This is a genomic window from Croceibacterium xixiisoli (assembly GCF_009827305.1).
GTDB classification, from domain to species: domain Bacteria; phylum Pseudomonadota; class Alphaproteobacteria; order Sphingomonadales; family Sphingomonadaceae; genus Croceibacterium_C; species Croceibacterium_C xixiisoli.
The window spans coordinates 851,885-909,555 of record NZ_WTYJ01000001.1; the positions used below are offsets into that span (position 1 = coordinate 851,885).

General features: G+C 65.4%; 52 protein-coding genes (1 of these 52 cut by a window edge). 41 read left to right on the forward strand and 11 right to left on the reverse strand.

The window, feature by feature from the left end; all coding sequences use genetic code 11:
* From argS to tatC, 7 genes are all read left to right on the forward strand, one after another.
* Positions 1-1,348 carry the 3' portion of an arginine--tRNA ligase gene (gene argS, locus GRI97_RS04040; protein ID WP_161389820.1) on the forward strand. The gene continues 392 nt to the left of window position 1, outside the view, so 1,348 of the gene's 1,740 nt are visible here — the last part of the coding sequence; its start codon lies beyond the left edge, outside the window; its stop codon occupies positions 1,346-1,348.
* Positions 1,349-1,352: 4 nt separating this feature from the next.
* Positions 1,353-2,084 (forward strand): SPOR domain-containing protein, encoded by a 732-nt coding sequence (locus tag GRI97_RS04045; RefSeq protein WP_161389821.1) that lies wholly within the window; start codon positions 1,353-1,355, stop codon positions 2,082-2,084.
* Positions 2,085-2,205: 121 nt separating this feature from the next.
* Positions 2,206-3,225: a beta-N-acetylhexosaminidase gene (gene nagZ / locus GRI97_RS04050; RefSeq protein ID WP_161389822.1), complete on the forward strand. Its 1,020-nt coding sequence runs from the start codon at positions 2,206-2,208 to the stop codon at positions 3,223-3,225.
* A 44-nt stretch (positions 3,226-3,269) separates the two neighbouring features.
* Complete coding sequence (locus GRI97_RS04055; protein ID WP_328598524.1) at positions 3,270-4,022, forward strand: segregation and condensation protein A; 753 nt, start codon at positions 3,270-3,272, stop codon at positions 4,020-4,022.
* Positions 4,022-4,693 (forward strand): SMC-Scp complex subunit ScpB, encoded by a 672-nt coding sequence (gene scpB / locus GRI97_RS04060; protein ID WP_161390806.1) that lies wholly within the window; start codon positions 4,022-4,024, stop codon positions 4,691-4,693. Before GRI97_RS04055 ends, scpB begins: the two co-directional genes overlap by 1 nt.
* 179 nt (positions 4,694-4,872) lie before the next feature.
* A complete protein-coding gene (gene tatB, locus GRI97_RS04065; RefSeq protein ID WP_161389824.1) occupies positions 4,873-5,319 on the forward strand; it encodes a Sec-independent protein translocase protein TatB in 447 nt (148 codons plus the stop codon).
* Positions 5,320-5,350: 31 nt separating this feature from the next.
* On the forward strand, positions 5,351-6,187 hold the full coding sequence (gene tatC / locus GRI97_RS04070; protein WP_161389825.1) for a twin-arginine translocase subunit TatC: 837 nt from the start codon (positions 5,351-5,353) through the stop codon (positions 6,185-6,187).
* A gap of 42 nt (positions 6,188-6,229) precedes the next feature.
* Here tatC and GRI97_RS04075 read toward each other — a convergent pair whose 3' ends face one another.
* Both GRI97_RS04075 and GRI97_RS04080 read right to left on the reverse strand, forming a co-directional pair.
* Complete coding sequence (locus GRI97_RS04075) at positions 6,230-8,020, reverse strand: amidohydrolase (protein WP_161389826.1); 1,791 nt, start codon at positions 8,018-8,020, stop codon at positions 6,230-6,232.
* Positions 8,017-8,919, reverse strand: coding sequence for an NAD(P)-dependent oxidoreductase (locus GRI97_RS04080; RefSeq protein ID WP_161389827.1), 903 nt, complete (start codon positions 8,917-8,919; stop codon positions 8,017-8,019). The genes GRI97_RS04075 and GRI97_RS04080 overlap by 4 nt, the downstream gene beginning before the upstream one ends.
* 93 nt (positions 8,920-9,012) lie before the next feature.
* Between GRI97_RS04080 and GRI97_RS04085 the strand changes: the two genes are divergently transcribed.
* The 4 genes from GRI97_RS04085 to GRI97_RS04100 all read left to right on the forward strand — a co-directional run bounded on the left by GRI97_RS04085 (position 9,013) and on the right by GRI97_RS04100 (position 17,726).
* The gene (locus GRI97_RS04085) at positions 9,013-10,248 is read left to right on the forward strand and encodes a threonine ammonia-lyase (RefSeq protein WP_161389828.1); all 1,236 of its coding nucleotides are present in this window, start codon (positions 9,013-9,015) and stop codon (positions 10,246-10,248) included.
* Between the two features lie 164 nt (positions 10,249-10,412).
* Positions 10,413-11,264, forward strand: a complete 852-nt coding sequence (locus GRI97_RS04090) for an arginyltransferase (RefSeq protein ID WP_161389829.1) — start codon at positions 10,413-10,415, stop codon at positions 11,262-11,264.
* A gap of 52 nt (positions 11,265-11,316) precedes the next feature.
* A complete protein-coding gene (locus tag GRI97_RS04095) occupies positions 11,317-13,413 on the forward strand; it encodes an autotransporter assembly complex protein TamA (protein WP_161389830.1) in 2,097 nt (698 codons plus the stop codon).
* Positions 13,413-17,726, forward strand: a complete 4,314-nt coding sequence (locus GRI97_RS04100; RefSeq protein WP_161389831.1) for a translocation/assembly module TamB domain-containing protein — start codon at positions 13,413-13,415, stop codon at positions 17,724-17,726. Before GRI97_RS04095 ends, GRI97_RS04100 begins: the two co-directional genes overlap by 1 nt.
* 358 nt (positions 17,727-18,084) lie before the next feature.
* Here GRI97_RS04100 and glnA read toward each other — a convergent pair whose 3' ends face one another.
* The 5 genes from glnA to GRI97_RS04125 form a co-directional block, all read right to left on the reverse strand.
* Entirely contained in the window at positions 18,085-19,494 is a 1,410-nt protein-coding gene (glnA, locus tag GRI97_RS04105; RefSeq protein WP_161389832.1) for a type I glutamate--ammonia ligase, read from the reverse strand.
* A gap of 78 nt (positions 19,495-19,572) precedes the next feature.
* Positions 19,573-19,911 (reverse strand): P-II family nitrogen regulator, encoded by a 339-nt coding sequence (locus tag GRI97_RS04110; RefSeq protein ID WP_161389833.1) that lies wholly within the window; start codon positions 19,909-19,911, stop codon positions 19,573-19,575.
* A 239-nt stretch (positions 19,912-20,150) separates the two neighbouring features.
* Complete coding sequence (gene argC, locus GRI97_RS04115) at positions 20,151-21,077, reverse strand: N-acetyl-gamma-glutamyl-phosphate reductase (protein WP_161389834.1); 927 nt, start codon at positions 21,075-21,077, stop codon at positions 20,151-20,153.
* Positions 21,077-21,424 (reverse strand): hypothetical protein, encoded by a 348-nt coding sequence (locus GRI97_RS04120; RefSeq protein WP_161389835.1) that lies wholly within the window; start codon positions 21,422-21,424, stop codon positions 21,077-21,079. The genes argC and GRI97_RS04120 overlap by 1 nt, the downstream gene beginning before the upstream one ends.
* 76 nt (positions 21,425-21,500) lie before the next feature.
* Entirely contained in the window at positions 21,501-22,919 is a 1,419-nt protein-coding gene (locus tag GRI97_RS04125; RefSeq protein ID WP_161389836.1) for a leucyl aminopeptidase family protein, read from the reverse strand.
* Positions 22,920-22,967: 48 nt separating this feature from the next.
* Between GRI97_RS04125 and GRI97_RS04130 the strand changes: the two genes are divergently transcribed.
* The 4 genes from GRI97_RS04130 to GRI97_RS04145 all read left to right on the forward strand — a co-directional run bounded on the left by GRI97_RS04130 (position 22,968) and on the right by GRI97_RS04145 (position 25,756).
* Positions 22,968-23,789 (forward strand): DUF4163 domain-containing protein, encoded by an 822-nt coding sequence (locus tag GRI97_RS04130; RefSeq protein ID WP_161389837.1) that lies wholly within the window; start codon positions 22,968-22,970, stop codon positions 23,787-23,789.
* A gap of 25 nt (positions 23,790-23,814) precedes the next feature.
* A complete protein-coding gene (map, locus tag GRI97_RS04135) occupies positions 23,815-24,639 on the forward strand; it encodes a type I methionyl aminopeptidase (protein WP_161390807.1) in 825 nt (274 codons plus the stop codon).
* Between the two features lie 114 nt (positions 24,640-24,753).
* Entirely contained in the window at positions 24,754-24,987 is a 234-nt protein-coding gene (locus tag GRI97_RS04140) for a hypothetical protein (RefSeq protein WP_161389838.1), read from the forward strand.
* 76 nt (positions 24,988-25,063) lie between these two features.
* A complete protein-coding gene (locus tag GRI97_RS04145; protein WP_161389839.1) occupies positions 25,064-25,756 on the forward strand; it encodes a hypothetical protein in 693 nt (230 codons plus the stop codon).
* 42 nt (positions 25,757-25,798) lie between these two features.
* Here GRI97_RS04145 and ccmB read toward each other — a convergent pair whose 3' ends face one another.
* Together ccmB and ccmA are read right to left on the reverse strand one after the other, a co-directional pair.
* On the reverse strand, positions 25,799-26,458 hold the full coding sequence (ccmB, locus tag GRI97_RS04150) for a heme exporter protein CcmB (protein WP_161389840.1): 660 nt from the start codon (positions 26,456-26,458) through the stop codon (positions 25,799-25,801).
* Positions 26,455-27,063, reverse strand: coding sequence for a heme ABC exporter ATP-binding protein CcmA (gene ccmA, locus GRI97_RS04155; RefSeq protein ID WP_235917599.1), 609 nt, complete (start codon positions 27,061-27,063; stop codon positions 26,455-26,457). Before ccmA ends, ccmB begins: the two co-directional genes overlap by 4 nt.
* Before the next feature lie 25 nt (positions 27,064-27,088).
* Between ccmA and GRI97_RS04160 the strand changes: the two genes are divergently transcribed.
* A complete protein-coding gene (locus GRI97_RS04160; RefSeq protein ID WP_161389841.1) occupies positions 27,089-27,382 on the forward strand; it encodes a 4a-hydroxytetrahydrobiopterin dehydratase in 294 nt (97 codons plus the stop codon).
* Positions 27,379-28,590 carry a hypothetical protein gene (locus tag GRI97_RS04165; RefSeq protein ID WP_161389842.1) on the forward strand — a complete coding sequence of 404 codons (1,212 nt, stop codon included), beginning with the start codon at positions 27,379-27,381 and terminating at the stop codon, positions 28,588-28,590. The genes GRI97_RS04160 and GRI97_RS04165 overlap by 4 nt, the downstream gene beginning before the upstream one ends.
* A 42-nt stretch (positions 28,591-28,632) precedes the next feature.
* Here the strand turns inward: GRI97_RS04165 and GRI97_RS04170 are convergent, their stop codons facing one another.
* Together GRI97_RS04170 and GRI97_RS04175 are read right to left on the reverse strand one after the other, a co-directional pair.
* Complete coding sequence (locus GRI97_RS04170; RefSeq protein ID WP_161389843.1) at positions 28,633-30,705, reverse strand: S9 family peptidase; 2,073 nt, start codon at positions 30,703-30,705, stop codon at positions 28,633-28,635.
* Positions 30,706-30,853: 148 nt separating this feature from the next.
* Complete coding sequence (locus GRI97_RS04175) at positions 30,854-31,471, reverse strand: DNA-3-methyladenine glycosylase family protein (RefSeq protein WP_161389844.1); 618 nt, start codon at positions 31,469-31,471, stop codon at positions 30,854-30,856.
* Positions 31,472-31,543: 72 nt separating this feature from the next.
* Here GRI97_RS04175 and GRI97_RS04180 point away from each other — a divergent pair, with 72 nt between their 5' ends.
* From GRI97_RS04180 to GRI97_RS04295, 24 genes are all read left to right on the forward strand, one after another.
* Positions 31,544-31,861, forward strand: coding sequence for a 2Fe-2S iron-sulfur cluster-binding protein (locus GRI97_RS04180; RefSeq protein WP_161389845.1), 318 nt, complete (start codon positions 31,544-31,546; stop codon positions 31,859-31,861).
* An 83-nt stretch (positions 31,862-31,944) separates the two neighbouring features.
* Complete coding sequence (locus GRI97_RS04185; RefSeq protein WP_161389846.1) at positions 31,945-32,940, forward strand: cysteine synthase A; 996 nt, start codon at positions 31,945-31,947, stop codon at positions 32,938-32,940.
* A gap of 23 nt (positions 32,941-32,963) precedes the next feature.
* On the forward strand, positions 32,964-33,317 hold the full coding sequence (locus GRI97_RS04190) for a hypothetical protein (protein ID WP_161389847.1): 354 nt from the start codon (positions 32,964-32,966) through the stop codon (positions 33,315-33,317).
* Between the two features lie 43 nt (positions 33,318-33,360).
* On the forward strand, positions 33,361-34,254 hold the full coding sequence (locus GRI97_RS04195; protein ID WP_161389848.1) for a Gldg family protein: 894 nt from the start codon (positions 33,361-33,363) through the stop codon (positions 34,252-34,254).
* A gap of 214 nt (positions 34,255-34,468) precedes the next feature.
* A complete protein-coding gene (locus GRI97_RS04200) occupies positions 34,469-34,960 on the forward strand; it encodes a division/cell wall cluster transcriptional repressor MraZ (protein WP_161389849.1) in 492 nt (163 codons plus the stop codon).
* Entirely contained in the window at positions 34,957-35,898 is a 942-nt protein-coding gene (gene rsmH / locus GRI97_RS04205) for a 16S rRNA (cytosine(1402)-N(4))-methyltransferase RsmH (protein ID WP_161389850.1), read from the forward strand. The genes GRI97_RS04200 and rsmH overlap by 4 nt, the downstream gene beginning before the upstream one ends.
* Entirely contained in the window at positions 35,895-36,398 is a 504-nt protein-coding gene (locus tag GRI97_RS04210; protein WP_161389851.1) for a hypothetical protein, read from the forward strand. The genes rsmH and GRI97_RS04210 overlap by 4 nt, the downstream gene beginning before the upstream one ends.
* On the forward strand, positions 36,395-38,116 hold the full coding sequence (locus GRI97_RS04215) for a peptidoglycan D,D-transpeptidase FtsI family protein (RefSeq protein WP_161389852.1): 1,722 nt from the start codon (positions 36,395-36,397) through the stop codon (positions 38,114-38,116). The genes GRI97_RS04210 and GRI97_RS04215 overlap by 4 nt, the downstream gene beginning before the upstream one ends.
* On the forward strand, positions 38,116-39,585 hold the full coding sequence (locus GRI97_RS04220) for a UDP-N-acetylmuramoyl-L-alanyl-D-glutamate--2,6-diaminopimelate ligase (RefSeq protein ID WP_161389853.1): 1,470 nt from the start codon (positions 38,116-38,118) through the stop codon (positions 39,583-39,585). The genes GRI97_RS04215 and GRI97_RS04220 overlap by 1 nt, the downstream gene beginning before the upstream one ends.
* Complete coding sequence (locus GRI97_RS04225) at positions 39,582-41,039, forward strand: UDP-N-acetylmuramoyl-tripeptide--D-alanyl-D-alanine ligase (protein WP_161389854.1); 1,458 nt, start codon at positions 39,582-39,584, stop codon at positions 41,037-41,039. Before GRI97_RS04220 ends, GRI97_RS04225 begins: the two co-directional genes overlap by 4 nt.
* A 9-nt stretch (positions 41,040-41,048) precedes the next feature.
* Positions 41,049-42,119, forward strand: a complete 1,071-nt coding sequence (gene mraY / locus GRI97_RS04230) for a phospho-N-acetylmuramoyl-pentapeptide-transferase (RefSeq protein ID WP_161389855.1) — start codon at positions 41,049-41,051, stop codon at positions 42,117-42,119.
* Positions 42,116-43,474, forward strand: a complete 1,359-nt coding sequence (gene murD, locus GRI97_RS04235; protein WP_161389856.1) for a UDP-N-acetylmuramoyl-L-alanine--D-glutamate ligase — start codon at positions 42,116-42,118, stop codon at positions 43,472-43,474. Before mraY ends, murD begins: the two co-directional genes overlap by 4 nt.
* Positions 43,471-44,691: an FtsW/RodA/SpoVE family cell cycle protein gene (locus GRI97_RS04240; RefSeq protein WP_161389857.1), complete on the forward strand. Its 1,221-nt coding sequence runs from the start codon at positions 43,471-43,473 to the stop codon at positions 44,689-44,691. The genes murD and GRI97_RS04240 overlap by 4 nt, the downstream gene beginning before the upstream one ends.
* Positions 44,688-45,872, forward strand: coding sequence for an undecaprenyldiphospho-muramoylpentapeptide beta-N-acetylglucosaminyltransferase (gene murG, locus GRI97_RS04245; protein WP_161389858.1), 1,185 nt, complete (start codon positions 44,688-44,690; stop codon positions 45,870-45,872). The genes GRI97_RS04240 and murG overlap by 4 nt, the downstream gene beginning before the upstream one ends.
* Positions 45,869-47,305 (forward strand): UDP-N-acetylmuramate--L-alanine ligase, encoded by a 1,437-nt coding sequence (gene murC, locus GRI97_RS04250; protein WP_161389859.1) that lies wholly within the window; start codon positions 45,869-45,871, stop codon positions 47,303-47,305. Before murG ends, murC begins: the two co-directional genes overlap by 4 nt.
* Positions 47,302-48,261: a UDP-N-acetylmuramate dehydrogenase gene (murB, locus tag GRI97_RS04255; RefSeq protein ID WP_161389860.1), complete on the forward strand. Its 960-nt coding sequence runs from the start codon at positions 47,302-47,304 to the stop codon at positions 48,259-48,261. Before murC ends, murB begins: the two co-directional genes overlap by 4 nt.
* A gap of 10 nt (positions 48,262-48,271) precedes the next feature.
* On the forward strand, positions 48,272-49,228 hold the full coding sequence (locus GRI97_RS04260) for a D-alanine--D-alanine ligase (RefSeq protein WP_161389861.1): 957 nt from the start codon (positions 48,272-48,274) through the stop codon (positions 49,226-49,228).
* Positions 49,228-50,145: a cell division protein FtsQ/DivIB gene (locus tag GRI97_RS04265; RefSeq protein WP_161389862.1), complete on the forward strand. Its 918-nt coding sequence runs from the start codon at positions 49,228-49,230 to the stop codon at positions 50,143-50,145. The genes GRI97_RS04260 and GRI97_RS04265 overlap by 1 nt, the downstream gene beginning before the upstream one ends.
* The gene (ftsA, locus tag GRI97_RS04270) at positions 50,145-51,437 is read left to right on the forward strand and encodes a cell division protein FtsA (protein WP_161389863.1); all 1,293 of its coding nucleotides are present in this window, start codon (positions 50,145-50,147) and stop codon (positions 51,435-51,437) included. The genes GRI97_RS04265 and ftsA overlap by 1 nt, the downstream gene beginning before the upstream one ends.
* Positions 51,438-51,553: 116 nt before the next feature.
* Positions 51,554-53,146: a cell division protein FtsZ gene (ftsZ, locus tag GRI97_RS04275; protein WP_161389864.1), complete on the forward strand. Its 1,593-nt coding sequence runs from the start codon at positions 51,554-51,556 to the stop codon at positions 53,144-53,146.
* Positions 53,147-53,190: 44 nt separating this feature from the next.
* A complete protein-coding gene (locus GRI97_RS04280) occupies positions 53,191-55,134 on the forward strand; it encodes a tetratricopeptide repeat protein (RefSeq protein WP_161389865.1) in 1,944 nt (647 codons plus the stop codon).
* A 170-nt stretch (positions 55,135-55,304) separates the two neighbouring features.
* Positions 55,305-55,811 (forward strand): type III secretion system chaperone family protein, encoded by a 507-nt coding sequence (locus tag GRI97_RS04285; protein ID WP_235917600.1) that lies wholly within the window; start codon positions 55,305-55,307, stop codon positions 55,809-55,811.
* A gap of 27 nt (positions 55,812-55,838) precedes the next feature.
* Positions 55,839-56,645 carry a pyrroline-5-carboxylate reductase family protein gene (locus GRI97_RS04290; RefSeq protein ID WP_161389867.1) on the forward strand — a complete coding sequence of 269 codons (807 nt, stop codon included), beginning with the start codon at positions 55,839-55,841 and terminating at the stop codon, positions 56,643-56,645.
* A gap of 201 nt (positions 56,646-56,846) precedes the next feature.
* A complete protein-coding gene (locus tag GRI97_RS04295) occupies positions 56,847-57,590 on the forward strand; it encodes a Bax inhibitor-1/YccA family protein (protein ID WP_161389868.1) in 744 nt (247 codons plus the stop codon).
* Positions 57,591-57,671 lie beyond the last annotated feature (81 nt).

Genomic DNA, 57,671 nt, shown 5'->3' on the forward strand with positions numbered 1-57,671 from the left:
CTCCGCCAATCCGACCGGGCCGATGCATATGGGCCATTGCCGTGGCGCGGTGGTGGGCGATGCGCTGGCCGCGCTGCTCGAATATGCCGGCAATCAGGTGGTGCGCGAATATTACGTCAATGATGCCGGCGCCCAGGTGCAGGTGCTCGCCCGTTCGGCGCATCTGCGGTATCGGGAGGCACTGGGCCAGGACATCGGCGAAATACCCGCCGGTCTTTATCCGGGCGATTACCTGGTGCCCGTGGGGCAGGCGCTGGCCGCCGAATATGGCGATGCCTACGCTGACGCGCCGGAAGCGGACTGGATCGATCTGTTCCGCACCCGCACCGTGACGGCGATGATGGACATGATTCGCGCCGATCTGGCGCTGCTGGGCATCAATCACGCGGTGTTTTCGTCAGAGGCTGTGCTGCAGGAACAGGGCAAGCCGGCCGCGGCAGAGGCATGGCTGCGCAGCCATGATCTGGTCTATGACGGCATTCTGGAAGCGCCCAAGGGCAAGGCGCTGGAAGATTGGGAAGCGGTGGAACTGCCGCTGTTCCGGTCCACGAAGTTTGGCGATGATCAGGATCGCCCGATCCGCAAGAGCGATGGCAACTGGACCTATTTCGGGGCCGATCTCGCCTATCACATGCAGAAGGCGGAAGGCGCGGACGAGTTGATCGATATCTGGGGCGCGGACCATGCCGGCACGGTCAAGCGCATCAAGGCGGCCGTTGCCGCGCTGTCCGAAGGGCAGGGCAAACCGATCCCCTTCGACGTGAAGCTGGTGCAGATGGTGCAGCTGCTGCGCGGCGGCGAACCGGTCAAGATGTCCAAGCGCGCCGGCACCTTCGTCACCCTGGCGGATGTGGTGCGCGAAGTGGGCAAGGATGTGGTGCGCTTCACCATGCTGACCCGCAAACCCGAAGCGCAGATGGATTTCGATTTCGCCAAGGTGGTGGAAGCGAGCAAGGACAATCCGGTGTTCTATGTGCAATATGCGCATGCCCGGATCCGTTCGACCCTGCGCAAGGCCGAAGCCGAAGGGATCCTGCCGGCCGGTGATCTGGTCGATCTGCTCGGCACGGACGAGCTGAACCTGGTCAAGTTCGCAGCCCAGTTCCCGCGCGAAGTGGAAGCGGCTGCCAAGGCCCGCGAACCGCATCGGATCGCCTTCTACCTCTATGATCTGGCGGCGGCGTTTCACGCGTTCTGGAACATGGGCAATGACGATCCGCAAAAGCGGATCATCCTGATACAGAACCCGGAACTGACGGCGGCCAGGCTTTTCCTGGCCGTGCAAATCGGGCAGGTCATCCGAAATGGCCTGGCTCTGTTGGGCGTGGAGGCCGTCGAGGAGCTTTAAGCATATGCATTGGCAGGATCAGGGGCACGATCGGCCGGACAATCAGCACGGCGAGGATCGCCAGGATCATGACGGCGCGGATCACGCCCATGCCGAACCTGCCTTCGGCATTGGTGACGAACGCCTGCCCTGGCTGGAGGCGGATGACGAACGCCAGCATGAGACGGCTGACACGGGCCGCATCATCGCCTTCGCCCTGGTCGGGCTGCTGGCGGTTGTCGCGATCGTTGGCGCGCTCTGGTGGTTTTCCCGTTCGCAACCCGATCCGGCGCTGATTGCCGACGGCAGCCTGATCGAAGCCCCAGATGCCCCTTACAAGGAACGCCCGGAAAGCCCGGGTGGCCGCGATGTGGAAGGCACCGGCAACACCAGCTTCGACGTGGCCGAAGGGCGCCGCACCGATGGCCGCGTGGCTGACGTCCCGCCGCCGCCGCCGCCGCCACCTGCTGCCACGGCATCGGCGACCCCTGCCGCCACCGCGACCGCTGCGGCGGCAACGGGCGGCGTCGGGGTTCAGGTCGGCGCCTATTCTTCCCGGGCGGCGGCGGAATTCGGCTGGAACCAGATGACCAACCGGTTCGAGGCGCTCAAGGGTGTCAGCCATCGCATTCTGGAAGCGAATGCCGATGGTGGAACGATCTATCGGCTGCAGGCGGTGACGGGCGACCGGTCGTCTGCCGATGCGCTGTGCCGCAGCCTGAAATCGGCCGGCGGCGACTGCCAGGTCAAGCGCTGATCCATGCGCAGGCAGCGCGCCGCAACGCGCCCTGCCTGCGCATGAACGCGCCCAGCCGCCGCATCAGCCTTTCCACACGCGCGGCCTTGCCCGTGGGCAGCATTCCTGCGAATTTGCCGCGATGACACCCGCAATATTCGGACTTTCCGGCACCCGGCTGACCGCCGACGAACGCGCCTTCTTCAAGGACGCCGATCCCGCCGGCTATATTCTGTTCGGCCGCAATGTGGTCGACCGTGCCCAGGTTCTGGCCCTGACCGACAGCCTGCGCGATCTGCATGGGCGCGATCGGCTGTTGATCTCGATCGATCAGGAAGGCGGCCGGGTCGCCCGGATGAAGGCGCCCGAATGGGAGAGCTATCCCGCCGGCGAAGCCTTTGCCCGGTTGTGGGATGTCGCGCCGGCCAGCGCGATCGAGGCGGTGCGGGCCAATGCCGAGGCGCTGGCATTCGATCTGCGCGAAGTTGGCATCACGGTCGATTACACCCCGCTGCTCGATGTGCGGCAGCCCGGGGCGCATGATGTGATCGGGGATCGGGCGCTGGGCACCGATCCGCTGCAGGTGGCAGCGCTCGGCCGGGCCGTCCTGGACGGGCTGGCGCGGGGCGGGGTGGTCGGTTGCATCAAGCATATGCCGGGCCATGGTCGTGCGGGGGCGGACAGCCACAAGGAACTGCCCACGGTTACCGCCAGCGAGGATGATCTGGAACTGGACATCGCGCCGTTCCGCGCGCTGGCCCACGCCCCGATGGCGATGACCGCGCATATCCGCTTTACCGCCTGGGATGGCGCGGCGCCGGCCACCCAGTCACCCTTTGTGGTGCAGACCATCATTCGGGAAAGGATCGGCTTTGCCGGCCTGCTGCTGACCGACGATCTGGATATGGAGGCGCTGTCCGGCACGGTGCCGGAACGCGCCGCCGCCGCCCTGGCTGCGGGATGCGATATCGCGCTCAATTGCTGGGCCAAGATGGATGACATGCAGGGCATCGCCGCGGCGGTGCCGGCGATCAGCGATGCGGCGCGCCAGCGGCTGGATGCAGCCATGACCCTGCCCGAAACCGCCGGCGGTGCCGCCGATCGCGGGGAATTGATCGCGCGACGCGACCGGCTGCTCGATCTGGCCGCCGGGCTGGCGTGACCCCTGATCAGCCTCTGCTCACGCTCGGCAATGCGGAGGGCGACATCTGGGCTGCCGTCGAATCCGCCACCCCGGCGGAGGAGGCGCTGTATCTCGAACTCGACGGGTGGGAGGGGCCGCTCGATCTGCTGCTCGATCTGGCCCGGCGGCAGAAGGTCGATCTGCGGTCGATCTCGATCCTGTCGCTGGTGGATCAATATCTCGCCTATATTGAGGGGGCCGAGGCGCTCAAGTTGGAGATCGCGGCCGATTACCTGGTGATGGCCGCCTGGCTTGCCTATCTCAAATCCGCGCTGCTGCTGCCCAAGGATGAGCAGGAAGATCCCAGCCCCGAAGAGCTGGCGCTGCGGCTGCAATTGCGGCTGGCGCGGCTCGGCGCCATGCGCGAAGCGGCTGCGCGGCTGCTGGCGAGGGACCGGATCGGGCGCGATGTGTTCCTGCGCGGGGCGCCCGAAGGGCTGCGGATCGACCGGCGCAATGCCTGGCAATGCGAATGGTTCGATCTGGTGCAGGCCTATGCACAGGTGAAACAGCGCAATGAACCGGTGGTCCATATGGTGCGCGAACGGCCGGTGATGACGCTCGATTCCGCTCTGCAGCGGCTGTCTTCGCTGCTGGGGGTTGTGGTCAGCTGGATGGAATTGCGCGATTTCCTGCCCGCCCATGCCGACCCGCGCCTGCGCCGGTCGGCGCTGGCTTCCAGCTTCGTCGCCGCGCTGGAACTGGCGCGGCGCGGCAAGGCCGAACTGCAGCAGGATGAATGCTTCGGCCCGTTGCAACTGCGGCGGGCGAAATGATGGAGCAGGCGGCCGAAAACCCGGTACCGGAGCGACCGGACGATCTGCTCCGCGCGGTGGAGGCGACGCTGTTCGCTGCCGAGGAACCGATGACGGTGGAGCAATTGGCCGCCCATCTCGGCGGGGCGGAGGTGCGTTCGGCGTTGGAGGAACTGGCCGCGCATTATGCCGGGCGCGGGGTGGAGCTGGTCGAGCGGGGCAAGCGCTGGCATTTCCAGACCGCGCCCGATCTGTCGCATCTGCTGCGGCGGGAACGTGAACAGCAGCGCCGGCTCAGCCGCGCGGCGACCGAGGTGCTGGCGATCATCGCCTATCACGAACCGGTCAGCCGGGCGGAGGTGGAGGCGATCCGGGGTGTGCAGACGGCCAAGGGCACGCTCGACGTGCTGATGGAGGCGGGCTGGGTGCGGATAGCCGGGCGGCGCGAGGTGCCGGGGCGGCCGGTGATCTATGCCACAACGCCCGCCTTTCTGGCGCATTTCGGCCTGTCCAGCCGGCGCGATCTGCCCGGCATTGAAGAGCTGAAGGCAGCCGGGCTGCTCGATCCGGTCGATGATGCCTATGATCATCTGATGGGCGGTTCGGCCGACGAAAACGGGGATCAGGGTGACGCTGGCAGAGCCGGGGAGGTCGATCCGGCAGAGGATGACAATCCGGAGGAAAACGCCTAGAACGCCGCAGGCCCGGACATGGCAGCATCTGCAGAAAGCTGCCTCAGGGTCTCGAATATGAAACGCCGCATCGCCAAGGGCCGGTTACCGATCCGGGCCAGGCCGATTCGGTAATGGCATATGCGTTGCAGCCGGGCATGCCGGTGGCCGCATCAGGAAGGAAAGTTCGGGCTTCGCCCATGTTCGATATCGGACCCAGCGAATTGCTGCTGATCGTCATCGTGGCCGTCCTCGTGATCGGCCCGAAGGATCTCCCGCTTGCCTTGCGCACCGCCGGTCGCTGGATCGGCAAGGTGCGTCGTGTCTCCGGCCATTTCCGGGCGGGCGTGGATGCGATGATCCGCGAGGCCGAAATGGACGAGATGGAGAAGAAGTGGCGCGAGCAGAACGAGCGGATCATGCGGGAACATCCCGCCGATGCGCCGGCTGAAATGGAACCGACCGGGGCGCTGCCGACACGCGCACCCCCGGCCCCGATTCCGCCGCCCGCGCCGGCAGAGGCGCCCGCTGCCCCATCGAACCCCGCCGCCTCTGCAGAGGCACGCGCAGAACCGTCATTGGCACCGGAAACCAAGCCGCAGCAGAACCCTCCGTCGCTGAGCAAGCCGGACCAGCCGCTGCCGTGACGATGACACTGTTGGATCGGACCCGTTCCGCATGAAATTCAGTATCAAGGATCTCGACGACAGCAAGGCGCCGCTGCTCGAACATCTGATCGAGTTGCGCACCCGGTTGCTGCGGGCGTTCTTCGCCCTGGCCATCGCCTTCGGCATCTGCCTCTATTTCGCCGATGACATCTTCGCCATTCTGGTGCGCCCCCTGGCCTCCGCCTTCCCGGCGGGGGAAGGGCGGCTGATCTACACCAAGCTGTACGAAGCCTTCTTCGTGAACATGAAGGTGGCGCTGTTCGCGGCCTTCTTCGTCAGCTTCCCGGTGATCGCCAACCAGCTGTGGGCCTTCATCGCCCCGGGTCTGTATGCGAAGGAAAAGAAGGCGTTCCTGCCGTTCCTGATCGCCACGCCGGTGCTGTTCATGGCCGGGGCGAGCCTGGCCTATTTCATCGTCATGCCTACCGCCTTCAAATGGTTCCTGGGCTTTGAGGGCACGGTTTCCGGCATCCCGCAGGAAGCCCTGCCGGCGATGGGCGATTACCTCGATCTGGTGATGCGCTTTATCTTCGCCTTCGGGATCAGCTTCCTGCTGCCCGTGCTGCTGCTGCTGCTGAACCGCGCGGGCATCGTCACCCATGATCAGCTGTCGGCCGCGCGCCGCTACATCATCGTGCTGGTGTTCATCGTTGCCGCAATCATCACCCCGCCGGATGTGATTTCCCAGCTGATGCTGGCCATTCCGCTGCTGATCCTGTTTGAGGGATCGATGCTGATCATGAAGTTCGGCGACCGCAAGAAAGCGGCCGAGGCGGAGGCGGAAGCCGCGCAGGATGGCGAGGGAACGGCCATCGTGCCCGCCGACGGCATCGACACGCCCCAGTAAAAGCCTGGGCGGGCTGTCCCGGAGGACGTCCCGCTTGCGCTGTCAGCGACCGCTTTCCAACCCGGTCGTCGCGCTGCCGATGGCCGGTCCCTGGACCGGTCCCGCCGCTTCATCATCCGCCAACGCATTGTCCGACGCGCGGGTGGAGCGGCTGGAGCGATCCGGTGTGCGCGTCGATGCGCGCCCATCCGCCTGATAGAGCTTCTGCCCGCCGACCCAGGTTTCCAGCACGCGGATGTTGCGCAGTTCCGCCGGATCGGTTTCGAGTGGATCGCGATCGATCATCACGAAGTCTGCCCGCTCGCCTTCTTCCAGTCGGCCGAAGCGCCCCTCGGCAAAACCGGCATAGGCGGCGCCGGCAGTATAGGCGGCCAGCGCCTGTTCGGTCGTGATCCGTTCTTCACCCTGCCAGCCGCCGAAGGGTTCGCCCGCCGCGTCTTCGCGGCTGATCGCTGCGGCAATGCCGGCGAAGGGATTGGGCGCTTCCACCGGCGTGTCCGACCCGAAGGCGAGCGACGCGCCGGTCTGGCGCACCGAGTTCCAGGCATAGGCGCCGGTCAGCCGATCGGGTCCAAGCCGTGCCTCGGCCATTTTCCAGTCGCTGGTCTGGTGGGTCGGCTGCATGGAGGCGATGATGCCGTGCTGGCCGAAGCGGGACATGTCGGCCGGATCGATGATCTGGGCATGTTCGATGCGCCAGCGCCGGTCTCCGGTGAAATCGTCGGACAGATCCTCGATCGCGAACAGCGCCTCGTCATTGGCAGCATCGCCAATGGCGTGGATCGCAACCTGAAAATTGCTCATCGATGCGCGGCTCATCAGATTGCGCAATTGCGTTCCGTTCAGCCGGGCGAGCCCATTGTTAGCCGGATCATCGGCATAGGGTGCCTTGAGCAGCGCCCCGCGCGATCCCAGCGCACCATCCAGCAACAGCTTGATTCCGTTCAGCCGCAGCCGATCGTCATAGAGCCAGGGCGTCGGCCCCGTGCCACCGACCAGCAGCATGGTGGGCACGCTGTCGGCATAGGCCATGATCCGCAGGCGCAGCCGGCCCAGATCGCCGGCGCGGCGGTAGGTCATCCAGTCTTCGATCGTGGTGCCCATATCGGCCACGGCGGTGACGCCATTGCTCAGCAGCACTTCCTGCGCTTCGTGCAGCGCCTGATCGCGGTCTTGCGGGCGGGGCGGGGGCACCTTGGTTTCCACCAGTTGCATTGCTGCATCCACCAGCACCCCAGCCGGGGCCTTCGATCCGGCGATGCGTTCGATCCGGCCGCCGGTGGGGTCGGCTGTCTTCGCGGTGATCTCCGCTGCGGCAAGGGCCACCGAATTGGCCCAGCCGGCATGGCCGTCCACCCGTGTCAGCCACACCCCGCGATCGGAAACCACGGCGTCGATTTCGGCGGCGGTGGGGAAGCGGCCCAGGCCCCAGCGCTCCTGGTTCCAGCCATGGCCCACGATCCAGGGATTTTCCGGGTGTGCAGCGGCATAGGCCGCCAGGCGCGAGAGCGCTTCATCCAGCGATGTCGTTTCCGACAGGTCCAGGCTGAGCTCCCCCAATCCCAGCGCCATGATATGGGTGTGGGAATCGATGATGCCGGGAATGACCACCCGGCCCTTGCCATCTTCGCGGAAATCCACCCTTGGTGCATCGTCGCGCCGGTTCAGGATCCGCTTGATCCGCCCGTCATTGCCGATGACCATTGCAGCGAAGCGGGTGATCTTGCCCTCCCGATCGACCGAAATGCCGTCGATATTGTCGACCAGAGTATCGGCCAGCGCTGGCGCCGGCAGCAGCAGCGCGGCACCGGCCAGCAGCAGGGCACGGATCATGTGGACGATCCATCGGGCAGATGGCGGATCAGCGCGCTGGTATCCTGTCGTCCGCCGCCCTTGGCCTGCACGCTGGCATAAAACTGATCCACCAGCGCCGTCACCGGCAGGGAAATGCCATGGGCGCGTGCTTCGGTCAGGGCGATGTCCAGATCCTTGCGCATCCAGTCGATGGCGAAGCCGAAATCGAATTCGTTGCGGGTCATCGTGTCCCAGCGGTTGACCATCTGCCAGCTTTGCGCTGCGCCGCCCGATACCGCTTCGAACACCTTGTCCGTATCCAGCCCGGCCTGCTGGGCGAAGCGCAGCCCTTCGGCCAATCCGCCCAGAATGCCTGCAATGCAGATCTGGTTGACTGCCTTGGCGCCCTGGCCGGCACCGGGCCCGCCGACATGAACGATGCGCGCGGCATAGGCATCCATGATCGGCCGCGCGGCGGCGAGCGCATCGTCCTTGCCGCCGCACATGATCGACAGGGCACCGGCCTCTGCGCCCGACTGCCCGCCGGAGACCGGCGCATCCACCGCCAGCACGCCGCGCGCGCTGGTCGCCTTGGCCACTTGCCGCGCGGTTTCCGGCGAAACGGTGGTGTGATCAATGAACAGCGCGCCGGGGCACAGTTCCGCCACTGCGCCCTGCGCGCCGAACAGCACTTCGGCCAGATCGGCATCATTGCCGACGCAGGACAGCACCACATCCTTGCCGCGTGCGGCATCGGCCGGGGTTTCCGCCATGGCCACGGCCAGGCCGTCGCGTTGGTGGCGGTCGAGCCAGGCGGATGCCTTCGCCGCAGTGCGGTTGTAAACGGTGACGCTGTGTCCGGCGCGGGCCAGATGGCCGGCGATCGGTCCGCCCATCACGCCAAGGCCGAGAAAGGCAATATTGATCGGTTCGCTCATGCCGCTTCACCTGCCGCGCCAGGCAGGGGAAAGCAATGATTGCCCGTCAGATCATTTCCATAGCGCGACAAATTCCGGTACGGCGCGCGCGCTATGACAACGATCGAACAGCCAGAACAGAACCTGACCCTCGCCGAAATCCGCGCTGCTGCAGAACGGATTGCGGGCGCAGTGGTCCGCACGCCGACCATGCACAGCCGCACCCTGTCGGCCATTACCGGCGCCGAGATCTATCTGAAGTTCGAAAACCTGCAGTTTACCGCCGCCTACAAGGAACGCGGCGCGCTCAATGCCCTGTTGCTGATGGACAAGGACAAGCGTGAACGCGGCGTGATCGCCGCCTCTGCCGGCAATCATGCGCAGGGGCTTTCCTATCACGGCACACGGCTGGGCGTGCCGGTTACCATCGTCATGCCGCGCACCACCCCGATGGTGAAGGTGCAGCAGACCGAACGCGTCGGCGGCAATGTGGTGCTGGAGGGGGAAACCTTCGACGAAGCCTTCGCCTATGCCCAGAGCATGGAAAAGCAGCTCGGCCTGACCTTCGTCCATCCCTTCGATGATCCGGCGGTTGCCGCCGGGCAGGGCACCGTCGCGCTCGAAATGCTGGAAGACGCGCCGCAGATCGATACGCTGGTCGTGCCGATCGGCGGTGGTGGACTGATATCCGGCATGGCCACCGTCGCCAAGCAGCACAATCCGCCGATCGAAGTGATCGGGGTCCAGGCGCGGCTTTATCCGTCGATGTATGGCGCCACCAAGGGTGAGGAACTGCCCTGCGGCGGGGATACGCTGGCCGAAGGCATCGCCGTGAAGGAACCGGGCTTCATGACCCGCAGGATCGTCCGCAATGTGGTGGATGATATTGTGCTGGTGGAAGAAAGCGGGCTGGAAGAGGCCGTCGCCCTGCTGCTGCAGATCGAAAAGACCGTGGTGGAAGGCGCTGGCGCGGCCGGCCTCGCCGCCGTGCTGGCCAATCGTGACCGGTTTGCCGGGCGCAAGGTCGGGCTGGTGCTGACCGGGGGCAATGTCGACACCCGCCTGCTGGCCAATGTGCTGCTGCGTGATCTGGCGCGATCGGGCCGGCTGGCGCGGTTGCGCATCACGCTGCAGGATCGGCCGGGCGCCCTGTTCAAGGTGATGCATGTGTTCGACGCGCATCAGGTCAACATCCTGGAGATCTATCACCAGCGCATCTTCACCGATCTGCCGGCCAAGGGGCTGGTGACCGATATCGAATGCGAAGCGCGTGATCGCGCACAACTCGAAGCGCTGGTCGCGGCGCTGCGGGCCAAGGGCTATTCCGTTAGCCAGGTGGAATTGAACTGACCCGGATCGGGGCGGTCTGCCCGGCCGCCCCGCCCGGAAACGCAATTTTACGCTCCCATGTCACGGAAATATGGTTAACATTGTTTCAGAAGACGGCGCAAAGTACCAACAAGGTCGGCGTCGCCCTTTGGATCAACGCCTGATTGAGTAGGACCGCCAGCGCCGTGACGGCTCCAGTTCGTTTTCCCCGCTTTTTCGTGACCAGCCCGGCCCCTTGCCCCTATCTGCCGGGCAAGACCGAAAGGAAGGTTTTTACAGAGCTGAAAGGCGAACATGCCGAAGCGCTGAACGATGCGCTGGGTCGCATCGGTTTCCGCCGCAGCCAGACCGTGGCCTATCGCCCCAGCTGCCTGGATTGCCGCGCCTGTGTCTCCGTCCGCGTGGTCGCGGATGAGTTCGCCCCCTCTTCGGCGCAGAAGCGCACGATCAAATCCAACCGCGATCTGGTGGTCAGCGAATGCCGCCCCTGGGCGACCTCGGAACAGTTTGAGCTGTTGCAGCGTTACCTGCAACATCGACATCCTGGTGGCGGTATGGCCGCCATGGATGAGATTGATTATGCCGACATGGTGGAACATACCGCCGTCTCAAGCTTTATGGTCGAATACAGGGAACCTTCTGTGGATGGGATGCCCGGCCGGCTGGTCGGTGCGTGCCTGACGGATCGGCAGGGGGACGGGTTGTCGATGATATACAGCTTCTACGACCCGGAGCATGAGGCGCGCAGCGGGCTTGGCAATTACATCATTCTCGATCACATCGGGCGCACTGCACAGGCTGGTCTCCCCTATGTCTATCTGGGTTACTGGGTCGACGGGTCCCAGCGGATGCAGTACAAAATTCGCTATCGGCCGCTTGAGCGGCTTGGTCCGGACGGCTGGCGCCGTTTCACGGAAGGGGAACAGGCCAATCTCGTCGCTGCCGTCAGCACCGCTGCTCGTGAAAATGTCCCCGCTGTCGATGGGGCGCGCAAGGATGGGATTGCCGGGCGGCGAAAGCAGCTCGATCTCGCCTGATCCGCAGCGCCGCAGGCGGCGCCTGGCCGCCTGCCTGGCAGGATCGGTGGCGATGATCGCGGCGCCGGTGGCGGCGCAGAATGCGGCAACGCAGGAATTGCGCGATCTGATCCCGGATTCGGCGGTTGCCGATCCGGAAAGCTGGGCAAATCAGGGCGTGCCCGCCGATGTGGCGAATCAGGAAGATGCGCCGCCTGAAGTCGATGCCGATTCCCCGCTGGCAGAGCTGCCGGAAATGGACATTGCCTGGCCGGACAATCTGGAACTCCCTGAAATCACCCCGCTGGAACCGGAAACCGATATCCAGTTCGTCGATTTCGACAGCGCCCAGCCGCAGGTCGAAATCGGTTCGGAAGAGCGCATTTCGGAAGAACTGGTGCTGGTGTTCCCGACCGACACCACCCTGTTCCCCCAGCGCGACGAATTCCTGTCCCGCTTCCGCGCCCTGTCCACCATCGAACAGCTCAATGCCGAAGGCAGCGTGGGGCGCCTTGCGGCCCAGTCGCGTGAGGATGAGGCGCTGCTCGAACGCATGCTGCGCGTCTATGGCTATTACGATGCGCAGGTGTTCCGGTCGGTCGGCCGTGCCGGACCCGATGCGCAGGAAGGGGATCCGCAGACCCGTGGCGAACGGGAAGTCCGCTTCGAAATCCTGCCCGGCAAACAATATCGTTTCGGCGCCATCGATCTGGGCCAGTTGCCGACGACCGGGGCCGATTACGGCCCGCTGCGCGATGGTTTCGGGATCGAGACCGGCGATCCGCTGCTGGCCGACAAAATCGAGGACGAACAGATCGAGCTGGGCACCGCGCTCAGCGAAAGCGGATATCCCTTTGCCGAAATCGGCGAGCCGGACCTGCTGATCGATCACCAGCGTGAAGAGGGCGATCTGACCCTGCCGGTCACGCCAGGCGGCAAATACCGTTTTGGCCGGGTGATCAGCAATCGGGAAGATTTCCTTTCCAGCAACCATATTTCCAACATGGCCCGGTTCGAACCGGGCGATACTTACAAGCTGAGCCTGGAAGAGGATCTGCGTCAGGCGATCCTGGCCACCGGCATCGTCGGCAGCGTCGAAATGTCGACGGTGGAGGCAACGCCGCCGGCCAATGGCGAACCGGGCACGGTCGATGTCAATGTGAACATGACAGAGGCCAAGCTGCGAACCATCACCGGCGGTCTGGGCTATGGCACGGGCGAAGGTTTCAAGGCGCAGGCCAGCTGGGAACACCGCAATCTGTTCCCGCCCGAAGGCGCGCTGCGCGTGCGCGGCATTGTCGGTACGCGCGAACAGCTGCTCGGCGCGGTGTTCCGGCGCGGCAATCTGGGCGGGCGCGATCGCAATCTGACGGCGGAAGCCTTCGTCAGCACCATCGATTACGATGCCTATGACGCGCAGACCGTGTCTTTCGTGGCCAATTACGAGCGACGCAGCACATTGCTTTTCCAGAAACCGCTCAGCTGGTCGGCGGGCGTCGAACTGGTGGCGACGGGCGAAGCGCCGCGTCTGGCCGATGGCACGCTTGGCGAAAGAAACACCTATTTCATCGGTGCCCTGCCGGCTTCCGTGCTGGTCGACACCTCCAACGATTTGCTCGATCCGACCAGCGGCTTCCGCCTGGGCGGGCGGATCTCTCCGGAAATCTCCACCACCGGCGGGGTGCAGCGGTTCTATATTCGCGGCCAGATCGACGGCAGCTATTACCTGCCGGCCGGCGAGAAGGTCGTGATCGCGGCCCGGGCCCGCTTTGCCACCATCTCTGGTGCTCCGGTCGAAGGCGTGGCGCCGTCCCGCCGCCTTTATGCCGGTGGCGGTGGATCGGTGCGCGGCTATGGCTATCGCGCGATCGGCCCGCAAAACAGCGAAGGCGATCCCACCGGTGGCCGTTCGCTGACCGAATTGTCGCTGGAAGCGCGCATCCGCACCGGATTGTTCGATGGGGCACTGGGCGTGGTGCCCTTCGTAGATGCCGGCACCGTGGGCAATGGATCGACGCCCGGCTTCGATGAGATCAAGATCGGCGCGGGGATCGGCGTGCGTTACTACACCAGCTTTGGCCCGATGCGTGTCGATTTCGCGGTGCCGCTCAATCGCGGGCCGAATGACGATCGCTTTGCTGTCTATGTTGCACTGGGGCAGACCTTCTGATGGATACGCCCGAGAACACCAACGACAAGGGTATTCAGCCCGGCCAGGACGCCGCGCCGGACCAGCCTATCGCGACCGGCCAGAATACGGCCGATCAGGGGATCGTGGCGCAGGAAGATCCGGCCGCCGACACCGATGAGCCGCCGGCGCGGCGCAAGTCCCATCCGCTGGTGCGGGTGGTCAAATGGGTGTTCGGCGCCGTTGCCGCGCTGCTGCTGCTGTTTGTGGCGGTCATCGCCTGGCTGCACACCAGCTATGGCCGGCAGTTCATCGTCGATCAGATTTCCCAGGTTGCCCCGGCTTCCGGCCTGTCGGTCCAGGTGGGCCGCATCGAAGGTTCGGTGCTGTGGAGCTCGACCCTGTATGATGTGCAGCTGCGCGACGCGCAGAAGAAACTGTTTCTGGAAATTCCAGAGGTTGAGCTGAACTGGCGGCCCTGGAAATTCCTCTTCACCGGGCTCGATGTCCGGCATCTGGTGCTGCATGGCGGCACGCTCTATGCGGCGCCCGAACTGATCGCCGGCGATCCCGACGCCCCGACGCTGCCCGATTTCGATATCCGCGTGGATCGCTTCGTCATCGACGGGCTGCGCATCGACAAGGCGTTGCTGGGCGAAGACCGCATTGTCAGCATGCGCGCCAAGGCGGATATCCGCGATGGCCGGGTGGCGCTGACCGCGAATGGCGATCTGGGCGGCGGCGATGTGCTGACCGCGCTGGTGGACGCGGAACCCGACGGCAACCGCTTCGACATCGATCTCGATTACCGCGCCCCGGCCGGTGGCTTGCTGGCCAGCCTGACCGGCGCGACCGAGGATATGCGCGCCCGCATTCTGGGCGATGGCACCTGGACCGCCTGGAACGGCGCCATGGTGGTGACCCAGGGCGATGCCAATCTTGCCGCCTTTACCCTGACCAACAAGGCCGGCGTCTATCGCGTGGTCGGCCAGGCGCGGCCGGGGTCCTATCTTTCCGGCATTCCGGCCACGGCGGTGGGCGAAGCGGTGTCGATCGCGGCTGTCGGCACGCTGGAAAAAAGCGTGCTGGTGGGTGGCATTTCGATGCGCGCCGCCGGTATCGACGCCGATGGGCGTGGCACGATCGATCTGGGCAACAATCTGTTCCGCAACTTCGTGGTCGAAACCCGGCTACTGAACCCGGAACTGCTGGGCGATGCGGTGACGCTGCGCGATGCGCGGGCGAAGCTGGTGCTCGACGGCCCGTTCCGCGAACTTGTGGTGCCGCATGAAATCTTCGTCGGCGAAGCCAATGCCAGCGGCACGGTGTTGACCAATATTACCCAGAAGGGCACGCTGTCCTTCTCCGAAGATGGCATGGTCCTGCCCGTGGATATCACGGCGGAACGGATCGTCAGCGGCGTGGCCATGGTCGATCCGCGTCTGCGCAAGGGCACGGTGCGCGGCACCATCACCCTGCGCGGGGATCAGCTGAATTCGGACGATCTGGCGGTCAATTTCCCGGGCCTGTGGGGCAAGCTCTATGTCCGGGGCGATATCGCCCGGGGCGGCTATGCCGTGGGCGGACCGGTGGAACTGCGCAGTTTCGACATAGCCAACGTCGGTTCGGTCGATGCCGGGGCCAAGTTCCTGTTCAAGATGGGCACCAATGTCCCCTGGACGCTGCAGGCCAATTTCAACGGCCGCATGCCGCGCGTGACCAATCCCACAATCACCAATATCGCGGGCACCAACATCCGCTTCAATGGCGGGGTGCAGCTGGGCGCCAATCAGCCGATCCTGTTCCGCCGCACCACGCTGAACGCCAGCAAGCTGTCGCTGACGCTCGACGGGCAGATGCAGGGCAGCCGCACGACGGTGGTCGGCAGCGGTCGCCATGTCGATTACGGTCCCTTCACGGTCGAGGCCGAACTGGCCGATGATGGCCCGCGTGCCACGCTGGTGCTCGCCAGTCCCTATCCGGCTGCCGGATTGAAGGATGTGCGCGTGTCGATTTCCCCGACGGCGCAGGGCTTCGCCATCGAGACCGAGGGGCAATCGACGCTTGGGCCGTTCGATGGCCTGCTCGAACTGATTTCTCCGCCCGATGGGCCGACGCTGATTGCGATCGAGCGGATGAACATCTGGAAGACCCAGGTCACCGGCGGCGTCACGCTCGGCGATGCCGGTATCGATGGTCAGCTGAAGCTGACCGGCGGCGGCATGAACGGCACGATCGGGCTGGATGCCCGCGCCGAAGGGCAGGGCTTCGCCGTCGATCTGGATGTGCTGGACGCCAATTTTGCCGGTGCAACCCCGATCTCGATCCGCCAGGCCAATATCGATGCCACCGGGCTGATCGGACCGAACACCACCACGGTGAACGGCACCATGAGCGCGGCTGGCCTGAGCTATGGCACCTTCTTCCTGGGCCGGCTGCAGGCCAAGGCGGCGCTGAACGACGGGGTCGGCAGCTTCGATGTATCGCTGGCCGGTCGCCGGGGCAGTCGTTTCGCGCTCGATATCACCGGCACCGCCTCTGCCGACCGTATCGCGGTGGCGGCACGCGGCGATTATGCCGGGCGGCGCATCTATATGCCGCGCCGCGCCGTGCTCGATCGCGGGGATGACGGCAGCTGGACCCTGCAGAAGACGCAGCTCAGCTTCGGTCGCGGGATTGCGCTGCTCGAAGGGCGTTATGGCGGCGATCAGCCGACCCAGGGCACGGTCAGCCTGTCGCGCATGCCGCTCTCGCTGCTCGATATCATGTCGGAAGATCTGGCCGTCGGTGGCACCGTATCCGGCATCATTGATGTGCAGATGGCAGAAAGCGGCAATCCGGTCGGCGATGCGCGGATCATGGTCAACCGGCTCAGCCGGTCGGGCCTGGTTACATCATCCCGGCCGATCGATGTCGCGCTGGTCGGGCGCCTGTCCGATACGCAGCTGCAACTGCGCGCGATGATGAAGGATGAAGGCACCACCAAGGGCCGGCTGCAGGCTCGCATTGCCAATATGCCGGTGAGTGGCGCCATGTTCGACCGTCTCAACGCCGGCGATTTGTTCGCCCAGCTGCGCTATGACGGTCCGGCAGAGGCGCTGTGGCGGCTCGCGGCCATCGAACTGATCGACATCACCGGCCCGATCCGGGTGGCGGCCGATGTCACCGGTTCGATCAGCCAGCCGACGGTGCGCGGTTCGCTGGCCGGTGACGCGCTGCGGGTGCAGAGCGCGCTGACCGGATCGGACATCCGCAATGCGCGTGCCCGGGGTACCTTCTCCGGATCCCGCCTGCAGCTGACCAGCTTTGCCGGCACGGCGCCCAATGGCGGCGCCGTCAGCGGCAGCGGCTTTGTCGATCTGTCGTCGATGTCGGCCGAACGCGGCCCGCAGATCGATCTGCGGCTCGCCACGCGCAATGCCCAGGTCATGGATCTGCCCACCATGGGCGGCACCGTCACCGGGCCGCTGCGGATCGTTTCCAACGGCGTGGGCGGCACGATTGCCGGCCGGCTGAATGTGAACGAGGCGCGCTGGACCATGGGCATGGCGGCTGAAACGCAGGAACTGCCCAGCATTCGGACGCGGGAAATCAACCTGCCGCTCGATTCCGCGCCGCAGGTCACCAGCACGACCCAGCCGTGGCGCTTCCTCATCGATGCGACCGCCCCGGGCGGGATCATGGTGACGGGCATGGGGCTGGACAGCGAATGGAGCGCCAATGTGCGGCTGCGCGGCACAACGGCCGCACCGCGCATCGGCGGGGAAGCACGGGTCGTGCCGCGGCAGGGCTTCTATTCCTTCGCCGGGCGCCGGTTCGACCTGACGCGCGGGGTCATCGATTTCGACGAGGGCGCAGCGATCGATCCGCGGATCGACATTCTGGCCGAAACCGAACTCAATGCACTGACCGTGGCGGTGGCGATCACCGGACGGGCGACGAAGCCGGAAATCAGCTTCTCCTCCGTTCCGGCCCTGCCGGAAGAGGAACTGCTGGCCCAGTTGCTGTTCGGCGGATCGATCACCGATCTGTCGGCCACCGACGCCGTCCAGCTCGGCGCCGCACTGGCCAGCCTGCGCGGTGGCGGTGGCATGGGGCCGGTCAACAAGCTGCGCAGCGCCATCGGCCTCGATCGCCTGCGCATCCTGCCGCCCGACGCCGCCCTGCAGCGCGGCACAGCCGTTGCCCTGGGCAAGCGGTTCGGACGCCTGGCCTATGTCGAACTGATCACTGACGGGCAGGGCTACACGGCCACGGAAGCGGAATTCCGCGTGACGAGCTGGCTCTCGCTGCTCGGGGCGATCAACTCGCTCGGCCGCAACAGCGTGGCCGCCGAAGTGCGCCACGATTACTGATCTGCCAAGGCTCCGGTCGCGCTGACAGGCGCGGCCGGGGGCGTGCAAGGGGCGCGCGGGTGCCCCGTCTTCCTGGCACTCCGTCAGCCGGGCTTGGAGCCCGTCAAGGGCCTGCCGCAGTGATATGCGCGCGTGCCGGAAGTGGTGCTTTGCCCTTCGACGGGCTCAGGCGTGTGGGATGGGGGAGTGTGTCCCATCAGGCCGGTGCCCCGAACCCGCAATCACATGCAGCGGGCTCCACCCCCGCTCAGCCTGAGCCCGTCGAAAGCCAGGGACTGCCGTTGAACCTTCGCCAGGCAAAGAAAAACCCCGGCAGGATTGCTCCTGCCGGGGTTTCCCGCACGTGCACCTGAAAGGATCAGGCGCTGTAATACATGTCGTATTCGACCGGGCTGGGGGCCATTTCCCAGCGGTAGACTTCTTCCCACTTCAGTTCGATGTAGGCTTCGATCTGGTCCTTGGTGAACACGTCGCCCTTCAGCAGGAACTCGTGGTCGGCCTGGAGCGATTCCAGCGCTTCACGCAGCGAACCGCAAACGGTCGGCACTTCGGCCAGCTCTGCCGGCGGCAGATCGTACAGGTTCTTGTCCATGGCGTCGCCCGGGTGGATCTTGTTCTGGATCCCGTCGAGGCCGGCCATCAGCAGGGCTGCGTTGGACAGATAGGGGTTGGCGAGCGGATCCGGGAAACGGAATTCCACGCGCTTGGCCTTTTCGCCTGCGCCGTAAGGAATACGGCACGAAGCCGAACGGTTGCGGGCCGAATAGGCCAGCAGCACGGGGGCTTCGAAGCCCGGCACCAGACGCTTGTAGCTGTTGGTGGTCGGGTTGGAGAAGGCGTTGATCGCCTTGGCGTGCTTCACGACGCCGCCGATGTAGTACAGGCACATTTCCGACAGGCCGGCATAGCCGTCACCGGCGAAGAGCGGCTTGCCTTCCTTCCAGATCGACATGTGGGTGTGCATGCCCGAACCGTTATCGTCCTTGATCGGCTTCGGCATGAAGGTTGCGGTCTTGCCGTAAGCGGCGGCAACCTGCTGCACGACATATTTGTAGACCTGGATGCGGTCGGAGGTTTCGACCAGCGTGCCGAAGGTGATGCCCAGTTCGTGCTGCGCAGCGGCCACTTCGTGGTGCTGCTTGTCCATGGGCAGGCCCATTTCCAGCAGGGTGGTGACCATTTCGGCACGGATGTCCATGCAGCTGTCGACCGGTGCCACGGGGAAATAACCGCCCTTGGCGCGCGGACGGTGGCCCAGATTGCCGCCTTCGATGTCCACGCCGGTGTTGGTCGGCAGTTCGATGTCGTTGATGATGAAGCCCGAACGGTCGTAACCGGTGGCGAACTTCACATCGTCGAACATGAAGAATTCGGGTTCCGGGCCGACATAGATGGTGTCGCCGATGCCGGTCGTCTTCAGATAGGCTTCTGCGCGCTTCGCGGTCGAACGCGGATCGCGGCCGTAGAGCGAGCCATCAGCCGGTTCCACGATGTCGCACACGATGATCATCATCGGGGTGGCAGAGAACGGATCGATGTAGACGGCGTCCAGATCCGGCTTCAGGATCATGTCGGATTCATTGATCGCCTTCCAGCCTTCGATCGACGAACCGTCGAACATCAGGCCTTCTTCCAGCGCGTCTTCGTCAATGGCGCCCGACCACATCGACAGATGGTGCCACTTGCCGCGCGGATCGGTGAAACGAACGTCAACCCATTCGATTTCCTCGTCCTTGATGCGCTTCACGATATCCGATGCAGTGGACATTTTATTCCTTCCTAGCGAGAGAGATTATGCTTGTTGTTTTGAGACTGCCGGCGGGGCGCCGGCCGGGACAGGTTCCGGTCAGATGGCGGCGTCGTCGCGCTCGCCGGTGCGGATGCGGATGGCGGTGGTGACTTCGGACACGAAGATCTTGCCATCGCCGATGCGCCCGGTCTGCGCGGCAGCGGCGATCGCTTCGATCACCTGTTCCGCCGTGGCATCGGACACGACCACTTCCAGCTTCACCTTGGGCAGGAAATCCACGACATATTCGGCACCGCGATACAGTTCGGTGTGGCCCTTCTGCCGGCCGAAACCCTTGGCTTCGGTCACGGTGATACCGGACACGCCGACTTCGTGCAGAGCTTCCTTCACCTCGTCCAGCTTGAACGGCTTGATGATGGCTTCGATCTTCTTCACGTGACCCCTGCTGACCCTGGTCCGGCGGCGATCCGCCGGAAATCCACAAATCCCTCAACCCAATTACAAGAATCGTGCCAAGGCGCGCGTCACGGAATTAGACAATCACGCCGCCCGGCGAAAGAGCGTATTCGCAACGCTTCGCTGGCGTTGCTGATCGGTGATCCGTTGAAATGATGACCGAAAAAGCAAAGTGTTGCTCAAAAAACAGGCAGGACTGCCTGTTTTTTGAGCAGGTGTCAGAGATGCAGGCCGGCCGTCTGGTCCAGCCCGGCCATCAGGTTTAGCGATTGCACGGCGGCGCCGCTGGCGCCCTTGCCCAGATTGTCGAGCAGCGCAATCAGCCGCACCTGGGTGCCGCTGTCATCGGCGAACACGAACAGTTCCAGCCGGTCCGAAGCCGCGCGCGAACGGCGCAGCAGCAATTCGGCACCGGGATCTTCACCCATGAACACCACCGGGCTACCGGCGTAGAAATCGGTCAGGCAAGCGCGCAGGGCGTCGGCATTGGCGGCACCCGGCATCGCGCCGAGCGGCAGCGGGATTTCCACCACCATGCCGCGATGCGCCGGGATTACCGCCGGGGTGAACAGCGGCGGATGCACCAGGCCACAGCGCTGCTGCATTTCAGGCACATGTTTGTGGCCCAGCTGCAGCGCATAGCCGCGCCAGGCGATGTCTTCATCGGCTTCGAACCGTTCGATCAGCGCCTTGCCGCCGCCCGAATATCCGGACACGGCATTGCAAGTCAGCGGCCAGTCGGCGGGGATCAGCCCGGCCTGCACCAGCGGCGCGATCAGGGCGATGAAGCCGGTCGAATAGCAGCCGGGATTGGAAATCCGTGCCGCTTCGGCCACGGCCTGCGTGCCGCTGACTTCGGGAAAGCCATAGACCCAGCCCGGCGCCACGCGATGCGCGGTGGAGGCATCGATCACGCGGGTGGCGGAGCCCGGTTCGATCAGCGCCACGGCTTCGCGGGCGGCTTCGTCGGGCAGGCACAGAATGGCGAAATCGGCACTGTTCAGCGCTTCGGCGCGCGCATCGCGATCCTTGCGACGTGCATCATCCAGCACGATCAGCGAGAATTCGTTCCGCCCGGCCAGCCGTTCGGCGATTTCGAGCCCGGTGGTGCCCACCGCGCCATCGATGAAGACGGTCCGGGTCATCAGGCGGCCAGCGTTTCGAGCCGGTCGACCCGGACATATCCGACCGGGCCCGTCAGCGACAGGCAACCCCAGGCCCAGCCGCCGCTGATATCCAGCACTTCGAAGCTATCGCCTTCCATCAGCGTGCATTGTTCAACCCCGCGTTCATCGGGCGAAGACATCAGCGGCGCGCCGCCCGGCATCACGCTGCGCGGCTGCGGCACGGCATAATGGGGTACGAAGTAACGGCCGGCGAGGCCGATATGCGCAAGATCGCCGCGCAGCGGGAGGCTGCCGGGTTCGGGCCGATCGACGGGGCCGGAAAGCGCAAAGGGACCTTGGGTGGAAATGGCGGTACTTTCTGTCACGCCGGTGGCGGGCTTGCGCGCCACCGGGAAGGATAATCTGCCGCGCGATTATACGCGCGCGCCCCATGCTGCAAGATCAGCCGCCTGCAGAGGGGGTTTTTGTCTTCTTCTCCACCCCGTAACGCGCGCGCAGCATGTGCCAGGCGGCGCGCAGCCCCAGCGCCGCGCCGCCCTTGGGCCGGCCCGGCTTGCCGGCCGGGCGCCAGGCGAAGGTGTCGAAATGCGCCCAGTCGATCCCGTCGCCGACGAATTTGTCGAGGAACAGCGCCGCCACGCTCGCCCCGGCAAAGCCGTTGGATGGGGCGTTGTTCATGTCGGCAATGTCGGATTTCAGATATTCGCGATAGACTTCTGGCAGCGGCAGGTGCCAGCATTCATCGTCATGTGCCTTGCCGGCATCCTGCAGTTCCACCGCCGTTACGCTGTTGCGGGCAAAGAGGGCGGGAATATCGGGCCCCAGGGCAACCCGCGCGGCACCGGTCAGCGTGGCGAAATCGATGATCAGTTCGGGATTTTCCTCGCTCGCGCGGGTCAGCGCATCGCCCAGGATCAGCCGTCCTTCGGCATCGGTATTGCCGATTTCCACGGTCAGCCCCTTGCGCGATTTCAACACATCGCCCGGACGGAACGCATTGCCGGAAATGGCATTCTCCACGGCCGGAATGATGCAATGCAGCCGCAGATTCATGCCCGATTCCATCACCAGAGCGGCCAAAGCCAGGGCATGCGCTGCGCCGCCCATGTCCTTTTTCATCAGCAGCATGCCGGACGAAGGCTTGATGTCGAGCCCGCCGGTGTCGAAACTGACCCCCTTGCCCACGATCGCCACCACCGGGGCTTTGTCCTTGCCCCAGCTCAGATGCAGCAGGCGCGGGGCATGCTGGCGGGCGGCCGCCCGGCCGACGGCATGGACCATCGGATATTCGCGTTCCAGCACATCGCCGGTGGTGACCGACAGCTTCGCCCCATGCGCCTTGGCCAGCCTGGCGGCCTCAGCCTCCAGCGCGGCGGGGCCCATGTCTTCTGCCGGGGTATTGACCAGATCGGCCACCAGTGCGCTGGCGCGGGCTTCGGCCAGGGCGGGGGCGATCGCCTTCACATCGCCGGTCAGCAGGATGCGCGGCCCTTCCGGGTTATTTTCTTCATGATAGCGGGTGAAGCGATATTGCGCCGTCTGCCAGCCATGCAGCGCCGCGCCCGGTTCGCCGCCGATGCAGCGATAGGTTCCGGCGGGCAACCGGTCGGCCAGGGCGGCCATGCACCAGCTGGTCAGCTGGGCGGGATCGGCAACGCCGCCCACCGCGAACCAGCCGTCGCCATGCGGCACGATCGCCATCTGGCCGGCGGCCCCGGTAAATTTCTGCGCCGCCAGCGCGGCCCGCTGTGCCGTGCCGAGGCCGGCAGTGAGGCCGGGCAGGGCTTCCTGGTTGACGATGTGGACGACGATGGCATCCTGCCCGCGGTCCGCTTGGATCAAATCGACTTTCGCGCTCATGATTTCGACGCTAGCGCCAAGGACATGCATTTGGGAAGGCAATCAGCAATGCGGCGTATGGTTACGGTTCTTGCAGCGGTGGCGTCGCTGACGGGATGCGAGCTGCTGGGAAGCGGCGGCGATGCCGATTCGGGCACCGCCACGCCCACGCCCACGCCGACCGTCAGCGAGAGCCCCATTGCCGCCCCATCCCCGACCGGGGCGCAGCATGTGGCGGAAGAAACCGAACTCTATCTGTTCGAATATGCCTGGCCCGAAGCGGCCGGCAAGCAGCCCGAACTGGCCGCGCTGCTGGATCAGCGGATGGATCACACCAAGGAACAGCTGGTGCGGGAATCGACCGCCGCCCGCGCATCGGCGCGGCAGGATGGTTTCCCCTACAACAAGCATTCCTATTCGGCGGATTGGAAGGTGGTGACCGAGCTGCCCGGCTGGCTCAGCCTGTCGTCGCAGGTGGCGACCTACAGCGGCGGTGCACACGGCATGTATGGCGTCGATGCGCTGCTGTGGAACAAGGTGGACAAGACCGCGATGAGCGGGATCGATCTGTTCACATCCCCCGCCGATCTGGAAAAGGCGGTGCATGACCGGTTCTGCGACCAGCTGAACAAGCAGCGGGAGAAAAAGCGCGGCGAACCCATCGCAGCGGATTCGACCGATGAATTCGACAAATGCCCGGGCATCGATGAGCTGGTGGTGCTGGTCGGTTCGTCCAACCGCAAGGTCTTCAACCGGCTGACCTTCTATGCCGGGCCTTATGTCGCCGGCCCCTATGTCGAAGGCGCCTATGAGGTGGATCTGCCGGTCGACGCGGCGGTGCTGGCGACCGTGAAACCGGAGTATCAGGGATTTTTCGCGGCTCGCAATTGAACCGCATGCTCGCTACATGGGCGGGATGACAGAATATCAGCAGGTGACGGCGGAAACCTCCGTCTATCGCGACGGAACGATCAAGCTGCACGGTCCGCACGGGTTTGAAGGCATGCGCCGCGCCGGCCGGCTGGCGGCGGACATTCTGGACGAGATCGCCCCCCATGTGGTGCCGGGCGTTTCGACCGAGGAGCTCGACCGCCGGGTTCGCGAAATGATGCTGGATGGCGGCGCGGTGCCCGCCACGCTCGGCTATCGCGGCTATACCCACAGCTGCTGCATCTCGATCAACCATGTGGTGTGCCACGGCATCCCGTCATCCAAGACGCTCAAGGATGGCGATATCATCAATATCGACGTCACCCCGCTGCTGGATGGCTGGCATGGCGACACCAGCCGGATGTATCTGGTCGGCGATGTGCCGCTCAAGGCGCGGCGGCTGGTCGACGTAACCTATGAATGCCTGATGATCGGCATCGACAAGGCGCGCCCCGGCGGCCGGCTGGGTGATATCGGCGCCGCGATCCAGGAACATGCGCAGCAGTTCCGCTATGGCGTGGTGCGCGATTTCTGCGGCCATGGGCTGGGGCAGCTGTTCCACGATGCGCCCGAAGTGGTGCATGCGGCGCGCGCCGGCACCGGGCCGGAACTGCGCCCCGGCATGTTCCTGACCATCGAGCCGATGATCAATCTGGGCAAGGCCGATGTGAAGGTGCTCAGCGACGGCTGGACGGCGGTCACCCGCGACAAGAGCCTGTCCGCCCAGTTCGAACATTCGATCGGCATCACCGAAGACGGCTGCGAAATCTTCACCAAGAGCGCGAAGGACATGGACAAGCCCCCTTACTGAGACAGCGGCGGGAATGGTCATCGGGCGTGACATCGCCTGATACATTCCCGCAATATGCTGAAATCCGGCAGCATTGTCTGGCTGCTAGGCCGATGGCTCCAAGGAGTTATCGCCATGCAGACAGACAATAACCCGATGACATCCCCGGCGGTTCGCGGGCCGGACATGAGCTGCAAGGCGCAGGCCAAGCGGCGCTGCGCGCGCGGGTTGCACAATCCCAAGGGCAGCTATCCCGATGCCCACAATGCCGATCTGAAGCGCCTGCTGCCGCCATTGCGGGTGCCAGCTGGTGCGCACCCATATGTCACGCAGCTGGTGCTTTACCGGCGAGCTGGGCTGATGGGGTAAGCGAAAGCAGGTTCGCCGTTCAGCTCTTTGCCGTTCAGCCCATGGTCATTGCTGCAAAGCCAGAGGGGATACTCTCATGAAATCCGGCTCAACCTTCCTCTCCGCCCTGCTGCTCTGCAGCCTGACCCTGCCGATACCGGCTGCAGCTTCCTGGCGCGGCGACCCCTGGGCCGGCCGTGGGGATAGTGGCTGGGGCCGTGCGGGATCGTGGGATCGCCCTTCCATGCGCGGGTCTTCCGGCCGGGATGATCGCGAAGGCCAGGTCCAGGTCGAACATTTCGAGGCTGAGAACGCCCGCGCGCAGCTGGGGCAGGGCGCAGTTGTCGTCCGCACGCTGGCCGGCGACACCACGCAATCGCGCGATCAATCCACCTATGAGGCGGCCGTGATCGATCAGCTGGTGAAGGCCGGTTACGACACGCTCGACGCCTATCCGTCAGGCGGGCAGATCGCCGAAATCCGCGTGATCCGCGATGTGGTCAGCCCGGAAGAAGAAAAGCGCAATCCCGTCAGCGGCGAAATGGCCGTGGGCGTGTCCAATCGCGGATCGATGGCGTCGATGGCGGTCAATCTGGATTTCACCGCCGCGCGCAAGGCGTTGCTTTCCACCCGGTTGGAGGCGCGGCTGCGCGACAAGGCCACCGACGCAATCCTGTGGGAAGGGCGCGCCACCGTGATGACTCGGGAGGGGGACAGCCACTGGACCGAACAGGCCATTTCGACCCGGCTGGCCGCCGCCCTGTTCGAAGATATGCCCGCTCGACAGTAATAAGGGCTCGTCAGTAACCAGGGCTTGCCAGCAAGTTCGGGGCTAACCCCCGCGCGTGGCGCGGATCGCGGCCCCGCCGGCAAAGGGCGCCATCGCCACCAAAATCAGGCTGATTGCCCCGGTCAGGGCAATGCCGCTGCCGCCACCGGTCGCCAGCGCCCCGGCGCCGAAGATCAGCAGCGGCACCGCCAGCGGAATCATCAGCAGCCCGGCCAGCGCCGCGCCGGACCGCAGGCCAACGGTCAGGGCCGCGATCATCACGCCGATGGCCGCCAGCCCCGGCGTGCCGGCCAGCAGGCCCAGCTCCACGATCCGCAGGCTCGCCCCGTCCAGCCCCAGCAGGGCGGCGGCGGGCAGGGCGGCGATCATCAGCGGCGGCCCGAAGCTGATCCAGTGCGCGATCACCCGCATGAACACCACCGCCTCTTCCGAAATGCCGCGCAGCGCCCATTGGTCGAAGAAACCCTGATCCAGATCGGGCGCGATCAGCCGGTCGAGTGGCAGGATCGCCGCCAGCAGCGCCGCCACCCAGATGATCCCGCCACCGGTGCGCGCCAGCAGCGCGGCATCAGGCCCCACGGCAAAGGGAAACAGCATCGCCACCGACAGGAAGAACAGCAGCGGCAGCAATGTCCCACCGCGTCGCCCGCCGGGCAGCAGCATCGCCAGATCGCGGCGCAGAATGGTCAACAGCGCGCTCACGGCGCGAAATCCGCCAGCGGCAGCACTTGCAGATCGGCCACGGGAAAGGGCTGGTGAGAGGCGATGATGGCGATCCCGCCAGCGCGGCAATGATCTTCCACCACCGCCACGCAGGCGGCAATCGCCGCCGTGTCCAGCCCGTTGAGCGGTTCGTCGAGCAGCCAGATCGGCGCCCGCTGGCCGAACAGCCGCGTCAGCGCCGCCCGCTTGCGCTGGCCGGTGGACAGGAAGCGCAGCGGAATATCCATCAGCGCCTCCACCCCCGGCATCGGCGTGATCTCTGCATCTCCGCCATCAATGGCGCGCCAGAAATCCAGCGCCTTGGCCAGCGGCAGGTTTTCATCCAGCGCGGGGTGTTCATCGAGCAGGCCAATGGCGCCCTGGCGGGTAACAGAGCCATGGAACGGCGGCAACAGCCCGGCCAGAATGCGCAGCAGGCTGGATTTGCCCAAGCCGTTGTGGCCGGAGATCTGCAGCGCCATGCCGGATTCAAGCGCCAGCGACAGCCGCCGGAACAGCAGCCTCTCCCCACGGCGGCAGGCAATATCCGTCGCGGAAATCTGGCACCGATCCATGGTGTCACGCGTTAGGCGATGGAATAGCATGTCACAAGTAAAGGAGATGAGGGCAATGGAGATAGAACGGCTGACGGATGCTGCGCGCGACAATCTGCTTGCCGATCTTCCCCGCTGGCGACTGGGAGCCGACGGGGCCTCGATCCACCGCCAGTTCCGCTTCACCGATTTTTCGCAGGCCTTTGCCTTCATCACCCGGGTGGCGCTGCTGGCTGAACAGCAGAATCATCATCCCGAATGGTCCAATGTCTACAATCGGGTGGATATCAATCTGACCACCCATGATGCCGGCGGCCTGTCCGAACGCGATCGCGTGCTGGCCCACAGCATTGATCGGCTCGTCGCATGAGGCGGGGGGCTGTCATCGGGCTGGGCGCGGTGGCGCTGCTGGCGGTGGGCGTGGCCGGTTCGGGTGTGCTGGGCTTCGGCATGGCGGGTTCGGATGAGGCCAGTCCCACTGCGGCGAGCTCGGCATCGGCCAAACCTGCACTGGCCAGTTCGGCGGCGGCTGAACCCGCCGCGGCGGGTCCGGCTGCAGCGCAGGATCAAACGGGCAAGGTATGGCAGGGCAAGATCGGCAATCTGCCGGTGCGGGTCTGTTTCGACGGGGAAGGCAGCGATGGTCGCGGCGCCTATTATTACACCTCGCAACTGCGCCCGATCGGGCTGAACGCGGGCGAGCAATCCGGGCAATGGACCGAGCGGGTCAATTACAAGGACAGCGATGCGACCTGGCAGATCGCCGAAATTACCGATCGGCATCTGCGCGGCACATGGCGCCAGGGCAGCAAGCAATTGCCGATCGATCTGCAGGCGGTGGCCTGGACGGCGGCGGAATGGAGCGGGCCCTGTTCGTCCGATGCGTTCCTGTCCGCCCGCATGGTCGCCCCGCGTTTCGCCGATGCGCCCAAGCGCCTGGGCAATTGGGCCTATACCGAACGGGTCTATCAGCCGCCGGCCCATTACACCTCGGCCGATCTGGCAGGCTTCACCTATGCGCCAAGCCGGCCGGGCGATCGCGCGATCCTGAGCGCGCTGGCGGCCTATCTCCCCAGTGGCAAATCGAGCGATGATTACGTCCAGTGCCTGTCGGGCGCGTTGCAGCCGTCCGGCACGGATGGCGATTATGCCCGCACGGTGGAACCGATCCTGGCGAATGACAACTTCCTGACCATCGCCATTTCCACCAGCGCCGATTGCGGCGGCGCCCACCCGAGCATGTGGAGCGAGCACAAGAGCTTCGACCGGCAGAGTGGCGAGGAAATCAACCTCGCCGGCTGGATTGGTGGTGACAGGCCACACGATGGTGCGGCCACGCTGCCCCGACCCTTGCGCGCTGCGGTGATGGCGCAGTGGCAGGGGGAGGAAGAGTGTCGAGAGTTTGTGGAGAACGCCGATTATTGGGATATCGCGCTGGAAACCCGGGGCATGGTCTTCACCCCGGTGGTGCCGCATGTCGCCACCCCCTGCGCAGAGGGGCAGTTGCTGGGCTGGGGTGCGCTCGCCCCGTTCCTGACGCCTGACGGCAAGGCCGGGCAGGCGCGGCTCAAATCATAAGGCAACACCGGCCCCGCCAAACGGCGGGGCCGGCCTTTGCGATCAGTTGTTTGCCGCAGGCGTCAGCCCGGCGACGAATTCCGCCCCGGTCACGATCTGCGCGGTCGATGCGGGCAGGGTGCCGCCCACCGGTTCGGCCCGGCCACCCAGACAGGTGGCGAGGAAGTTTTCGGTGATCGCGTTGAAGGCAATGTTGTTTTCCGGCCGGGCGAAGCCATGCCCTTCATCCGGGAACACCACATAGGTCACCGGAATATCGGCCGCCTGCATCGCCTGGGCGATCTGGTCGCTTTCCGACTGCTTCACGCGCGGGTCATTGGCCCCCTGGCCGATCAGCAGCGGCCGCACGATGGCATCGATCCGGTGCAGCGGGCTGCGATCCTTCAGCAATTGCAGGCCTTCGGGCGTTCCGGGATTGCCCATGCGATCGTGGAACTGCTTCACCTGCGGTTCCCAATAGGGCGGGATCGTGGCCAGCAGCGTTTCCAGATTGGACGGGCCGACGATGTCCACGCCGCAGGCAAAGGTTTCGGGCGTGTAGGTCAGGCCCACCAGCGTGGCATAGCCGCCATAGGACCCACCCATGATGGCGACCTTGTCTTTCTGCGCGACGCCGCGTTCCACGGCCCAGTTTACCGCATCGATCAGATCGTCATGCATCTTGCCGGCCCATTCCAGATTGCCGGCATTGATGAAATTCTTGCCCAGCCCGGTGGAGCCACGGAAATTGACGCTGAGCACGGCATAGCCGCGATTGGCCAGCCATTGATGCGCCCGGTTGAAGCCATAGCTGTCGCGCGCCCAGGGGCCGCCATGCACCAGCAGCACCATGGGGGTGGCCTGATCGGGCACGCCATCGCCATCGGGATCGCTCCCCGGCGGCAGGGTCAGATAGCTGACCAGCGTCAGCCCGTCGCGCGCGGGTATTTCCAGCGCGTGCATCGGCTGCAGCGGGGCGCCGACCAGTTCGGGGCGGCTGGTGTAGAATTCGGTCAGCGTGCCGGCGGGCCGATCATAGAGATAGACTTTGGTCGGGCTGGTCAGCGGATCGTTCCAGACCACCCATTTGCTGTCATCTTCGGTGCGCGACTGGACGCCGAAATCACCCTCCAGCCGGGCATCCAGCCATTCGAGCGAGGCGCCGATCTGCGGGTCGAGCGCGGTCCAGCGATTGGTCAGATAATTGACCGAATAGGCTTCCACCTCGCCCGTCACCGGGTTCTGCATCGTGCCGCCGATATCGGCGCGCGGATCTTCGGCAATGATGCGCTTTTCGCCGGTGGTGGTGTCTTCCGCGATCAGCGCGGCGGTGTTGCGGTCGCGCGAATCGAGCCAGTACAGCGTCTTGCCGTCGGTGGTGTAACCGGCGGTGCTGGTGCTCAGCGCATCGTCCAGCGTGGTGCTTTCGCGCGGGGTTTCCGCGATTGTGCCGTCGGTAATCTCGAACATGTCCATGCCGCCGGCGGCATTGGCCGCCATGGCCCAGCGCAGCGTCAGGCTGTCATCGGCCAGGAAGCCGAGATAGCCTTCGTTCTGCAGCACCAGCTTGAGTTCGCCGGTATCCAGGTTCAGCAAATGCACATCATGCAGGCGCGCGTCGCGGTTGTTCAGCCCGATCAGCACCTGATCCTTGATCGTGTTGGACGCGCCGACGATCTGCAGCCTTGTGTCTTCGAACGGGGTCAGATTGCGCTCTTCGCCACTCGCCAGATTGACCTGATAGAGCAGGTAATTCTCGTCACCGGCCTTGTCCTGCACATAGAGGATGCTGTCCGATTTCGGGGCCCAGAAATACTGCGGGATCGGCCGCTGCGTCGCATTGGTCATCCGCCGCGCGGCGGTCGGATCGCCGGCGGGCGCGATGAAGACATTCATCACCCCTTCGTGCGGGGCCAGCCAGCTGATCCATTTCCCGTCGGGGCTGACCAGGCCGGTGGAGCGCGTAGGGTTGCCATAGAGGGCATCGCGCGGGATCAGCGGCGTGGATTTTACGGCATCGGCGGCGGCGTTGGGCATGGTCTCTCCTGATTGGGGGGCGTCATTCGCGATGGCCGGGGCGCTGATGGCCGCAGTCAGCATGGCGATGGATGTCAGCAAACGGGTGCGTCGGGTCATCGCGGAACCTCCTGGCTGAATGGTCGGTCTGGCTGCTGATCGCGCCCGAATTGTCTGCTGTCTTGTCGGGCCAAGCTAGGGCGCGGCGCGCGATATGCAATTCACCCCAGCAGTCTACCGGCGATTTTTCGTCAGGTGGTGGCGGGTTTCAGAGCGCGGGGTTGTTGTAGCAATGCCAGGTCATGATCGCGATCGCCCCGCGATGCGGGCGCCACGCCTCGGCCAGTTCGCGGGTCGCCTTTTCCGACGGGCGTTCTTCCAGCCCCATGATCTTGCCGATGCCCACCTGCACCGCCAGATCGCCGGCAGGCCAGATGTCGGGCCGCCCTTCGGCGAACAGCAGATAGATTTCCGCCGACCAGCGCCCGATCCCCTTGATCTTCACCAGCTGGGCGATGGCGTCCTCATCATCCTCCGGCAAATTGTCGAGGTCCAGCTCTCCGCTGATCACCAGTTCGCAAAGCGACCGGGCATAGCCCTGCTTCTGTCGCGACAGACCGCAGGCGCGCAGCGCGTCGAAATCCTGTTCCAGCAGAGCGGCGGGCGGCACGTCTTCGCCCAGCAGCGCTTCCAGCTTGCGCCAGACGCTGGCCGCCGCCGCTACGCTCACCTGCTGGCCGATGATGGTGCGCAGCAGGGTGCGGTATCCGGTTTCGCGGATGCGCGGTTCGGGATAGCCGGCACTGGCCAGCGCGCGGGCGATGGCCGGTTCCCGTGTGGCAATTGTGTCAAGACCGGCGACGATCGCCTCTGCACTGATGCCCAAGGCCTGTCCTCTTCTTGCCAAAACCCGGCCCAGCACGTAGCAGCCCGGCACGGGAAAGGAAGCATCTGAACAATGCCCAAGCTGATTGTGACGACCCGCGAAGGGGAAACACGCACCGTTGACGCCGCACCTGGCCTGACGGTGATGGAAGCCATTCGCGACAATGGTTTTGATGAACTTCTGGCCCTGTGCGGGGGCTGCTGTTCCTGCGCCACCTGCCACGTGCATGTCGATCCTGACTTTGCCGATCTGCTGCCGCCGATCAGCCAGGACGAAGACGATCTGCTCGATTCCAGCGATGAGCGGGACGAATATTCACGCCTGTCGTGCCAGCTGCCGCTGACCGATGCGCTGGACGGGCTGAAGGTGCGGATCGCCGCCGAAGACTGATTTCCGCCTGCGGGAAGGGGGACTAGGCACCGGGCAAGTGCATCTGCATTGCCTGCCGCGCCGGTCCGCCCTAATCGTGCGGCATGAATCTTCCTGCTGCACGCACCTCCACCCTCGATCTGATCGGCAAGACCCCGCTTGTTCTGCTGGAGGGCCCCAGTGCGGCCGCCGGCTGCGAAATCTGGGGCAAATGCGAATTCCTCAACCCCGGCGCCTCGGTCAAGGATCGCGCGGCGCTGTGGATCATCCGCGATGCGGAACGCAGCGGTGCGTTGAAGCCGGGCGGCACCATCGTCGAAGGAACGGCCGGCAACACCGGCATCGGCATCGCGCTGGTCGCCAATGCACTGGGCTACAAATCCATCATCGTGATGCCCGAAACGCAGAGCCGGGAGAAAATGGACACGCTGCGCGCCCTGGGCGCAGAGCTGGTGACCGTGCCGGCGGCCCCCTACAGCAATCCCGGCCATTTCGTGCACACCTCCCGCCGGCTGGCGGAAGAGACCGAGGGCGCGATCTGGGCCAATCAGTTCGACAATATCGCCAATCGCCGCGCCCATATCGAAAGCACGGCGCCGGAAATCTGGGACCAGATGGACGGGCGCATTTCCGGCTTCACCTGCGCGGCCGGAACGGGCGGCACCTTTGCCGGTGTCGGCCTGGGTCTGAAGGAAAGGGATGAGGCGATTACCATTGCCCTGACCGATCCACATGGTGCGGCGTTGTTCAACTATTACGCCCACGGGGAATTGAAGGCAGAGGGCAGCTCTGTTGCCGAAGGGATCGGGCAGGGCCGGATCACCGCCAATCTGGACGGCGCACCGGTGGATACGCAATTCCGCATTTCGGACGAAGCGGGCATGGAATGGGTCGCCCGCCTGCTGAAGGAAGAAGGGCTGTGCCTGGGCCTTTCCAGCGGCATCAATGTGGCCGGTGCTGTCGAACTGGGGCGCAAACTGGGCCCGAACAGCCGGGTTGTTACAATTTTGTGCGACACTGGTTTCCGTTATCTTTCCACGCTTTACAACCGGGAGTGGCTCGAATCCAAGGGTCTGACCGTTTTCGACTGGTTACGTTAATCGACGCAGGTTAGATTGCGTTCATGGCGTTGGACCAGCTGGACCTGAAATTGCCGAATGCCGCTGGCGATCACGCCTCCCCGCCCGCTGGGCGTTGGGGTGGGGCGCTGATGCAGCGGTTGCAGGTCGGCCTGTTCGGCCTGGCGGCGATGGTTCTGCTGGTTGGGCTGGCCAATATCATCATGAACAGCGCGCAGGAAAACCAGGCCCGGGTTGTGCCCGAAGCGGCGCCGACGATTGCGGTCAGCCCGTCTTCCACCCCCGCCAGCGATCCCCTGGCCGATGCCGGCGTGGTGCCGGATTTCCCGGGTGAACGCGCCAGTACCGCCGCCAGCGCAGAACCAGCCGATGCCAATCCACCCGTGGCGATCCCCTGACCTTCGGGCAGCGGTGATCGGGATGAGGGCGGCCGGCCTGGCATTGGCCGGGGCTGGTCTGATCCTCTCCATACCGCTGCATGCGGGAACGGGTACGCCCGACCAGGCCATTGTTGGGCCGGATGCGGGAAATCACGGGACGGCGACGCCAGATGGGCAGGTCCACGCGGCCAAACCGGCTCTGGGGCTGATGGGCACGATCCCGATCTATTGGGGGGAGGCGGACGGCCTTAGCGATGTGATCGGCGGGACCGGCGATGTGCATTGGGCCCGCGCGCAGCTGGAGGCGGATTTTCAACTGCGCCCGCTCGACACGCTTTTATCCAACAATCTGAAAGACCTCCAGTTTCTCCTGCTGGCGCAGCCCCGCGCCTTGACTGCAGAGGAAAATGTCGCGCTGGATGGCTGGGTGCGCGCTGGGGGGCGGTTGTTGCTGTTCGCCGACCCCATGCTGACCGGCGAATCGCGGTTTGGAATCGGGGATCGCCGCCGTCCGCAGGATGTTATCCTGCTATCGCCGATTCTCCGACATTGGGGGCTGGAACTCCAATTCGACGATTTGCAGCCAGCAGATCCTGCCCTTGCCGATCTGGGCGGGGCGCAGATTCCGGTTCGTCTGCCGGGCCGTTTTGTGGCTGTTGAGAGCAATCAAGCCACTGAAAAATGCGATGTTTCTGTTGGCGGTCTGATGGCCCGTTGCCGGGCGATCGGTGCCGGTCAGTTGGTGGCGCTGGCGGATGCCGCCGTGCTGGATCTGCATCATCCTGCACCTGAGGCGGCGGATTCGCTGGCGTGGCTGGTGCGGGAAAGCACGGGAATTTCCACCACCCAGGCCGCGGTTGTCGCTGACAGCAGAAATATTGATTTAAATCATAACGATAATGGAACTACCGCCTCAGGCATCCGCAGCGGATGGCCGCCTGGGCGCGATGAATGACCGGGTTTTCCCGTCAAAACCCGAATCATTCCCGTACTTTCCCCTTTATTCCCGCTGATGGCCGCTATACAGATGCGGACATCGGACAAATCTCCCGTGCCGCGCCCGAATACCGGGCGAACTGGGTGCGCATGCGCGCGCCCTGGTGGGGGAGGGGTTTGCCCGGTGATTATCGGAACAGGCCGATCATGGGGGCCGGGGCAAAGTGTCGCAGATGCCGACAGGGTACAGTGGTCAGGGCTTTTCGCTTCGCGGCGAGAAAGCACGCTACGTCCTGCCGCCAAGCTTCCGCAACACCATCGCCCCGACCGATGCCGATGCCCGCACGCTGTGCCTGGCCAAGCATGATCGCTGGGACTGCCTGACCGGTTTCGCCAAATCGCGCGTCGCGACCTTTGAGGCGCAGGCCACCCGCGAAGAACAGGCCGCCAATGCCAAGGGGCGCGATTTCGACTGGGATCAGCGCATGGCCCAGCTCTGGGGCTTCAAGGAAGTGTCCTTCGATGCCAGCGGCCGCTTCATCCTGCCTGATTCGCTCGGCCGGCTGTGCGGCATGGATGGCGGCATCTGTTTCATCGGCGGTTCGCCCTTCTTCACCCTGTGGTCCCCGGACAAGCTCTACGCCATGGATGGCAGCTGGGCCGGGCAACAGGCGCTGTGTCGGGAAGACGAGGCCGAAGCCCTGGCCAAGGCGAAGCGCAAATGACGCCGCCGCATATCCCCGTCCTCCTCGAAGAGGTGCTTGCGGCGCTTGATCTGCAGCCCGGCGATGTGGTGATCGACGCCACCTTCGGCGCCGGCGGCTATACCCGCGCCTTCCTGGATGCGGGGGCGACGGTGCATGCCTTCGACCGTGATCCCGATCCTATCGCCGCCGGGCAACAGTGGGAAGAATGCCGGGCCGATCCGCCCCGGCTGGTGCTGCATCACCGGCGCTTTTCCGAAATGGCGGATGTCATGGCGGAAGCCGGCGTCACGAAGATCGACGCTATCGTCATGGATATCGGCGTGTCGTCGATGCAGCTGGATCAGGCCGGGCGCGGCTTTGCCTTTTCCCAGGATGGCGTGCTGGACATGACGATGAGCCAGTCCGGCCCGACGGCGGCGGATTTCCTCAACACCGCGAAAGAGGAAGACATTGCGGACGTGCTCTATCGCTTCGGCGAAGAGCGGCAGAGCCGGCGGATCGCCCGTGCGGTCGTGGCGGCGCGGCCGATCGAGCGGACCGGCCAGTTCGCCGATGTGGTGCGCAAATCGCTCGGCTATCGCCCCGGCGCGCCCAAGGATCCGGCGACGCGCAGCTTTCAGGCCGTGCGCATCCATGTGAACGGTGAACTCGATGAACTCGACGCCGGGCTCGCCGCAGCAGAGGAACTGCTGGGCGAAGGCGGGCGGCTGGCCGTGGTCAGCTTCCACAGCCTGGAAGACCGGATCGTGAAGCACTTTCTGCGCCAGGCCGCCGGGGCAACCGCGCGGGCCAACCGCTATCTGCCCGAAGCACCGCCAGAATCGGCCGCCACCTTTGCCCGTCTGACCAAGGCCATTCGTCCGTCCGACGCAGAGATCGCACGCAATCCACGGGCGCGCTCCGCCACCTTGCGCGCCGCCACCCGCTCAGCCGCTCCAGCCAGGGGGACCGTATGACACCGCAGACCCGCACACGTCGCATTGGCTGGTTCATGGTTCTGGCCGTGTGTACCGCCTTGTATCTGCTGCTGTATCTGCGCGTTCAGGCGGTGCAGAGCGATATCGTGCGGGCCGAGCGGCAGATCGTCGCGCTCGAACGGTCGAAAGTCCTGCTGGAAACCGAATTCGCCACCCGTTCAAACCAGCAACAGCTCGATGCCTGGAACCGGGTGGATTTCGGCTATATCGCGCCGACCGCTCGGCAGTTCGTTGAAAACGAGCGTCAGCTGGCAAGTTTCGGCACCCCGCGCGCCGTGGGTGCGCCGGATCCGATCCGCGTCGCCAGCATCGGCGCGGGTGAGGATGCACCCGAATTCCCCCGCATGGTTTCGCCCATCACCGGCCGGCCCGCAACCAGTGAAGAGCTGCCGTCCCGGCGTGAAGGCCTGACGGCGCAGGCGGACAGCGGTCACACCCGGATCCAGCTCAATGCCGTGCGCCGGGTGGTGAGCGAATGAACACTCTGGCGGCTCATCGCGCGGTGCCGTCGGGGCGTATCCGGCTGGTCGATGTTCGGCGCAGCCTGCTGATGACCGCGCGGCTGCGCGTGCTGCTGGTGTGCATGGTGTTCTTCTTCCTGGCGATCGCCGCTATGTTGCGGATCGGCTGGCTTGGCTTCGTCCAGCCGGCGCCGCAGCAGCGGTCCATGGCCGAAGCGCTGCTGCCGCCGCGCGGCGAAATCACCGATCGCAATGGCGTGCCGCTGGCGCGGGCCTTCCCGGCCTATGCGCTGTGGTACAATCCGCGCGCCATGGATGATGGCGGGGCGCCGCTGGTCAAGAGCCCGCGCGAAGTGGCTGCGCGGCTGGCCCGCATTTTCCCCGATCTGGATGAAACGGCGGTGCGGGATCAGCTGGCCGCCGGCAAGCCGGGCTATATCCGCCACCGCCTGCTGCCCGAAGAGGCCAATCGCGTGAACGCGATCGGCGAGCTGGCGCTGGAAACCACCCAGGAAAGCGATCGTCACTATCCCCAGGGGATGCTGGCGGCCCATGTGCTCGGCTACATGGAAGAAGGCCGCGCCTATGTGGGGATGGAACAGGCGCTCGATACGCGCCTGCGCGATCCGGCCCAGCGTGGACAGCCCGTGGTCCTCTCGCTCGACGCGCGGGTTCAGGGCGCGCTCGAGGATGAACTGCGCCGTGGCATGCTCAGTGTCGACGCGCTGGGTGCGGCCGGCATCGTGCTGGACGTCGACACGGGCGAGGTGATGGCGCTGGCCTCCCTGCCCGAATTCGATCCCAACAAGCTGGATGCCGAAGGGCGCCGCAATGTCTTCAACAAGGTGACCAACCAGGTTTACGAACTGGGTTCCACCTTCAAGCCGCTGACCGTGGCCGCCGCGATCGATGCCGGTACGGTGACCGATCTGTCGCGCCGCTGGCCGGCCAATCGCCCGCTGGTGATGGGCAAGTTCCGCATTCGTGACAGCCACACGATCGGCGCCAGCCTGAACGTGCCCGAAACGCTGATGCATTCGTCCAACATCGTCACCGCGCAGATCGCCGATGAGCTGGGCGCTGCCCGGCTGAAGCAGGTGATGGCCGATCTGGGCATGAACGAACGGCCCTATATCGAACTGCCCGCGCGCGGTTACCCGATCTGGGACAAGGGCGAATGGCCCCGCCTGAAGGCAATGACGGTCAGCTATGGCCATGGCGTTGCCATCACCCCGCTGCACCTCGCCTCTGCCTATGCCGCGATGGTCAATGGCGGTGTGTGGCGCCCGACCACGCTGATGAAGCTGGAACCCGGCGCCGCCCCCGAAGGGCGCCGCGTGTTCAAGCAGAGCACCAGCGCGCGGATGAACCAGCTGCTGCGCATGATTGCCAAATATGGCACGGGCCGCAATGCCGACGCCCCGGGCTTCCGCATTGGCGGCAAGACGGGCAGCGCCGAAAAGCCGGGCGGCAGCGCCGGCTATCGCCGCACGACGCTGGTTTCCACCTTTGCCGCCGCCTTCCCGATGGACAAGCCGCGGTTCGTGGTGATCATCATGCTCGATGAACCCAAGGGCACGATGGCCAGTTCCTTCCAGCGGACGGCCGCCTACAACGCCGCGCCGATCGTGGCCAAGCTGGTGCCGCGCATCGGCCCGATGCTGGGCGTGCTGCCGGATGACACGCGCGATATCGATCTGACCGATCTCGATCCGCTGGTGGGCAAGGGCCGCTGATGAAGCTGGCGGCGCTCTCGGCTGCGGCGGGCATGACGGCTTCGGCCCATGCCGACGCGGTGGTGACCGGCTTCGCCATCGACCATCGCAAGGTCGCGCCCGGCACCATCTTCGGTGCGTTTCAGGGTGGCCGCGTGAATGGGGAAGATTTCATCCCCGCCGCCATCGCCGCCGGGGCCATTGCCGTGGTCGCCCGCCCCGAAGCGCGCGTGGAAGGCGCCGCCCATCTTGCCGATCCGCAGCCGCGCCGCGCCTTTGCCCATCTGGCCGCGCAATTCTTCCGCCCGGTGCCCGATACGATCGTCGCGGTGACCGGCACCAATGGCAAGACCTCGGTCGCGGAAATGACCCGCCAGATCTGGCGGATCGCCGGCTTCAGCGCCGCCTCCATCGGCACGCTGGGTGTGACCACCCCCGACGAAAGCGTATCGACCGGGCTGACCACGCCGGACATCGTCACTTTCCTGGCCACCATGGCCGGCCTGTCTCGCGAAGGGGTGACGCATGTCGCCTATGAGGCGTCGAGCCACGGCCTCACCCAGTTCCGCAACGAAGGGCTGCGCGTCGCTGCGGGCGCCTTCACCAATCTGTCGCGCGATCATCTCGATTATCATGCCGACATGGATGATTACTTCGCGGCCAAGATGCGGCTGTTCGGCGACGTGGTCGATGCCGGCGGCACCGCCGTGATCTGGGCCGATGTCGCCTGGAGCGACCGCGCGTGCGATGCGGCGGCAGCGCGTGGCCTCGCGCTGCTGCGCGTGGGTGAACGGGGCGATGGCATCACCCTGCTGGCGCGCACGCCCGGGCATCTGGGCCAGACCTTGCAACTGCGCCATGCCGGGCAGGAATACGCCGTGACGCTGCCCTTGATCGGCGCCTATCAGGCCGCCAATGCGCTGGTTGCGGCGGGGCTGGTCATTGCCACCGGGGGAAACGCTGCGGCCGTGTTCGATGCGCTGGGCCGGTTGCAGCCGGTACGCGGCCGACTGGAACGCGCCGCCATCACCGCCACCGGCGCGCCGGTTTATGTCGATTACGCCCATACGCCCGACGGGCTGAGCGCCGCCATTGCTGCCCTGCGTCCGCATGTGGCAGGGCGGCTGATTACCGTGTTCGGCGCCGGTGGAGATCGCGACCCGGGCAAGCGCGCGCCCATGGGCGAAGCGGCGCTGGCGGGCAGTGATCTGGTGATTGTCACCGATGACAATCCACGCGGTGAAGATCCGGCCGTGATCCGCGCGGCGGTGTTGCGCGGTGCGCCGGGGGCACAGGAAATCGGGGATCGGCGTCAGGCCATCGCAGCGGCCATCGCTGAAGCAGGCAGCACGGACATCGTGCTGATCGCGGGGAAGGGGCATGAACAGGGGCAGATTGTGGGCGCGGGCGAAAATCTGCGCGTTCTGCCCTTCGATGATGTATCGGTCGCTCGCGAATGCGCCGGCCAGATGGCAGGAATGAACCCATGAACGCCTTGCCCGTGACGATCCGCTGGCCCCGCAGCCCCGCCGATGCGCGCCCGTTGGCGCTCTGGACGGCTGCCGAAATTGCTGCCGCCACCGGCGGTGTGGCAAGCGGGGATTTTCAGCTCAGCGGTGTAGAAACCGATTCCCGCGATGTCCGCTCCGGCGATCTGTTCGTGGCGCTGAAGGGCGATGCGATGGATGGGCACGCCTTTCTGGACAAGGCCTTTGCCAATGGCGCGGCCGCAGCGCTGGTGGATCGCCCGATCGCCCGCCCGCATGTGCTGGTGGCCGACACCAGCCTGGCCTTGGCCCAGCTTGCCGCCGCCGCCCGCGCGCGCGCATCGGCGCGGATCGTCGGGGTTACCGGATCGGTCGGCAAGACGGGGGTCAAGGAAGCCATTTTCGCCGCGCTGGAACGCAGCAGCCGGGGCGCGGCCCATCGGTCAGTGCGCAGCTACAACAATCATGTCGGCGTGCCGCTCAGCCTGGCGCGGATGCCGGCGCGCAGCGCCTATGGCGTGTTCGAAATGGGCATGAACCACGCGGGCGAAATCGCGGCCCTGACCACGCAGGTTCGCCCGCATGTCGCGGTGATCACCACCATCGCGCCCGCCCACATCGAAAATCTGGGCAGTGAAGCGGCGATTGCCGATGCCAAGGCGGAAATTTTCGCCGGGCTGGAGCCAGGCGGCACGGCGGTGATTCCGGCCGACAGCCCGCATTTTGCCCGTTTGCGCGATGCGGCGCTGGCTTGCGGCGCCCGCGTGCTGTCCTTCGGCAGTTCGCCGGACGCGGACGTGCGCCTGCTCGATGCCATTCCGGTCGCCAATGGCGGATCGCTGGTGACGGCGGTGCTGGAAGACCGGCAGCTGTGCTATTCGGTCGCCGAACCCGGTGCCCATTGGGTCGCCAATTCGCTGGCGGTGATGGCGGCCGTCCATGCCGCGCGCGGCGATCTGGGGGCAGCGGGGCTCGCGCTGGCGGAAATGGGCGGGTTGAAGGGGCGCGGGGCGCGGCTGCGTGTCGCCGTGCCGGGCGGCCACGCGCTGATGATCGATGAAAGCTACAACGCCAACCCGGCATCGATGCGCGCCACGCTGGCGCAATTGGGCCAGACGCCCGCATCGCGCCGCGTGGTCGTGCTGGGCAGCATGCGCGAACTGGGCGAATTCGGCCCGGCCTTCCATGCCCAGCTGGCCGATCCGATCGCGGCCGCCGGGGTCGATTTCGCGGTGCTGGTCGGTGAAGAGATGGCGGCGCTCGCGCGTGAACTGGGGAAACCCCAGGTTGCCGCGCTTGGCAAGCCGGCCGGCTTTGTCCATTGCGACGGGCCGGGCGAGGCTATCGCCGCGTTGGAGGAATTTGGTCTTAACAGCGGGGATGCTGTGCTCGTAAAGGGCTCCAATTCGGTGGGTCTTGGGCGGGTCGTTGCCCATTTCGCTGCCAGGGAAGGCTGAACCGCTCACATGCTGTATCTGATTGCTCAATGGCTTGAATTCGAAGGCCTGTTGAATCTGGTGCGTTACCAGACATTTCGCGCCGGCGCCGCGCTGCTGACAGCGCTGCTGCTGGGGCTGGTGATCGGCCCGCGTTTCATCGCCATGCTGCGCGTGCGGCAGGGCAAGGGCCAGCCGATCCGCAGCGACGGCCCGCAAACCCACCAGGCCAAGGTCGGCACGCCCACCATGGGTGGGCTGATGATCCTTACCTCGCTTCTGGTATCGATGCTGCTGTGGATGGATCCGTTCAACCCCTTCGTCTGGGCCTGCATGGCGGTGACGGCGGGCTTCGGCCTGATCGGCTTCCTCGATGATTTCGACAAGGTGACCAAGCGCAGCCACAAGGGCGTATCCGCCCGGGTGCGGTTGCTGTGCGAATTCGCCGTGGCCGGTGTCGCGGCCTGGATCATCGTCAGCCAGATCAACACCAATCTCTATGTGCCCTTCTTCTCCGACCGGGCGATCCCGCTCGGCCCGTTCTATTATGTCTTCGCCGCCACCTTCATTGTCGGCTTCGGCAATGCGGTGAACCTGACGGACGGGCTGGACGGGCTGGCGACCATGCCGGTGGTGATCGCGGCCGGGGCGTTTCTGCTGATCTGCTATCTGGTCGGCCGCGTCGACTATTCGGCCTATCTGGGCATTCCGCATGTGCCGGGCGCGGGCGAACTGGCGATCTTCTGCGCCGGGATCATGGGCGCGGGCCTCGCCTTCCTGTGGTTCAATGCCCCGCCGGCGGCCGTATTCATGGGCGATACCGGTTCGCTCGCCCTGGGCGGCGCGCTGGGTGCCATCGCCGTGGCGGCCCATCATGAAATCGTGCTGCTGATCATCGGCGGGCTGTTCGTGATGGAAACTGCCAGCGTCATCATCCAGGTTTTCTGGTTCAAGCGCACGGGCAAGCGGATCTTCCGCATGGCGCCGATCCATCATCACTTCGAACAACTCGGCTGGCGTGAATCGACCGTGGTGATCCGTTTCTGGATCATCGCCATCGTGCTGGCTGTCGTTGGCCTGGCGACGCTGAAGCTGCGATGATCACCTCCCCGCTCTTTTCCGGCAAACGCTTTGCCGTGCTGGGGCTTGCCCGTTCGGGCATGACCGCCGCCGAAGCCTTGCTGGCGAGCGGCGCCTATGTGATTGCCTGGGATCGGCGCGAAGATCCGCGCGAAGAACTCGCCGGGCGGGCAGAGATCGCCGATCCGATGGTGATCGACCTGGCCGGGCTCGATGGTGTGGTGCTGTCCCCCGGCGTGCCGCTCAACACCCATCCGATCGCCGATCGGGCCCGCGCAGCCGGTGTGCCGCTGATCAGCGATATCGAGCTTTTCGCCCAGGCCCGCGCTTCGCTGCCCGCGCACAAGGTGGTCGGGATCACCGGCACCAACGGCAAATCGACCACCACTGCGTTGGTGCGCCATCTGTTCGATGCGGCCGGCGTGCCGACGCTGATGGGTGGCAATATCGGCCTGCCGATCCTGGGGCAGGATCCGCTGCCGGCCGGCGGCGTCTATGTGCTCGAACTGTCCAGCTATCAGATCGACCTGACCCGATCGCTCGCCTGCGATGCGGCGGGGCTCACCAATATCACGCCCGATCACCTGGACCGCTACGACGGTTTCGATGCCTATGCCGCGTCCAAGGCGCGACTGTTTGCCATGCAGCAGACGGAACAGTTCGCGGTGTTCGGGTGTGAGGATGAACCCACCTGCACCGTTCAGCGGACAGAGCAGGCCCGCCGCGCCGAGGCGCGCGCGCCCTGCGTGAACCTGGCTGAATGGGCCGCGCTGCAACCGGCCTGGCCATCGCTGCAGGGTCCGCACAATCTCCAGAACGCGGGCATCGCCGCCGCGCTGGCGATGGAATGCGGGCTCAGCCGCGATCAGGTGCTGGCCGGTTTCGCCAGCTTCGGTGGCCTGTCGCACCGGATGGAGCGGCTGGGCGAATATGCCGGCGTGCTGTTCATCAACGACAGCAAGGCCACCAATCCCGCCTCCACCGCGCCCGCATTGGCCGCCTATCCGCCAGCCCCCGCGCGGCGGCTGCACTGGATCTGCGGCGGCCTGCCCAAGGGGGACGGGCTGGAGGAATGCGAAGCGCATTTCGGCAATGTCGCGGCCGCCTATACCATTGGCGAAGCCGGGCCGCGTTTCGCTGAACTGCTCGCGCCGCACATGCCGGTCCAGCGCTGCGAAATGCTGGCCGAGGCGGTGTGCCGCGCCGTCGCTGCGGCGGTGCCGGGCGATGTCGTGCTGTTCAGCCCGGCCTGCGCCAGTTTCGACCAGTTTCGCGATTATGAGGTTCGCGGCGACACTTTCCGCCGCCTGGTGGAAGAAATCGCCGGTCGGCAACCCGGTGACCCCGACAACTGCGGAACGAAGGTGACAGCATGACAGCCGCGCGCCCCTATCTTCCGCAATTGCGGACCAGCTTCGCCGATGCACGCTACCCCGGTGGGCGGCAGCGCCAACTGGCTGTCTGGTGGAACGAGATCGACCGGACTTTGCTGGTCCTGGTGCTGCTGGTCATGGCGATCGGCATCGTCGCGGTCGGCGCGGCATCCCCCTCCAGCGCCCGCCGGCTTTCCAAGACCGACGTGAAGCTGGAAGATCTCTATTTCCTCTGGTTGCATCTGCGCTTCATGGCGCTGGGCCTGCTGGTGATGTTCGCCACGGCCATGGTGCCACAGAATCTGATGCGGCGCGGCTGCATCCTGCTGGCGGCGGCCATGCTGGTGGCGCTGCTGCTGGTGCCGATCGTCGGTGGGGAAGTGAATGGCGCCCGCCGCTGGCTGAATGTCGGCATATCCTTTCAGCCGAGCGAGTTTCTCAAGCCTGCCTTTGCCGTAACCGTCGCCTGGATGCTGGCCTGGCGCGTGCGTGATCCCAGCCTGCCGGTGATTTCGCTCAGCGCCGCCACCGTGGGGCTGATCGTGGCGCTGCTGATGCTGCAGCCCAACCTGGGCGATGCCATCCTGTTTGCCGGCGCCTGGTTTGTGCTGGTTATGGTGGCCGGCCTGCAGTTGCAGCGGATCGGCATTCTGGCGGCCTGTTCCACGGCGGCGCTGACGCTGGCCTACCTGTTCTATGACAATGCCCGCCACCGCATCGACAGCTTCATCGGCGGCGGAACGGCCTATGATCAGGTCGATCTGGCCAGCCGCACCCTGCTCGGCGGCGGCTGGACGGGCAGCGGGTTCTGGATGGGCACCAACAAGATGAGCCTGCCCGAAGCGCACACCGACTACATCTTCTCCGTCATCGGGGAAGAATTCGGCCTGCTGATCTGCGCGCTGGTGGTGATGCTCTATCTGGCGATCGTGATGCGCGTGCTGATGCGCATGATGAACGAGGAAAACCTGTTCATCGTGCTGGCCACGGCGGGTCTGATCGCGCTGTTCGGCGGGCAGGCCTTCATCAACATCATGGTCAATCTGCAGCTGTTTCCTTCCAAGGGGATGACCTTGCCGCTGATCAGCTACGGCGGTTCGTCCTATGTGGCGCAATGCTTTGTCGTGGGGCTGCTGCTGACGATCACGCGCCGCAACCCCTGTCTGGAGCGGGAGAAGTTCGACTGGCGGGCCGCGTTCGAAAAGGATTCGGTACTATGACCACCGTCGCCCGTCATTATGTCCTGGCTGCCGGGGGCACCGGCGGCCATCTGACCCCGGCCTTTGCTCTGGCGAGCGAGCTGGAGCGGCGCGGGCATCATGTGGCGTTGATCACCGATGAACGCGGTGCCGCCATTCCGGGCAAGCCCGATTTCCTGCCCGCGCATATCCTGCCCGCTGGCCGGTTCGGCAAGAATCCGCTCGGCTGGCCCAAGGCGATCGCATCGGTGCTGAACGGGCGGAGCATGGCCCTGCGCCTGTATGAAAGCTTCGCCCCGACTGCGGTGATCGGTTTTGGCGGTTATCCGGCGCTGCCCGCGCTGCTGGCGGCATCGAAGGCCGGTATCGCCTCTGTCATTCACGAACAGAATGCCGTGCTCGGCCGCGTCAACCGGTTGCTGGCCGGGCGGGTGAACGCCATCGCCACCGCCTATCCCGCGATAGAGCGGCTGGACGGCAAGCATGCCCCGAAGGTGCATCTGGTGGGCAACCCCGTGCGGACGGCGGTGCTGGCGCTGCGCGACCAGCCGTTTCCGCCCATTCCGGAAGACGGCCTGCTGCGTGTGCTGGTCACCGGCGGCAGCCAGGGTGCGCGGGTGCTGTCGGAAGTGGTGCCCGATGGCCTGTCGATGCTGCCGCCTGCATTGCGCAGCCGGCTGCAGGTGACCCAGCAGTGCCGCCCCGAAGATCTGGAGGCCGTGCGTGAACGCTATGCCGGTCACGGCATACCGGCGGAACTGGGCACCTATTTCCAGGACATGGATGTCCGGCTGGCCGATGCGCATCTGTTCGTCGGCCGTGCCGGCGCCTCGACCATCGCCGAACTCACGGCGGTCGGCCGCCCGGCCATTCTGGTTCCGCTGCCGATCGCCACCGACGATCATCAGACGGCCAATGCCCGCGAACTGGTCAAGGCCGGTGGCGCGCGCGCTATCCGGCAGCCGAATTTCACGGCCAAGGAACTGGCCAAGCAGATCCAGGTGCTGGCGCAGCACCCGGAATCGCTGGCCAATGCCGCCCATGCGGCATGGAACTGCGGCCGGCCCGATGCCGCCAGCGATCTGGCCGATCTGGTCGAAAGCTTCGGCGCTGCGCCGATTCAGGATGTGATCCGTGTCGCCGGGGACGCGCGACCGAGCGGGCGGCGTTCGCTCGTGCTCGAACGGGAAGGTGACAAGTGAAGGGCGTAGGCACGGATATCGGCACGATCCATTTCGTCGGCATCGGCGGGATCGGAATGTCGGGCATTGCCGAGGTGATGCACAATCTGGGCTATGGCGTGCAGGGTTCGGACATTGCCGAAGGGCCCAGTGTCGAACGGCTGCGCGCACGCGGAATCAGCATCGCCATCGGCCACCGCGCCGAAAACCTCGGTGATGCGGCCGTGGTCGTCACCTCCACTGCGGTCAAGCGCGACAATCCCGAAGTGGCCGCCGCGCTCGACGGGCGCATTCCCGTGGTCCGCCGCGCGGAAATGCTGGCCGAACTGATGCGGTTGAAAAGCACGGTCGCGGTTGCCGGCACCCATGGCAAGACGACCACGACCAGCATGGTCGCCGCGCTGCTGGATGCCGGCGGGGTCGATCCGACGGTCATCAACGGCGGGATCATCGAAAGCTATGGCTCCAACGCCCGCCTGGGCGACAGCGACTGGATGGTCGTGGAAGCCGATGAAAGCGACGGCAGCTTCCTGCGGCTCGACGGCACCTTCGCCGTGGTCACCAATATCGACCCCGAACATCTCGATCATTACGGCAGTTTCGACGCGGTAAAACAGGCCTTCCTCGAATTCATAGAGAATGTGCCTTTCTACGGCGCGGCCGTGCTTTGCATCGATCATGCAGAGGTGCAGCGCGTGATCGCCCGCGTGCGTGATCGCCGCGTGATCACCTATGGGTTTTCCGCCCAGGCAGACTGGCGCGCGGAAAACCTGCGCCCCAATGCTGGCGGCAATCTGTTCGATGCGGTGTTCCGCGATCGGGACGGGGTGGAACATCGGATTGCCGATATCGCCCTGCCGATGCCCGGACGGCACAATGTCCAGAATGCGCTGGCCGCGATTGCCGTCGCCCATGAACTGGGTTGCGGCGATGAAACCATTCGCACCGGCTTTGCCCAGTTCGGCGGCGTCCGTCGCCGGTTCAGCCGGGTGGGCGAAGTGGCAGGTGCCACTATCATCGACGATTACGCCCACCATCCGGTGGAAATCCGCGCCGTGCTTTCGGCCGCGCGGGAATCCGGCACCGGTCGGGTGATCGCTGTGGCGCAGCCGCACCGCTTCACGCGGCTGCGCGATCTGCTCGAAGATTTCCAATCCTGCTTCAACGATGCCGACATGGTCTTTGCCGCGCCGGTCTATGCCGCGGGGGAGGCCCCGATCGAGGGGATCGATTCCGATGCGCTGGTCGCCGGCCTGCGCGATCGCGGGCATCGCTCGGCCGCCGTCGTGACCGGGCCGGACGATCTGGCCGCACGGCTGGCCCCGATCATCAACCCCGGCGATCTGGTCGTGTGCCTGGGGGCGGGGGACATTACCCGCTGGGCCGCCGGCCTGGCCCCGGCCATTGCCACCCTGCGCGGGCAGAGTGAGCCGGTGGCAGAGGGGGTGGCATGAACCAGCCCAATGAAAACCAGTTTGGGCGCAGCCCTTTCGGCGGGGAGGAAAAGCTCGCGTCTGCTGATCTTTCCACCGCCACGGTGCGCGGGAAGCTGACGGCGGATGCCCCGCTCGACAGGCTGGTCTGGTTCAAGAGCGGCGGCCCGGCGGACTGGTTGTTCGAACCGGCGGATCTGGATGATCTGCTCACCTTCCTGGCCGGGTTGGATGATGCCGTGCCGGTGATGGCGCTGGGTCTGGGTTCCAATCTGATCATTCGCGATGGCGGCGTCCCCGGCGTGGTCGTGCGGCTGGGCAAGGCGTTTTCCTCGGTCGAGGTGCAGCGCGATGGCGTGATCGAATGCGGCGGCGGGGCCAGCGGTATTCTGGTGTCCTCAACCGCACGCGATGCCGGTATTGCCGGGCTGGAATTCCTGCGCGGTATTCCCGGCACCGTGGGCGGCTTCGTGCGCATGAACGGCGGGGCCTATGGCCGCGAAGTGGCCGATGTGCTGATCGATTGCGTGGTGGTGCTGCCTGGCGGGCAATGCGTGAACCTGCCTGCGTCGGATCTCGATTATTCCTACCGCCATTCGCGCCTGCCCGATGGCGCGATCGTGGTGTCCGCCCGGCTGCGTGGCGATGCCGGCGGCGACCCGGCGGAAATCGGCGCAGAGATGGACCGGATCGCGCATGCGCGTGAAGAAACGCAGCCCCTGCGCAGCAAGACCGGCGGTTCGACCTTCAAGAACCCGCCGGGGGACAAGGCGTGGCGCCTGGTCGATGCGGCCGGATGTCGCGGCCTGACCATGGGGGACGCGCAGGTAAGCGAAAAGCACGCCAATTTCCTGATCAACACCGGCCATGCCGCCAGTTCCGATATCGAGGGGCTGGGGGAAGAGGTGCGCCGGCGGGTATCGGAAAGCCAGGGCGTGACGCTGGAATGGGAAATCAAACGTGTTGGACGGCCGTGAGGATGCGCAAATGAACCTGCCGAAACTTCATGTCGCCGTGCTGATGGGCGGCTGGGCCAATGAACGCCCGGTATCGTTGATGAGCGGCAAGGGCGTGGCCGATGCGCTGGAATCGCGCGGCCATCGCGTCACGCGGATCGACATGGATCGCCAGGTTGCCGCGCGGCTGGCGGAAACGGCGCCCGATGTGGTGTTCAACGCGCTGCATGGCGTTCCGGGCGAAGACGGCACGGTGCAGGGCATGCTCGATCTGATGGGCATTCCCTATACCCATTCGGGCCTCGCCACCTCGGTCATCGCGATCGACAAGGAACTGACCAAGCAGGCGCTGGTCCCGCATGGCGTGCCCATGCCGGGCGGGCGCGTGGTGCGCAGCGAGGATCTTTACGGCGGCGATCCGCTGGCGCGGCCCTATGTGCTCAAGCCGGTGAACGAAGGCTCATCCGTTGGCGTGGCCGTGGTCACCGACGAATCCAATTACGGCAATCCGATCCGCCGCGATGCCGAAGGGCCGTGGCAGAAATTCCCTTCGCTGCTGGCGGAGCCCTATGTTCGCGGGCGCGAACTGACGACGGCGGTGCTGGGCGATCGCGCGCTGCTCGTCACCGAACTGGTGCCCAAGAGCGGGTTCTATGATTTCGATGCCAAATATACCGACGGCATGACCGAACATGTCTGCCCGGCGCAGATCCCCGACAATATCGCGCAGCTGTGCCTGGATTATGCGCTGCAGGCGCATCGCCTGCTCGGCTGCCGTGGGGCCAGCCGGTCGGATTTCCGCTGGGATGACGAACAGGGCGAAGCCGGACTGTTCCTGCTCGAAACCAATACCCAGCCGGGCATGACCGAACTCAGCCTGGTGCCCGAACAGGCGCGCCATTGCGGCATCAGCTATGCCGATCTGGTGGAAATCATCATTGCCGATGCGCTGCGCCACTTTGGCCGCCTGCCGGAAGACAACGGCTGATGGCGCAGAAGATTTCCCGCAACGCGCCCCCCGTGCGGCGTCAGGCGCGCCGGCAGAACACCCGTAACAAGGTGCAGCGGGTGCATGCCACCACGGGATCGCTGATGGGCGCGGTGGTGCGGATCCTGCCGGTTACCGAAGAACAGCTGCACAAGATGTTCCTGATCGTGATCTTCGCCGTGGTGGCCGCGGCCGCATGGTCGATCGCCAGCCTGGCCGGGCTGACGACGCTGGCACATCAGCAGTTTGCCAGCGTGGCGGCAGAGGCCGGTTTCGAAGTGCGCCGGGTTGAAGTGCATGGCGCCGACCGCATCAACAAGCTGAAGGTCTACGAACGGGTTCTGGCCGAACGCAACCGCGCCATGCCGCTGGTCGAATTGGATGTGCTGCGCGATTCGCTGAAGGAACTGAGTTGGGTGGCCGATGCGCGGGTGTCGCGCCGCCTGCCCGATACGATCGTGGTCGATATCGTGGAACGCGTGCCGCATGCGGTGCTGCGCCGGGATAACCGGCTGGTTCTGATCGATGCGACCGGGGCCGAACTCGAAGCGGTATCCCGCGCCGAAGCGAAGGATCGGCTGGTGCTGTCTGGTGAAGGGGTGCAGGCGCAGGTTGGCAATCTCGACAAGCTGCTCGACGCTGCACCCGCGCTGCGCCCGCAGATCGCGGAAGCCAAATGGATCGGCAACCGTCGCTGGGATCTGACCTTCAAGACCGGCCAGACGCTGGCCCTGCCCAAGGGGGCCAATCTGGCGGCCACGGCCTTGATCGAATTTGCCCGGTTGGACGGGGTGAACCGGCTGCTGGGCGGCAAGGTGCTGGCGTTCGATATGCGATCGGGCGAACGGATCTATTTCCGCTGCCCCGAATGCCGTGAGGAAGAAGCCGCCGCCGCTGCTGCGACAAAGGAAAGCTGATGCCAGTGCAACCACGTATCGCGCGCGTCATCGGGGCCGTGAACATCGGCTCTTTCCGCGTGTCGGCCATGATCGCCGGGGTCACGGACGAAGGCGAAATGATTGTGCTGGGCAGCAATCACCGCGCCAGCCAGGGGATCAAGCGCGGCTATGTCACCGATATGGCCGCCGCGACCTATGCCGTGCGCGATGCGATCGACCGCGCGGAAAACATGGCGCCGGGTGTGCATGTGTCCAATGTGTGGATCGCCTGTTCCGGGGCCGGGCTGGGCAGCATCATTACCCCGGTGGAAATCGATATCGGCGGCCGCCGGATCGAGGAAGAAGATATCGAACATCTGCTGGTCGCCGCGCGCGACAGCATCGAACCCGATGGCCGCACCGTGCTGCATGCGCAGCCGGCCTGCTATTTCCTTGATGGTGCGGACGGCATCGGCATCGCCAATCCGCGCGGGCTGCATGCCGAACGGCTGGGGGTGGATATTCACGCCATGCTGGCCGATGGCGCGCCGATCCGCAATCTGACGGAGGCTGCGCAGAAGGCGCATCTTTCGGTGGAGGCGGTGGTCGCTTCCCCGCTGGCGACCGGGCTCGCCTGCCTGTCGGAAGAAGAACGCGATCTGGGCGTGGCGCTGGTCGAATTCGGCGCCCAGGTCACCAATGTGTCGGTCTATGCGGCGGGCATGCTGGTCGGGCTGACCGGGATTCAGCGCGGCTCCGGCGATATCACCGATGCCATCGCATCGGCGTTCGGTATCCGCCGCTTCCAGGCCGAACGGCTCAAATGCGTCAACGGCTCGGCCATCGCCAGCCCGGCCGATCACCGCGAAATGATCTCGGTCGCCGGGCCGGAAGACGATGCCAGCGGGCCGGTGGCACGCGGCGCGGATGACAAGAACCGTATTCCCCGTGCCGAACTGATCAGCGTCATCACCGGGGAACTGGATGTGCTGATGGGCGAAGTCGCCCGGTCGCTGGAACGGATGGGCTTTGCCAGCGGACGCGGGCGCAAGATCGTCATTACCGGCGGCGGCGCCGAACTGGCCGGTCTTGCCGATTATGCCCAGGCCGCCCTCGGCAATCCGGTCCGCATCGGCCGCCCGCCGCAGCTGCGCGGCCTGCCCGAAGCGCATGCCGTGCCCGGTTTTGCCACGCTGGCGGGTCTGGTATTGTATGCGGCGGAAGATCCGGTCGATATTCGCCGGGTCGGATCGCGTTTCACCCCCACCACGACAATCGCCGGTTTTGCGACGGTTCAGCGGCTGTGGGTGGCGATGAAAGAGTATTTTTGAACCCGATCTCGCTGTGTCAGCCTGTGGATAGATGCAATTAGCTTTTGTATCCTTGAATCTCTTTGTGGCACAGACGACAACCTGAATTTTCAACGCCTCCGCGAGGAGAGGATAAAATGAGCATCAATATCGGCCCTCCTTCGGTTGAGGAACTGCGTCCCCGGATCACCGTGATCGGTGTCGGCGGTGCTGGCGGCAATGCCATCGCCAACATGATCGAGGCGGAAATCGAAGGCGTCGATTTCATCGTGGCCAACACGGACGCCCAGGCGCTCAACAATGCCGTGGCGGAACATCGCATCCAGCTCGGCCCGGACATCACGCGCGGCCTGGGCGCCGGCGCGCGGCCGGAAGTGGGCCGTGCCGCAGCGGAAGAAACCGTGGCAGAGATCGAGCGTGCGCTCGAGGGCGTGAACATGGTCTTCATCGCAGCCGGCATGGGCGGCGGCACCGGAACCGGCGCTGCGCCCGTGATCGCTGAAGTGGCCCGGTCGCGCAATATTCTGACCGTTGGCGTGGTGACCAAGCCGTTCCTGTTCGAAGGCACGCGCCGCATGCGCGCGGCCGATGCGGGCATCGAAGAACTGCAGAAATATGTCGATACGCTGATCGTCATCCCCAACCAGAACCTGTTCCTGGTGGCGAAGGCAGAAACGACCTTCAAGGAAGCGTTTCAGCTGGCCGACGAAGTGCTGCAGCAGGGCGTGCGCTCCATCACCGATCTGATGGTCATGCCGGGCCTCATCAACCTCGACTTTGCCGACGTGCGCTCCGTCATGGCCGAAATGGGCAAGGCGATGATGGGCACGGGCGAGGGCGACGGTGCCAACCGCGCACTCGAAGCGGCTGAGCGTGCGATCGCCAATCCGCTGCTCGACGGCGTGTCGATGCAGGGCGCCAAGGGCGTGATCATCTCGATCATCGGCGGCGACGACATGAAGCTGCTCGAAGTCGACGAAGCGGCCAATCACATTCGCGAACTGGTCGATCCTGAAGCCAACATCATCTGGGGTTCGGCCTTCAATCCCGATCTGGCCGGCAAGATCCGCGTATCCGTTGTTGCGACCGGCATCGACGATTCGACCGGATCGGCCGCCAGCGCACCGGCGCCGACCTCGCAGTCGCTCAACCTGTCCGCTGCACGCGGTCCGCGTCGCCCGGAACCGCGCCCCGCGGAAACGCCCGTTTCCGAACAGCCCGAAACGCCCCGCGCGCCTGCCCAGCCGCCGGTTTCCGCACCGGTTGCTGCGCCCGAAGTATCCTACAGCGGCGGCGTGGCCAGCCCGGCAGCAGACCGCCATTTTGCTGCCGCCAACGGCGGCCACGCTGCTCATGCAGAACCGGCCCAGGCTTCTTCGGAACCGCTGGAACTGAGCCTGGGTGAAGTTTCACCGGACGAAACCCGCCAGGATGAACTGCTGCTCGACGCCAGCCGTCTGGCCGAAGGCGATACCGATGCCTCGCAGGGCCTGGGTGGCCGTCGCGCGCGCATGCTTGGCGGCGATGCAGAGCCTGCACCCGCTCCGGCCCAGCCGGCGCAGCCCACCCGCCCGGCCGGTGCCGCCGGCGGCAGCACGCTGTTCGAACGCATGGCCAATCTGTCGCGCGGCAGTGCCAGCACGACGGAAGACGATGATGATGACGGTCCGGACGGCGGGGGCTCTTCGCTGCGCATTCCGCGGTTCCTGGGACGTCAGAACAATCAGTAATCCGGTTTCCTTCTTCCGGGGCTTCGGCCCCGGAACTGTTTGTGGTGACTATGCCTGCTGATCTGCCCGGTTCGCGCAGTCTTGTGCGCATTGCCTGCGCCCCCCTCGTCATCGCTGTCTCTGCGGCAGCTTTGCCTGGAACGGTCGGCGCGCAGGATTTTTCGCGGCCGGTGGTCCAGGCGCTGCCCAATCCGGCGACCGGCAATCTGGCGGAAGCGTTGCGGGAACTCGGGCGTGATCCGCAATCGGTCGATGCGTTGGTCCGTGCAGGCCAGGCCTCGGTCGAACTGGGTGATTTTGCCTCAGCGACGAATTTCTTCGACAGGGGCCTTGCTGTTTCCCCCACCGATGGGCGGATCAAGGCGGGGCAGGCCAGCCTGGCTCTGCGCCAGCAACGCCCGGTGGAAGCATTGCGACTGTATGACGAGGCGCAGGCCGCCGGGGCCGACATGGCGCCCCACGCCGCCGATCGCGGCATGGCCTATGATCTGGTCGGCAACAACACCCGCGCGCAGGAACTTTATCAGATTGCCCGCCGGTTCGATGAAACCCCCGAACTGATCCGCCGACTGGCTTTGAGCCAGGCCATCGCGGGCAACCAGAACGCGTCGGAAGCGACGCTGCTGCCGCTGCTGCAGCGCGCGGATATCGCCGCCTATCGCACGCGCGCCTTCACCCTGGCCATTCTCGGCAAGCCGGATGAAGCGGTTTCGATCGCCGAAACCATGCTGCCGGAACGGCTGTCGAGCCGCATGGCGCCCTATCTGCGCTACATGCCCCGGCTCACCCGCGCGCAGCAGGCTGCCGCGGCCGATCTCGGCGTGTTTCCGCGCGCTGCGGATATCGGTCGCGATCCGCCAGAGATCGCAGCCCTGTCGGAACCATCGACGCCGGCTGCCGCCCCTGTACAGACCGCCGATGCGCGGCTGGTGCCTGCCGGGCCGGCGATGGGCGGCAATCGCAACGAGCGGCCAGCGGCCAGCAGCGGGCGTTCGGAGGATGCCGTCTTCGCCGCCGCCGCCGCCCGCGTGGCGCCGTCGTCTGCCCAGCCAGCCATAGCGGCCGCCGCACCTCAGCCGGTGCCGCAACCCATATCTCAGCCGGTGATCCAGCCGGCGCCCCAACCCACGCCGCAGCCCGCGCCGGCACTGGCCCAGGCGCCTGAATCGATGCCGGCACCGGCGCCCGTCATGGCGGCGGCGTCCGCGCCTGCGGCTCCCCAGCCGGCTTCCACAGGCGAACTGCCGCCGGTTGGCGCCGTCGCTCTGGCGCCAACCACCCCGGCACCGGCACCGGTCGCAGCCGAATCGTCCGCAGTGGCGGCAGCGTCTGCCGTTGGTCCGATGCAGGGGCCGGAACAATCCGCTGTCGCAACGCCGGCGGTGTTCAGCACCACGGATGTGGCGTCGCCGGCCCCCACGCCCGCACCGGCGCCCGTCATGGCGGCGGCGCCCGCTCCGGTGCTCGTTGCAGCCGCCGCTCCCGACGGTGCCGCGCGCGCCGCTGCTGCTGCGGAAAATGTGGTCGACGCGGTCGAAACGGTCGAGGAAGCACCCGAACCGCGCGATCTGGCGCAGGCCTTTGCCGATTTCTCCGTCGCCGCGGTTCCCCAGGCGCGCGCAGATGGGGCGGTGGACATCACCACCATCACGCCCACACGCGAAAAGCCGCCCGAACCCAAGCCTGCACCGCCGCCCGCGCCGCCGCCTCCTCCTCCTCACCCCAGTCGCATCTGGGTGCAGATCGCGACCGGGCGCAATGTTACGGCGCTGGGCACGGACTGGCGCCGGATTCGGCGGGAGGCTGATGGGCTGCTCGATCGGCAGAAACCGCATGTCGCCGCTTGGGGACAAACGAACCGGTTGGTGGTCGGGCCGCTGAACAACACGCGCGCAGCCAATGAACTGGTGGCGGCGCTCAAGGAAAAGGGCGTGGACACCTTCCGCTTTTCCAGTTCCGCCGGTGAAGAGGTCAAGGCGCTGGATTGATGCTGCATTTCCTGTGATCGGTCGCCTGTTTCAACACCCAGTCCACATGGTTGTGCACAGGCTTCCAACAGGCTTGTAGAGTTTTGCCCAGCGGCATCATCCCGCCGCATTGCGCTGTCTGCCCGCCGCACGGCATGGGGCGCTACAGGCGAACGGAGATGGCACTGCCCATGAATACCGGACATGAGCATCTGGACGATGATGACGATGCGGCCCCGCTGGAAATGCTTGTCCAGCTGTTCGGCGCGCATGGCTGGTCGTGCGAATATGTCAGCGATGATGAAATCTGCGGCGAAATTCGCGGCAGTTGGGCCAGCTATCAGCTCCGTGCGATCTGGCGTCGCGATGATCATGTGCTGCAGGTGCTGTGCCTGCCGGAAATCCGCGTGCCGGATGACAAGCGCAAGGCCGCGCATGAACTGCTCGCGCTGATTAACGAACAGATGTGGCTGGGCCATTTTGACATGTGGTCGAACGGCGGGATGCTGCTCTACCGGCATGGGCTGATGCTCGGCGATGACGGCATGCTGTCGATCAGCATGGCGCAGCTGACCATCGATACCGCCGTCACCGAATGCGATCGTTTCTATCCCGCCTTCCAGTTCGTGCTGTGGGGGGATAAATCGCCCAAGGATGCGCTCAGCGCCGCTCTGGTGGACGCTGCCGGGGAAGCCTGATTTGCTTGTTTTTGAAGGAATTTGACCGTGGCATCGTTTGATTCAATCCTGCTGGTTGGTTGCGGCAACATGGCCGGCGCGATGCTCGATGGCTGGCTGCGGGCCGGGGTGCCCGCCGATCGCTTCACCGTGGCGGACCCGTCGCTGCGCGAGCCGCGCGCGGGTGTGAACCTGCTGCCGGCGATTCCCGAAAGCGGCGAATACGATGTCATCCTGCTGGGGGTGAAGCCGCAAATCCTGGCCGATGTGGCGCCGCAGGTGGCGCCGCTGGCGGGTAAGAATACGGTGGTGCTGTCCATTCTGGCCGGTGGGGAGCTGGATACGCTGGCGGGCTATTTCCCCGATGCGGCGCTGGTGCGGATCATGCCGAACCTGGCCGCGGCGCTGGGCAAATCCCCGATCGCGCTGGCCGAACGCGGGCTGGATGACGCAGGCCGCGCGGCGGTGAAGGAATTTCTCGATCCGCTCGGCACGCCGGAATGGTTTGCGGAAGGCGAATTCGATCTGGTGACCGCACTCGCCGGTTGCGGTCCGGCCTTCGTTTATCGTTTCATCGATGCGCTGGCGCAGGCTGCCATCGATCTGGGCATGGATGCGGGGCAGGCCAACCGTCTGGCCATCGCCACGGTGGAGGGTGCCTCGGCGCTCGCTGCTGCCAGCCCGCATGATCCGGCCGAACTGGCACGGCGCGTGGCCAGCCCGGGCGGCGCGACCCAGGCCGGGCTCGATGCGATGGATCAGAATGGCGATCTCGGCGCGGTCATGTTGCGCACCCTGCGCGCCGCACGCGATCGCAGTGCCGAAATGGCGCAGGACGCCCGCAACAAGGGCTGACGCGCGCCGCTGTTAAGCAGCAGAATTGTATCTTTTTGTTTCTGGAAAGTTTCCGGCCGGCAATTGCTTATTGCTGGCGGGAATTTGCTTGGGCTGTGGGCCATTTCGCCTGTCCGGTTTTGCTTGAAATTGTCGATGGCGCGCCTGATATTGCATGCAGCGGCCCGGCTTGCGTGGCCGACAACTGGAGATTTGGATCAAATGGCAAATTGGAACGACCCGCGTACAACCCGTCAGGGTTTTGGCGCGCCGGCCGGCCAGGGTGGTGAACTTGCGGGCCGTACGACGTTTGACGCCGGCCTGCGGAAGCACATGCTGTCGATCTACAACTACATGGCATCGGGCGTGCTGCTCTCGGCCGTGGTGGCGCTGGTGATGTATCAAAGCGGCTTGGGTGCTGCATTGTTCGCATCCCCGCTACGCTGGGTCGTCGCGCTGTCGCCGCTGGCAATCGTGTTTGCGATGAGCTTCGGTGCGAACAAGTTTTCGACCGGTACGCTCAAGGCGCTGTTCTGGAGCTTCGCCGTGCTGATGGGCATGTCGTTGACGACCGTGTTCTTCCGCTACACCGGTCCGTCGATCGCCGCGACCTTCCTGGCAACGGCAGGCGCCTTCGCCGGCCTCAGCCTCTATGGCTACACCACCAAGCGTGATCTGTCGGGCTTCGGCACCTTCCTGATCATGGGTCTGATCGGCCTGATCATCGCCAGCGTGCTGAATATCTTCATTCAGTCGACCACGCTGATGTGGGCGGTCAGCTTCCTTGGCGTGTTGATCTTCGCGGGCCTGACGGCTTACGATACCCAGCGTCTGAAGGAACAATATGCCTATGTGCAGGGCACGGAATTCGCGGGCAAGGCCGTGGTTCTGGGCGCGCTGAGCCTCTATCTGGACTTCATCAACATGTTCCAGTTCCTGCTCAGCTTCATGGGCAACCGCGAATAATCGCAAAAGAAATTCGGTTTACCGTGCCCGGGGCGCCATTCGGCATCCCGGGCATTTTTTGTTAACCCCGGCCATTTTTTG

Excerpts from the sequence above, each read along its gene's own strand:
- GRI97_RS04045 (WP_161389821.1), top strand. The coding sequence starts at position 1,353 with ATGCATTGGCAGGATCAGGGGCACGATCGGCCGGACAATCAGCACGGC.
- nagZ (WP_161389822.1), top strand. The coding sequence starts at position 2,206 with ATGACACCCGCAATATTCGGACTTTCCGGCACCCGGCTGACCGCCGAC.
- scpB (WP_161390806.1), top strand. The coding sequence starts at position 4,022 with ATGGAGCAGGCGGCCGAAAACCCGGTACCGGAGCGACCGGACGATCTG.
- tatB (WP_161389824.1), top strand. The coding sequence starts at position 4,873 with ATGTTCGATATCGGACCCAGCGAATTGCTGCTGATCGTCATCGTGGCC.
- tatC (WP_161389825.1), top strand. The coding sequence starts at position 5,351 with ATGAAATTCAGTATCAAGGATCTCGACGACAGCAAGGCGCCGCTGCTC.
- GRI97_RS04075 (WP_161389826.1), bottom strand. The coding sequence starts at position 8,020 with ATGATCCGTGCCCTGCTGCTGGCCGGTGCCGCGCTGCTGCTGCCGGCG.
- GRI97_RS04080 (WP_161389827.1), bottom strand. The coding sequence starts at position 8,919 with ATGAGCGAACCGATCAATATTGCCTTTCTCGGCCTTGGCGTGATGGGC.
- GRI97_RS04085 (WP_161389828.1), top strand. The coding sequence starts at position 9,013 with ATGACAACGATCGAACAGCCAGAACAGAACCTGACCCTCGCCGAAATC.
- GRI97_RS04095 (WP_161389830.1), top strand. The coding sequence starts at position 11,317 with ATGATCGCGGCGCCGGTGGCGGCGCAGAATGCGGCAACGCAGGAATTG.
- GRI97_RS04100 (WP_161389831.1), top strand. The coding sequence starts at position 13,413 with ATGGATACGCCCGAGAACACCAACGACAAGGGTATTCAGCCCGGCCAG.
- glnA (WP_161389832.1), bottom strand. The coding sequence starts at position 19,494 with ATGTCCACTGCATCGGATATCGTGAAGCGCATCAAGGACGAGGAAATC.
- argC (WP_161389834.1), bottom strand. The coding sequence starts at position 21,077 with ATGACCCGGACCGTCTTCATCGATGGCGCGGTGGGCACCACCGGGCTC.
- GRI97_RS04125 (WP_161389836.1), bottom strand. The coding sequence starts at position 22,919 with ATGAGCGCGAAAGTCGATTTGATCCAAGCGGACCGCGGGCAGGATGCC.
- GRI97_RS04130 (WP_161389837.1), top strand. The coding sequence starts at position 22,968 with ATGCGGCGTATGGTTACGGTTCTTGCAGCGGTGGCGTCGCTGACGGGA.
- map (WP_161390807.1), top strand. The coding sequence starts at position 23,815 with ATGACAGAATATCAGCAGGTGACGGCGGAAACCTCCGTCTATCGCGAC.
- GRI97_RS04140 (WP_161389838.1), top strand. The coding sequence starts at position 24,754 with ATGCAGACAGACAATAACCCGATGACATCCCCGGCGGTTCGCGGGCCG.
- GRI97_RS04145 (WP_161389839.1), top strand. The coding sequence starts at position 25,064 with ATGAAATCCGGCTCAACCTTCCTCTCCGCCCTGCTGCTCTGCAGCCTG.
- ccmA (WP_235917599.1), bottom strand. The coding sequence starts at position 27,063 with ATGCTATTCCATCGCCTAACGCGTGACACCATGGATCGGTGCCAGATT.
- GRI97_RS04160 (WP_161389841.1), top strand. The coding sequence starts at position 27,089 with ATGGAGATAGAACGGCTGACGGATGCTGCGCGCGACAATCTGCTTGCC.
- GRI97_RS04165 (WP_161389842.1), top strand. The coding sequence starts at position 27,379 with ATGAGGCGGGGGGCTGTCATCGGGCTGGGCGCGGTGGCGCTGCTGGCG.
- GRI97_RS04170 (WP_161389843.1), bottom strand. The coding sequence starts at position 30,705 with ATGACCCGACGCACCCGTTTGCTGACATCCATCGCCATGCTGACTGCG.
- GRI97_RS04180 (WP_161389845.1), top strand. The coding sequence starts at position 31,544 with ATGCCCAAGCTGATTGTGACGACCCGCGAAGGGGAAACACGCACCGTT.
- GRI97_RS04185 (WP_161389846.1), top strand. The coding sequence starts at position 31,945 with ATGAATCTTCCTGCTGCACGCACCTCCACCCTCGATCTGATCGGCAAG.
- GRI97_RS04190 (WP_161389847.1), top strand. The coding sequence starts at position 32,964 with ATGGCGTTGGACCAGCTGGACCTGAAATTGCCGAATGCCGCTGGCGAT.
- GRI97_RS04200 (WP_161389849.1), top strand. The coding sequence starts at position 34,469 with ATGCCGACAGGGTACAGTGGTCAGGGCTTTTCGCTTCGCGGCGAGAAA.
- rsmH (WP_161389850.1), top strand. The coding sequence starts at position 34,957 with ATGACGCCGCCGCATATCCCCGTCCTCCTCGAAGAGGTGCTTGCGGCG.
- GRI97_RS04210 (WP_161389851.1), top strand. The coding sequence starts at position 35,895 with ATGACACCGCAGACCCGCACACGTCGCATTGGCTGGTTCATGGTTCTG.
- GRI97_RS04215 (WP_161389852.1), top strand. The coding sequence starts at position 36,395 with ATGAACACTCTGGCGGCTCATCGCGCGGTGCCGTCGGGGCGTATCCGG.
- GRI97_RS04220 (WP_161389853.1), top strand. The coding sequence starts at position 38,116 with ATGAAGCTGGCGGCGCTCTCGGCTGCGGCGGGCATGACGGCTTCGGCC.
- GRI97_RS04225 (WP_161389854.1), top strand. The coding sequence starts at position 39,582 with ATGAACGCCTTGCCCGTGACGATCCGCTGGCCCCGCAGCCCCGCCGAT.
- mraY (WP_161389855.1), top strand. The coding sequence starts at position 41,049 with ATGCTGTATCTGATTGCTCAATGGCTTGAATTCGAAGGCCTGTTGAAT.
- murD (WP_161389856.1), top strand. The coding sequence starts at position 42,116 with ATGATCACCTCCCCGCTCTTTTCCGGCAAACGCTTTGCCGTGCTGGGG.
- GRI97_RS04240 (WP_161389857.1), top strand. The coding sequence starts at position 43,471 with ATGACAGCCGCGCGCCCCTATCTTCCGCAATTGCGGACCAGCTTCGCC.
- murG (WP_161389858.1), top strand. The coding sequence starts at position 44,688 with ATGACCACCGTCGCCCGTCATTATGTCCTGGCTGCCGGGGGCACCGGC.
- murB (WP_161389860.1), top strand. The coding sequence starts at position 47,302 with ATGAACCAGCCCAATGAAAACCAGTTTGGGCGCAGCCCTTTCGGCGGG.
- GRI97_RS04260 (WP_161389861.1), top strand. The coding sequence starts at position 48,272 with ATGAACCTGCCGAAACTTCATGTCGCCGTGCTGATGGGCGGCTGGGCC.
- GRI97_RS04265 (WP_161389862.1), top strand. The coding sequence starts at position 49,228 with ATGGCGCAGAAGATTTCCCGCAACGCGCCCCCCGTGCGGCGTCAGGCG.
- ftsA (WP_161389863.1), top strand. The coding sequence starts at position 50,145 with ATGCCAGTGCAACCACGTATCGCGCGCGTCATCGGGGCCGTGAACATC.
- ftsZ (WP_161389864.1), top strand. The coding sequence starts at position 51,554 with ATGAGCATCAATATCGGCCCTCCTTCGGTTGAGGAACTGCGTCCCCGG.
- GRI97_RS04285 (WP_235917600.1), top strand. The coding sequence starts at position 55,305 with ATGAATACCGGACATGAGCATCTGGACGATGATGACGATGCGGCCCCG.
- GRI97_RS04295 (WP_161389868.1), top strand. The coding sequence starts at position 56,847 with ATGGCAAATTGGAACGACCCGCGTACAACCCGTCAGGGTTTTGGCGCG.